This window comes from Flavobacterium xinjiangense (genome assembly GCF_900142885.1).
Classification (GTDB): domain Bacteria; phylum Bacteroidota; class Bacteroidia; order Flavobacteriales; family Flavobacteriaceae; genus Flavobacterium; species Flavobacterium xinjiangense.
Genome location: NZ_FRCL01000001.1, coordinates 115,343 through 164,570, shown reverse-complemented (window position 1 = coordinate 164,570; position 49,228 = coordinate 115,343). Strand labels below are relative to the sequence as shown.

The 49,228-nt window shown below is 34.2% G+C and carries 44 protein-coding genes and 2 tRNA genes (1 of these 46 only partly in view); 12 read left to right on the top strand and 34 right to left on the bottom strand.

Annotated elements, in window-relative coordinates:
- Positions 1 to 104: 104 nt before the first annotated feature.
- The 4 genes from cas2 to BUC23_RS17405 all read right to left on the bottom strand — a co-directional run bounded on the left by cas2 (position 105) and on the right by BUC23_RS17405 (position 6,695).
- Positions 105 to 452 (bottom strand): CRISPR-associated endonuclease Cas2, encoded by a 348-nt coding sequence (gene cas2 / locus BUC23_RS00685; RefSeq protein WP_073203818.1) that lies wholly within the window; start codon positions 450 to 452, stop codon positions 105 to 107.
- Complete coding sequence (gene cas1, locus BUC23_RS00680; RefSeq protein ID WP_073203815.1) at positions 445 to 1,341, bottom strand: type II CRISPR-associated endonuclease Cas1; 897 nt, start codon at positions 1,339 to 1,341, stop codon at positions 445 to 447. The genes cas2 and cas1 overlap by 8 nt, the downstream gene beginning before the upstream one ends.
- Positions 1,342 to 1,353: 12 nt before the next feature.
- Positions 1,354 to 5,703: a type II CRISPR RNA-guided endonuclease Cas9 gene (gene cas9 / locus BUC23_RS00675; protein WP_073203812.1), complete on the bottom strand. Its 4,350-nt coding sequence runs from the start codon at positions 5,701 to 5,703 to the stop codon at positions 1,354 to 1,356.
- A gap of 458 nt (positions 5,704 to 6,161) precedes the next feature.
- Positions 6,162 to 6,695, bottom strand: a complete 534-nt coding sequence (locus BUC23_RS17405) for a hypothetical protein (protein ID WP_073203809.1) — start codon at positions 6,693 to 6,695, stop codon at positions 6,162 to 6,164.
- A 220-nt stretch (positions 6,696 to 6,915) separates the two neighbouring features.
- Between BUC23_RS17405 and BUC23_RS00665 the strand changes: the two genes are divergently transcribed.
- The gene (locus BUC23_RS00665; protein WP_244153752.1) at positions 6,916 to 7,743 is read left to right on the top strand and encodes a helix-turn-helix transcriptional regulator; all 828 of its coding nucleotides are present in this window, start codon (positions 6,916 to 6,918) and stop codon (positions 7,741 to 7,743) included.
- Here the strand turns inward: BUC23_RS00665 and BUC23_RS00660 are convergent.
- The 11 genes from BUC23_RS00660 to BUC23_RS00605 form a co-directional block, all read right to left on the bottom strand.
- Positions 7,740 to 11,192, bottom strand: a complete 3,453-nt coding sequence (locus BUC23_RS00660) for a DEAD/DEAH box helicase family protein (protein WP_073203807.1) — start codon at positions 11,190 to 11,192, stop codon at positions 7,740 to 7,742. The genes BUC23_RS00665 and BUC23_RS00660 overlap by 4 nt on opposite strands.
- A gap of 31 nt (positions 11,193 to 11,223) precedes the next feature.
- Positions 11,224 to 12,897 carry an ATP-binding protein gene (locus BUC23_RS00655; protein ID WP_073203803.1) on the bottom strand — a complete coding sequence of 558 codons (1,674 nt, stop codon included), beginning with the start codon at positions 12,895 to 12,897 and terminating at the stop codon, positions 11,224 to 11,226.
- Between the two features lie 440 nt (positions 12,898 to 13,337).
- Positions 13,338 to 13,547 carry a hypothetical protein gene (locus tag BUC23_RS00650; RefSeq protein ID WP_073203799.1) on the bottom strand — a complete coding sequence of 70 codons (210 nt, stop codon included), beginning with the start codon at positions 13,545 to 13,547 and terminating at the stop codon, positions 13,338 to 13,340.
- Positions 13,548 to 13,558: 11 nt separating this feature from the next.
- Positions 13,559 to 14,137 carry a mobilome CxxCx(11)CxxC protein gene (locus BUC23_RS00645; RefSeq protein WP_073203796.1) on the bottom strand — a complete coding sequence of 193 codons (579 nt, stop codon included), beginning with the start codon at positions 14,135 to 14,137 and terminating at the stop codon, positions 13,559 to 13,561.
- Between the two features lie 24 nt (positions 14,138 to 14,161).
- On the bottom strand, positions 14,162 to 15,304 hold the full coding sequence (locus BUC23_RS00640) for a restriction endonuclease subunit S (protein ID WP_073203793.1): 1,143 nt from the start codon (positions 15,302 to 15,304) through the stop codon (positions 14,162 to 14,164).
- Between the two features lie 300 nt (positions 15,305 to 15,604).
- A complete protein-coding gene (locus BUC23_RS00630; RefSeq protein ID WP_073203787.1) occupies positions 15,605 to 17,257 on the bottom strand; it encodes a class I SAM-dependent DNA methyltransferase in 1,653 nt (550 codons plus the stop codon).
- 394 nt (positions 17,258 to 17,651) lie between these two features.
- Complete coding sequence (locus BUC23_RS00625) at positions 17,652 to 18,728, bottom strand: hypothetical protein (protein WP_073203783.1); 1,077 nt, start codon at positions 18,726 to 18,728, stop codon at positions 17,652 to 17,654.
- Between the two features lie 87 nt (positions 18,729 to 18,815).
- On the bottom strand, positions 18,816 to 20,090 hold the full coding sequence (locus BUC23_RS00620; RefSeq protein ID WP_073203780.1) for a relaxase/mobilization nuclease domain-containing protein: 1,275 nt from the start codon (positions 20,088 to 20,090) through the stop codon (positions 18,816 to 18,818).
- Entirely contained in the window at positions 20,075 to 20,467 is a 393-nt protein-coding gene (locus tag BUC23_RS00615; protein ID WP_073204761.1) for a plasmid mobilization protein, read from the bottom strand. The genes BUC23_RS00620 and BUC23_RS00615 overlap by 16 nt, the downstream gene beginning before the upstream one ends.
- 734 nt (positions 20,468 to 21,201) lie before the next feature.
- On the bottom strand, positions 21,202 to 21,459 hold the full coding sequence (locus BUC23_RS00610; RefSeq protein ID WP_073203777.1) for a hypothetical protein: 258 nt from the start codon (positions 21,457 to 21,459) through the stop codon (positions 21,202 to 21,204).
- Positions 21,460 to 21,605: 146 nt separating this feature from the next.
- Entirely contained in the window at positions 21,606 to 22,010 is a 405-nt protein-coding gene (locus BUC23_RS00605; protein WP_073203774.1) for a helix-turn-helix domain-containing protein, read from the bottom strand.
- Positions 22,011 to 22,190: 180 nt separating this feature from the next.
- On the opposite strand from BUC23_RS00605, the gene BUC23_RS00600 reads away from it, so the two are divergent.
- The 6 genes from BUC23_RS00600 (at position 22,191) to BUC23_RS17825 (ending at position 27,522) form a co-directional block, all read left to right on the top strand.
- Positions 22,191 to 22,739, top strand: coding sequence for a hypothetical protein (locus tag BUC23_RS00600; protein WP_073203770.1), 549 nt, complete (start codon positions 22,191 to 22,193; stop codon positions 22,737 to 22,739).
- Between the two features lie 74 nt (positions 22,740 to 22,813).
- Positions 22,814 to 23,446: a hypothetical protein gene (locus tag BUC23_RS00595; protein WP_073203767.1), complete on the top strand. Its 633-nt coding sequence runs from the start codon at positions 22,814 to 22,816 to the stop codon at positions 23,444 to 23,446.
- On the top strand, positions 23,443 to 25,062 hold the full coding sequence (locus BUC23_RS00590; RefSeq protein WP_073203764.1) for a hypothetical protein: 1,620 nt from the start codon (positions 23,443 to 23,445) through the stop codon (positions 25,060 to 25,062). The genes BUC23_RS00595 and BUC23_RS00590 overlap by 4 nt, the downstream gene beginning before the upstream one ends.
- 45 nt (positions 25,063 to 25,107) lie before the next feature.
- Positions 25,108 to 25,464, top strand: coding sequence for a hypothetical protein (locus BUC23_RS00585; protein ID WP_073203761.1), 357 nt, complete (start codon positions 25,108 to 25,110; stop codon positions 25,462 to 25,464).
- 131 nt (positions 25,465 to 25,595) lie between these two features.
- The gene (locus BUC23_RS00580; RefSeq protein WP_073203757.1) at positions 25,596 to 25,865 is read left to right on the top strand and encodes a hypothetical protein; all 270 of its coding nucleotides are present in this window, start codon (positions 25,596 to 25,598) and stop codon (positions 25,863 to 25,865) included.
- Between the two features lie 4 nt (positions 25,866 to 25,869).
- A complete protein-coding gene (locus tag BUC23_RS17825; protein WP_084538286.1) occupies positions 25,870 to 27,522 on the top strand; it encodes a recombinase family protein in 1,653 nt (550 codons plus the stop codon).
- On the opposite strand, the gene BUC23_RS00570 is transcribed toward BUC23_RS17825, so the two are convergent.
- Together BUC23_RS00570 and BUC23_RS00565 are read right to left on the bottom strand one after the other, a co-directional pair.
- A tRNA-Met gene (locus tag BUC23_RS00570) sits at positions 27,482 to 27,554 on the bottom strand. The genes BUC23_RS17825 and BUC23_RS00570 overlap by 41 nt on opposite strands.
- A 31-nt stretch (positions 27,555 to 27,585) precedes the next feature.
- Positions 27,586 to 27,658 (bottom strand) — tRNA-Met (locus BUC23_RS00565).
- Positions 27,659 to 27,775: 117 nt separating this feature from the next.
- On the opposite strand from BUC23_RS00565, the gene era reads away from it, so the two are divergent.
- A complete protein-coding gene (gene era, locus BUC23_RS00560; protein WP_073203754.1) occupies positions 27,776 to 28,657 on the top strand; it encodes a GTPase Era in 882 nt (293 codons plus the stop codon).
- A 215-nt stretch (positions 28,658 to 28,872) separates the two neighbouring features.
- Here era and BUC23_RS00555 read toward each other — a convergent pair whose 3' ends face one another.
- Entirely contained in the window at positions 28,873 to 29,370 is a 498-nt protein-coding gene (locus BUC23_RS00555; RefSeq protein ID WP_084538280.1) for a hypothetical protein, read from the bottom strand.
- 106 nt (positions 29,371 to 29,476) lie between these two features.
- On the opposite strand from BUC23_RS00555, the gene der reads away from it, so the two are divergent.
- The gene (gene der / locus BUC23_RS00550) at positions 29,477 to 30,787 is read left to right on the top strand and encodes a ribosome biogenesis GTPase Der (protein WP_073203747.1); all 1,311 of its coding nucleotides are present in this window, start codon (positions 29,477 to 29,479) and stop codon (positions 30,785 to 30,787) included.
- Positions 30,788 to 30,839: 52 nt separating this feature from the next.
- Here the strand turns inward: der and BUC23_RS17645 are convergent, their stop codons facing one another.
- From BUC23_RS17645 to BUC23_RS00490, 12 genes are all read right to left on the bottom strand, one after another.
- On the bottom strand, positions 30,840 to 30,983 hold the full coding sequence (locus tag BUC23_RS17645; protein ID WP_244153751.1) for a hypothetical protein: 144 nt from the start codon (positions 30,981 to 30,983) through the stop codon (positions 30,840 to 30,842).
- Positions 30,984 to 31,289: 306 nt separating this feature from the next.
- Positions 31,290 to 32,051, bottom strand: coding sequence for a phosphate ABC transporter ATP-binding protein PstB (gene pstB, locus BUC23_RS00540; RefSeq protein ID WP_073203740.1), 762 nt, complete (start codon positions 32,049 to 32,051; stop codon positions 31,290 to 31,292).
- The gene (pstA, locus tag BUC23_RS00535) at positions 32,048 to 32,887 is read right to left on the bottom strand and encodes a phosphate ABC transporter permease PstA (protein WP_073203737.1); all 840 of its coding nucleotides are present in this window, start codon (positions 32,885 to 32,887) and stop codon (positions 32,048 to 32,050) included. Before pstA ends, pstB begins: the two co-directional genes overlap by 4 nt.
- Before the next feature lie 13 nt (positions 32,888 to 32,900).
- On the bottom strand, positions 32,901 to 33,794 hold the full coding sequence (gene pstC / locus BUC23_RS00530) for a phosphate ABC transporter permease subunit PstC (RefSeq protein ID WP_073203735.1): 894 nt from the start codon (positions 33,792 to 33,794) through the stop codon (positions 32,901 to 32,903).
- Between the two features lie 97 nt (positions 33,795 to 33,891).
- Positions 33,892 to 34,839 carry a PstS family phosphate ABC transporter substrate-binding protein gene (locus BUC23_RS00525; RefSeq protein ID WP_073203731.1) on the bottom strand — a complete coding sequence of 316 codons (948 nt, stop codon included), beginning with the start codon at positions 34,837 to 34,839 and terminating at the stop codon, positions 33,892 to 33,894.
- 27 nt (positions 34,840 to 34,866) lie between these two features.
- The gene (locus BUC23_RS00520; protein WP_073203729.1) at positions 34,867 to 36,015 is read right to left on the bottom strand and encodes a porin; all 1,149 of its coding nucleotides are present in this window, start codon (positions 36,013 to 36,015) and stop codon (positions 34,867 to 34,869) included.
- A gap of 456 nt (positions 36,016 to 36,471) precedes the next feature.
- Positions 36,472 to 36,885: an RrF2 family transcriptional regulator gene (locus tag BUC23_RS00515; RefSeq protein ID WP_073203724.1), complete on the bottom strand. Its 414-nt coding sequence runs from the start codon at positions 36,883 to 36,885 to the stop codon at positions 36,472 to 36,474.
- 168 nt (positions 36,886 to 37,053) lie between these two features.
- Positions 37,054 to 37,869, bottom strand: coding sequence for a TPM domain-containing protein (locus BUC23_RS00510; RefSeq protein WP_073203722.1), 816 nt, complete (start codon positions 37,867 to 37,869; stop codon positions 37,054 to 37,056).
- Entirely contained in the window at positions 37,869 to 38,306 is a 438-nt protein-coding gene (locus BUC23_RS00505) for a TPM domain-containing protein (protein ID WP_073203719.1), read from the bottom strand. The genes BUC23_RS00510 and BUC23_RS00505 overlap by 1 nt, the downstream gene beginning before the upstream one ends.
- 144 nt (positions 38,307 to 38,450) lie before the next feature.
- Positions 38,451 to 39,044: a LemA family protein gene (locus BUC23_RS00500; protein WP_073203716.1), complete on the bottom strand. Its 594-nt coding sequence runs from the start codon at positions 39,042 to 39,044 to the stop codon at positions 38,451 to 38,453.
- Positions 39,045 to 39,112: 68 nt separating this feature from the next.
- Positions 39,113 to 39,445 carry a MerR family transcriptional regulator gene (locus tag BUC23_RS00495; RefSeq protein WP_035670311.1) on the bottom strand — a complete coding sequence of 111 codons (333 nt, stop codon included), beginning with the start codon at positions 39,443 to 39,445 and terminating at the stop codon, positions 39,113 to 39,115.
- A 100-nt stretch (positions 39,446 to 39,545) separates the two neighbouring features.
- Complete coding sequence (locus BUC23_RS00490) at positions 39,546 to 40,523, bottom strand: M23 family metallopeptidase (RefSeq protein ID WP_073203713.1); 978 nt, start codon at positions 40,521 to 40,523, stop codon at positions 39,546 to 39,548.
- A gap of 340 nt (positions 40,524 to 40,863) precedes the next feature.
- On the opposite strand from BUC23_RS00490, the gene alaS reads away from it, so the two are divergent.
- The 3 genes from alaS (at position 40,864) to BUC23_RS00470 (ending at position 45,154) form a co-directional block, all read left to right on the top strand.
- Positions 40,864 to 43,500, top strand: a complete 2,637-nt coding sequence (gene alaS, locus BUC23_RS00480; RefSeq protein WP_073203706.1) for an alanine--tRNA ligase — start codon at positions 40,864 to 40,866, stop codon at positions 43,498 to 43,500.
- Between the two features lie 74 nt (positions 43,501 to 43,574).
- Positions 43,575 to 44,531, top strand: a complete 957-nt coding sequence (locus tag BUC23_RS00475; protein ID WP_073203703.1) for a GSCFA domain-containing protein — start codon at positions 43,575 to 43,577, stop codon at positions 44,529 to 44,531.
- Positions 44,532 to 44,533: 2 nt separating this feature from the next.
- Positions 44,534 to 45,154, top strand: a complete 621-nt coding sequence (locus tag BUC23_RS00470) for a DUF4230 domain-containing protein (protein ID WP_073203700.1) — start codon at positions 44,534 to 44,536, stop codon at positions 45,152 to 45,154.
- 83 nt (positions 45,155 to 45,237) lie between these two features.
- On the opposite strand, the gene BUC23_RS00465 is transcribed toward BUC23_RS00470, so the two are convergent.
- The 4 genes from BUC23_RS00465 to BUC23_RS00450 all read right to left on the bottom strand — a co-directional run.
- A complete protein-coding gene (locus tag BUC23_RS00465) occupies positions 45,238 to 46,995 on the bottom strand; it encodes an aromatic amino acid hydroxylase (protein ID WP_073203697.1) in 1,758 nt (585 codons plus the stop codon).
- Positions 46,996 to 47,216: 221 nt separating this feature from the next.
- Complete coding sequence (locus BUC23_RS00460) at positions 47,217 to 48,353, bottom strand: esterase-like activity of phytase family protein (RefSeq protein ID WP_073203694.1); 1,137 nt, start codon at positions 48,351 to 48,353, stop codon at positions 47,217 to 47,219.
- Positions 48,354 to 48,416: 63 nt separating this feature from the next.
- Positions 48,417 to 48,818 (bottom strand): group III truncated hemoglobin, encoded by a 402-nt coding sequence (locus tag BUC23_RS00455; protein WP_073203690.1) that lies wholly within the window; start codon positions 48,816 to 48,818, stop codon positions 48,417 to 48,419.
- A 60-nt stretch (positions 48,819 to 48,878) separates the two neighbouring features.
- Positions 48,879 to 49,228 carry the 3' portion of a DUF4136 domain-containing protein gene (locus BUC23_RS00450; protein WP_073203687.1) on the bottom strand. Its footprint extends 184 nt past the window's final position, so 350 of the gene's 534 nt are visible here — the last part of the coding sequence; its start codon lies off the right edge, out of view — the gene reads right to left on this strand; it ends in the stop codon at positions 48,879 to 48,881.

Sequence of the window (49,228 nt, the reverse complement as noted above, 5' to 3'; positions counted from 1 at the left end):
ATTGACTGATATGTTGGTAGTTATGAGTTTGTTTTGAAATCAAAAAAGGAGGTGTTTGTATGTTGCAATACAAGATGTTAGACTTTTTTTTAATCCTGTTAAGACTAAAATAATTCTAATTGTTGTGAAGGTTTGTCTGTTTCTACCAATTTTTTTCCATAAAAAAGTTCCATCATACCAAATTGTTTATCGGTTATTTGCATGACACCAATTTTGCCGTGTTCAGGTAAGTTGTTTTTTATTCTTTTGGTGTGTACTTCGGCATTTTCTCTGCTGGCACAAAATCGTATGTAGATAGAAAATTGAAACATAGAAAAGCCATCGTCTAATAATTTCTTACGAAATGTACTGGCTATTTTACGCTCTTTTTGCGTTTCCGTGGGCAGATCAAAAAATACTAATATCCACAAACTTCTATACTGGTTTAAACGTGTGTAATGTTCATCATACATAAATGGGGTATAAAATTTTCCTTGTCGTTCCCGTAAAACATTCGTGTAAGGAATGTGTTGTTCTACTCATGGCGACCATCAACGGACTGTTTTTTCCATCAATAAAAACATCTATACTGGCTATACTCAATAATTGTTTTTTAATGTCAATAGTCAATTCTTCAAAAGTATCTTCAGTTTCCATGATATGGCATACAATCAAATCAACATACGGGCGATACGGTTCCATAATATCATCTGCAAGGCAATACGCATTGTATTTGTTGCGATGAAAAATGCCTAAAGTGGGCAGCATCCCAGAACTAACAATAGCTCGTGCGGTAATAGCCCTTAGAATGGCATAACCATAATTCAACAGATTATTAGGGGCGATTCCTTTTTGTCCCCGTGTGAAATTTTCGATTTGGATGAGATTTGGCCAATAAAAAACAGCTGCTCTGGATTCGTGATTGAGTGCATCACCTGAGGTTACTTCCTTTGCCCAAAGCTCCATTTTTCGGCACGGAATTCCTTTTTCTTTTAGTAATCCCGCTTGGTTTATAATTTTGGCACTAATGGTTTGTTGCCATAAATTCTTTTTGAGTGGGACCGAAGCATTAATTTGATTTTTGAACCGTTCCGACTGTTCGGTGTGTCCGTTCAAAGGCATCAATAAACCAATAGGCAAATGCTGTTGGTCGCAATTGATTAATGCTACATTGTTATGAATTAGTTTTTCTAGCAAACCATTCGTAATTGTGATTTGTTGGTTTTCCAGAACGATAACGCCAATATCTTCAATAGCCACGGTTTTGGTTTCTTGTTCCTTGTCAGGATAAGAGATTATTATTTGCTCGTTTTTGGTGCTTAAATAGGCAGGATTACCAAAGAAAAGGGTTCGTTTTATCATAAGATTATTTTGTTACAACCATTTTATTGTTCCATCAGCGTTTATAGTAAAATCTTTGTTTTCTATGGCAAAATCAAAATTTCCTTTTGATAAGCGTAATTTGGGATGAGGATTTTCAAAATCTAATGATGATTCTGCGTTTTCTAATTTGGTATCTTGTCTAGCTTCTGAATGAAATTTAAATTGTATTCTACCGTCTCGTTTGATTCCGCCATCTTTTTTTAACCCATCTTTTTCAAAATATAGAATTCTATAGAGTCTTTTCATCAATTCATTTTTAGGAAGTTCCTTTAGTTCATCCATATTTTCTTTAAAGAAAAATACTTTTTGTCCACTTTTCAAAATAGCTCGTAATGGTATTTCTGTATTCTTTACTGTTTTTAATTTTGGTAATAAATCTTCTAGTGTTGTAGCTTTTATTTTGTTGAGTTTTGAAACTTCTAATAAACTATAGCATTCGTAATCTCTTTCTAACTTTCCTTTTACGGCACCTTCATAAAACAAATACAAGTAACCATCGCCGCTTGTAGCATAATAGTTTTGCTTATGATCCCTATTCTCTAAAAACACTATTGGTTTTTCAGTTTGATGAGTTTGTTTTTTTATTATTGGTGGATTTTTATCAGCAGTAAAAACTCTTATGCGTCTAATTTTATTTATTTTTTCTGCATTTTTTACGATTTTTCCATCTTTATCTTTTCTTTCTGTGCTATACATCCAGACCCCATCCGTCAAAGCTTCTTTAAAGCCCCCAGCAGTTTCCACTTGTTTTTTTATGATCTGAAATAAATTTTTATCTACAATACATTTTTCTATTTCTTCTAATTTAGAAAAACCAGGACTGTCATTATTTTTTTTATAAACAAGTGATTTTCTTGTTACATACTTTGTGTCATCTAATATAAAATTTCCATTTTCGTTTCTAATAGCTTTTCCGTTTTCATCTTTCTTTAAAAGTTTCACGGCTCCTAAAAACGTTTCTTTGTGAAGTTGCCCTCTAATGCTATCTCCTTTTGCGTATTTTGAAATCGGGTTTCCTTCTTCATCTTTTATTTTATTGCCATTGTTATCTTTGAAGTAAACTATTTTTGCAGAAGCTCTTACTTTTTTATTGGCAGGAATAAGTCTTTGGTCATTTGCAATATTATTTATCAAAGTGTTATCATTTATTTCATCAATGTGATTTCTAGAAAAACCTTTGTACGGAGTTTCAGTGTATTGCTTGTAATTACTTTCATAGTAACTGTAGGCCTTTTTTAAAATTTCTTCTCGTTTATTTGCACTTGGAATTAAGGTTAGAATTGCAGCATCCTTTGCGTGATGACTATGAGAGTCTCTACTCTTTTTTTCGTTTGGATCTTGAACACCAAATATTTTTCTAAATTCAGCCGTAATACTTCCTTTTTGAACTTCAACTTTATTGAAAACAGTTTTAAGATAATGAAAAGCATATTTAGAAATCAATTGAGTATCTACTAATTGGCTATTTTTAAATCCTATGGTAACTTCTTCTGTTGTAAAACGATGGATTTTGTTTTGCCAATAATCCAAATCCATTTTCCAAAGGTGTTTTTGTCTGATTGCTTTATCTTTAAATTCTTTGTCTGAAGCTTGTTTACTTTTCTTTTTCCAAAATTCAATATTGTTTTTTATAGATTCTACTTTCTTTTCCCAATCAATTAGTCTTGGTTTTATTGCGGTATAATATTTTCCATTGATAGTAGTATCATTTTCATAATTCTCTAATGATGTTGGTAGTTTATTTTTTTTGATAGTTCGATTATAAGCAAAATCACAGACTGTAAGGTTTGCAAGAGAGTTGTCAAAAGAAATACTTCTAGGAATAGTGTGCTCAAAATCGGTATTGTTTTCGGAAAATAAATCGAACATATTTATTGGTCTTCCTGTATACATACACTTACAGGATTGTTCTCTCCATAATCGGTATTTGTCAATCATTTCTTTTGCAGAAGATACTGCTTTGTAAACTTTAGATTTAGTATTAGCCCATTCGTATTTAGTATATTCACTTTTACCGTCATTAGTTGTATCATCTTCTATTTGTTCTAACCATAAACGAAATTTATCAATATCTTCATTACTTTCTGGGTTTGCTTTTGAATTTGGGAATTCTTCTAATATTTCAACAATTGCCAATGCAAATTCTTTGTTTTCCTCTCTTCTTCTATTTTGATAAGTTTCAATAGCCCAACGCATATTGGCATCATTTAATTCTCTAGCCACTTCAACGACAACCCGTGTTTCTTGTTCTATTTGTCCTGTGATGATTAAATAGTTGGTCAATTTGCGAAGTTCGAAAAGGGTTCGCATTGCCATAGGATTTTTAAAAGCTCCTGTTTTGTCGGGTCTATCCAATAAGGTTAATGATTGATCTAAATGTTTGTAATATTGCTCTTTAGCAGGAGGATAAATTTCAATTTGTGAAGGGTGGTACAGTTTATTGAGTTCGTTTTTTGGTAAATTAAAATTATCATCTAAAAAGCGTTTCAAAGTATCTAATAAGTGTGGAGATTTGAAATAGTCTCTTTTTGAATTAGAGAAAAATTTTTGATAAAAATCATTTATTTTTTTGATCCTTAACTCTTTAATTTTTTCGTCTAATCCTTCCCAAGTTTTGGCTCCATAATTTTCGATGCATGTATCTAACACGTCATTTTTATCACTTAAATCTAGCTTATACTGTACGTTTTTATAACCAAATTGTTCTTCTAACTCTAAAGATTTATATTTAGCAATAAGATTATTTACTATTGCAATATCCTTTTTTTCTTCCCTATTTGTATCAATAATATTCCCAATTTCACTTATTAAGAAGTCTTCGTTATTTGCCCAAGTTTCTTTTAGCAAAGACGGAATTTTGGAAAGCAAAACAGCTTCGGTATAAATTAATCCTTTTTGTAAAAATACATTAATGTTTTTTATTGCAGTACTGCTCAACATTCCATAAGCAACAGGCATTTTAAACCATAGTAATAGAATGCTTTTGGTTTGTTTTTCGTTTAATTCCAAATTTTCCGAAGCAAAACGCTCTACTTCTTCCTCATCATCATAAGAAAATAGAATATGCCAAATATCTTCTATTGTGTATGTAATATTGTGAGCTATGCCTTTTTTATTTATTCTAGTTTTGGTTGTATTATGAGTGAATAATTTCCAGTTTTCTCCAAAAATAGCTTGTAATCTAGCGGAAACGGGACTCGCTGCTACATTAGTTTTAGCTTTGTAATTAAGTTCCCAATTTCTGTGTTGATTGTACTTTTCAACAAAATCAATTATTTCTGAAAATTCAAAATCAGCTTTCAACCTACCCAAAAATAACTTTTGATATATGGCTTCTTTTATTTCTAAAGGCAGTTTTGTCCATTGGCTATCGTTTTCTTGTTTGTTTCTAAATTTGATATTGTTTAAAAACGACCAAGCCCTAAAAACTTCAAATTCAGGATGACTTACAGGACATCTATATTTATTAGGTTCTAAAGTACATTTGCCAATTGTCCCTTTTTGTGAACGTAATGGTCTATTCCAGAAAATAGAAGATTTTGCAATTTCTTTACCAAACAAAGCATCAAATGATAAAACTTGGAAGTCAAAAATAGATTTTATTTCTTGCTGTAATTGTTTGCGAACCACATATTGTTGCAAGTTTTCACGAATCCGAATTCCTTTTGTCTCGGCATCATAAAAAGTTGCTCCTACAGTTTCTTTTATTTCAATCCCCAACGACAAAATAAATTTTGTAAACGCTGCTACTTTCGGAGCTTCTGCACCTATATATTCTTCATCTATAATTTCTTTTTTGACTTCCTTACTATCATCACTTTGCACTTTTTTACTACTTTTAAATGCTCGATGCTGTGCAATATGATATAAAACCCTACCTAGTTTGTGTCTGTTTTCTTCAAGAGTAAAATCAAGGTTTTGATTAATTAATTCACTTCGTAATTCATAAGGACTTGTATAATCAGGTTTTCCATCATTGTTAAAGTCGAGTTTTATCCAGTTGTTGAATAAAACCGCATTTACGGGATATTTTCTACCAATACCTTTTGTGTATTTTCGCCATAAGTCGAGTTCTTCAATAGTCATTGGGCAATATCCGCTTGTGATTAGTATTTCAAGAGTACTCCATAGCTTATATTTATGGGATTGATAACGTCTTCTCAAAGAGCGTCTTCCCGTCCTACTTGCTGCAAGCGAATATTCAATATTTTTTTCTTCACCAACACCTTTATTAAATGTAATAACTCCAGCATTTAAAATTTGATTTCCTTCTTTTTGATCTTCTCGTATTGACCATCCTATTGAGTTAGTCCCTAGGTCGTAAGCAATTGTTTTTGACATATAGTTGTTTCTATTATGTTTTATATTATATTTGTATCACAGTTTTGAAAGACTTTTCACAATAAGGCTATAAGCCGAAGATAATCTAAGCTCTGCGTTTCGTAGGGCTATTTTTTTGTGAAGCTTTCAATAATTAGGTGATTCTCTTCTCTTCCTTATATTATAGCTGGACTGATACTATTTCTCCTTAAATGGAGACTTAATATTTTTTTCATGGCTAAAAAATTAATCTTTAAATTTAATTAAAATAAAATTGATTCCCTTACGGGAAACCTCAATCGAAGATTAAAACTTCTGTTCTATTCTTACAATTCAATTTTGAAGTAATTTATAATAAAAAGTCTATTCTTATTTATATCATAAAAATAGACTTTCTTTTGACTATAACGCAATTTTTATAGTTGGAAGTTATTTACAAAAACGGTAGTTTCTTGTTTATATGCTTTTTTCAATAATTTCTATTTTATATATTTTACTAATTCTGCTTTGATGACATTATATTCTTCTTGTGTTTTTAACCCAAGATCTAATTTGTCTTTTGCTTCTTTTAATGCCACTAATGCTTCACTGCTGGTCATTCCAAAGGATTTAATTTCTCCAGTCTCAATTGCATTTTCAACCATAATCGAATAGTTTGATAATCCTGTAATCCCTTTTGTTCTAAAAGCAACGGAATATCCAGCTCTTTTATTTCCTGTAACGAATATCCTTTTGATTTCACTTTCTTGTCCACTGGCTTGTACTAACAGTGGCGTAATTGGCAATAAAAAACCATCACCTTCTGTAATAAAAGCAAATGTTTTATTAGACGATGGCACGCCTATTTTTATTCTATCGCCAATTTTATAAATTGAACCATCTTTACTGATATAGGAAGTGAATTCGCCTCTACTTGATGATGCCAAATCACTAAATTTAATTTCCTGACCAAATACATTTCCATTAAACATAAAAGTTAAAATCCCTGCGATAATCATAATTTTCTTGTACATACTATTTTCTTTTAAAATTAGATTACAAAACTATTTGCTATTGGTGCAGTCTATTTGCATAGTTTAGTTTTAAATTTACGGGATCAAATTTTTCAACTATGGCTATCAACAAAAATGCTCTTATTCGTTTTCACTCTTTAGACAAATGCTTTAGTAATTTCAACTCAATCCTGATGGGGACGGCATAAAAAAACGCCAACTTTTTGAAGATATTAAGTTTATGGAAAGTAGTCAGGGTTGGTCTGTTCCACTCGATCGAATTAAAGAGGGCAGGAAAGTGTATTACCGTTATGAAACTTCCGATTTTTCTATTAATAAACAACCGATGAATGAATTGGAGGCCGAAAAATTGAAATCAGCTTTATTGGTTTTGTCCCGTTTTAAGGGAATGCCACAGTTTGAATGGGTCAATGAATTGATTTTGAAATTGCAAGAAGCTTTCAAATTGCAATCGCACGAAAGGGAAATTATTAGTTTTGATGCCAATGAATACCTGAAAAACATTCATTTCCTAGGTGATTTGTTTAATGCCATTCTCTACAAAAAAGTGTTGCAAGTGGATTATCAATCTTTCAAAAGCGATGTGATAACTACATTGGAAATTCATCCTTATTATCTGAAACAGCACAACAATCGCTGGTTTTTGATTGGAAATAATCCGGAATTTGAGAATTTGACCAATTTGGCTTTGGATAGAATTGTTTCATTTAATGAAATAGACAAAAAGCATCAAGTTTCCCCAATTGATTTTAATGAGTATTTTGATGATGTTATCGGAGTTTCTATTCCTCCTGAATCTATAGTTTCAAAAATCACTTTGTTTGCTACTCCCGATTTAGCACCTTACATAATGACCAAACCATTACACGGTTCACAGAAAAAAATTGGTAATGATAACGACGGTTTTACTTTTTCAATTGAGGTGATTCCCAATCATGAATTGGAAAAACTGATTTTATCCTTTGGAGAGGGACTGAAAGTGATTACCCCCGATTTTTTTAAAAACGCCATTAAGCTACGGTTAGTAAACAGTTTAGCTAATTATTAGGCAAACATGGCATTTTCATTGACTTGATTGATTACTTGAATCACTTTCATGACTTTATCTTCTTCTGGGAATATCCCAAAAACACCTTGATCGTGTTGTTCGTTAAAAGGGGCTTGTGTCAGTAATTGTTTTTCGATTACTCCTTTTTGGTTGAGGTAATTGATTATTTTTTGAATGAAAGTAATTTGGTTGGCATTCAAATTTCCTTTGGAGATAAAGTCAGCAAATAATTGATTGGCTATTTCAATATCTAAACCAATGATATTTCGAACAAACTTACCTAATGGCTGTTCACCGTATTCTTTAATAAATCGATCTTTGCTTTCCAAAGCTTCTTTCAATAGAAATTGTTCCAATGCTTCCAGTTCATTTACTGTAATAGGTAAATTTTTATACAATTTATCAATTACCAAATGGGATTTGTTTTTTCTAATAAAGGCTTCTACACGGTCTTTATAACTTTGAAGTGAAGTGTAAGTAGCCAAAAGATCTACCTCTTCCACCATGTCTAAATGAAGTTCATCTGTGAATGAAGTATAAATTGGGTCTAGTTTCTTTTCGTCTTTTAAAAACTGGATTAAATCACGAAGTTCTTGACGGATTACTTCTAATTGTTGCACATTAACCGTACTCCAAAATTGTTCGTTTTGAAGTTGTTTGATTGTTGCTATTTTGGCTTGAACGGCAGGGATATTTCGTTTCGTAAATAGCATATTCACAATGTCGTACATATTGTCAATGTGTTTTACTTGTGCTTTATTACCAGTAATCAATGCCAGTTGCAACTTGTAAACGAGTAAATCAAATCGTTTGGCAAATTCGTCCTTGTCTTGGTTGTAATCTATTAAATGAGATAAATTGCTTTGTATATTGAGCACATCACCTTGTAACAAATTGTTCCATCTCGCTCTGTTTTTATATTCTAAAACATAACGCCAATGTTTGCGGACTTCAAAACGGGCATCATCTAAATGATCCACCAATTGATGTAAATCATCCGTGAATTGAATTTGAATGTTTTCTTGCTCTTCGGTTGGGTCTTGCAAGTGACGCACTGCCATTACAATTTCCAGTTTTGTATTGAAGGTTTGTTGTGCTAAAGAAAGGGCCGTTTTTTGAGTTTCACCATCCGGATTGTCTCCAAAATATTCAAAATTGCCACAGAAATCAAAGATTAAGAAATATTCTTTGTCTATTCCTGGTGCAAAAATATTCGGACAAAGGCGCGTACCTCGGCCGATCATTTGCCAATATTTTGAATATGATTTTACCTCTTTAAAAAATACTAAGTTTAATACTCTGGGCGCATCAACGCCGGTATCCATCATGTCTACGGAAACGGCAATTTGAGGCTCTTTTTCATCTCCTTTGTCAAAACAAAATTTCTCCAATAGGTCTTGTGCTTTATCTTCGTAATTATCAATTACCCGAAGAAAACTACCTCCGTATTGAGGATAGTTTTTATTGAAGCGTTCCTCTATAAAAACAGCGTGTTTGTGGTTTTTCGCAAAAAGAATGGTCTTTCCGAGTTTATCACCTCCAGCTATTTTCTGGCCATTGGTCATCAAATAGTCTAATACTTTGTCAATTGTATCGGTATTGTATAACCATGTATTGATCAGGTTTTTCTCAACATTACAAACTTGGTTTTCATCACCAAATTGAACACCAAATAGTTCTTTGAAACGTATTTGATCTTCTTCTGAAAGATCATCATATACAATACCTTCCCTTGGAAATTTCAGCGGGATTTTAAAAGCTTTTGGCGGCTTTAAATAATTGTCCGCAACCGCTTTGTTTAATTCGTAGGCATAGGTCGGGTTATCGTCTTCAATTTCGAATAAGCCATAGGTATTTTTATCGATTTCCTTTTTAGGAGTAGCGGTCAAACCAATCAGGATACAATCGAAATAATTAAAAATGGATTGGTATTTTTGATATACGGAGCGGTGAGCTTCATCGATGATAATCACATCAAAATGCCCCACGCCATAAAAGCGTTCGTCTTCGCTTTTGAGGCTGTCAATTTTATTCAAAATGGTTGGGTAGGTCGAGAAAACGATTCTGGTACCATTATCTTCTTTTTCTTTGGTTAAATCAATGGCTGACAAGTGCGGCAAATGTTCCTTAAAAGCATTTTTGGCTTGTGTGACCAAGGCATTTCTATCAGCCAAAAACAATATTCGTTTTGCCCAATTGCATTTGGTAAACATATCTACCATTGCCGCTGCGGTTCTTGTTTTTCCGCTTCCGGTTGCCATCACCAACAAAGCTTTCATGCTTGTTCCTCTGAGTTTGTTTTGGTTAGTGGTTACCAAGTGTTCCGCTACTCTTTTGATAGCTTCTAGTTGATAATACCTTCCGGCGATATTTGTATTTACGCCAAATTCTCTTAAATCCTTACGAGCAAAACGTCTTTCAATGAGAACTTGTAATTCTTCTTTGGTATAAAAACCTTGTATTACTCTGGATGTATAAAAAGTGTCGTCCCAAATGTGGGTTTCAAAACCGTTACTGTAAAAAATTATAGGACGTTGCCCTGTACTCTTTTCCAAACAATCTGCATAAAGACTGGCTTGGTGCTTTCCTTTGGTGGCAGAGTGAATCGTACTTTTGGCTTCTACCACTGCTAATGGTAAACCGTTATCGCCCCATAACACATAATCTACAAAACCTTTTCCTGACGGATTGGTAGTTAGCGGCATTCCGCTTACTTCAAATTCTATTTCTCGCCCTTCTCTCAGTTTATCCCAACCTGCTTCTCTCAATAGTAAATCGATTAGTATAAGGCGTGTTTGATGTTCAGATGTTAATTCCGGGATTGCTTGTTCTAACGAGATTTCCTGAAAACGTTCTTCTTTACGTTCCGCAATGAGTTGTAATTGTGCTTCTAATTGTTTGCGCAGTAAATTGTTTTCTTCGGCTAGTTTTTCTTGTTCTTTTAATGCTTTTTGCGCTTCGGCACGTTCTTGTTCCAGTTTTTCGGCAAGTGCTTGGAGTTGCTTTGCATTTTTATCATTGGTATCTCCATAAGGAATTACTTTTTCGTCAAATTCTGAAATATCAGGATTATTTTCGCTATAATATTTGCTTAAAAAAGTCAAAAAGCGAAAGCTGTTTTTCAAGGATTGTAAAGCGTCTAATGCTCTAACCGTTTTTCCGTGAGCTGCATTGTTACCATTCAAGCGCACAATGTCCAATTCCATTAGCATACTTGGTTTGAGTATGTTTTTGAAACTTTCGTTGTGGAGTAGGGCACCTAATTTGGTGTCATAAGGCAACTCTAAATCTTCATCATTTTTATACAACCAAAATAGCACTTTTTCCAGTGTACTTCTACACAATAAGGCAGCATAACGTGGTGCCGTAAACGTGTGTTTTTCGGCATCTGCAATTTCTCGGTAGATTTCTGGAAATTCTTGTTGAAGAAAGGTAAAGTTGCTTTGCATGGTTTTTTATTGATGCCACTAAAATACTACATTATTTTTTACCAAATATCAAATTATAAAGTATTTCTCCCTGAATAGTGCGTTTGTATTTTTGGTCTTTATGTGTTGGTTTTTCTGGAATGGTCATTTCTATCCATCCTAATTTCACTAATGGATCTAAATATTTCTCTCGATTATCGGAATGATTACGTAATCCGATATGTTCTAGAATTTCAACTCTTTTTTTAGGCTCTTCCAATACATTCAAAATAGCTAGTATTTTATCATTAAGCTGGCTTTCTATGATTTGAACAGCTTGGTCGCTAGCTTGGTCGTTAAGTCTTGCTAAGGTGTTCTTTAAAACCTCACTTTCCTTGCTGTCACTGGTTTTATCTTGGTCGTTAACTTGGTCGCTCAGTTTGTTTAAAAAGTGACTAAGCTCCTCCAAATTATTGAAAGGAACATTCTCGATAGCTGTAATTATTTGTTCTTTTGCTTGCAGCACCGAAAGGAAATAAGTGCTTTGCTCGTCTGTTTCAAAAACAGGCTCAGGCGAATTATTTTCCTTCATCGCATTTCTGATGGTTGGAAAACCCGTGCCCCTTCCTTCCGTTAGGTGCAGCTCTTTGAGTAAATCACCAATTCTGCGGTTGCGATAATCACGAGCCACGATGCGTTTATTTTGTTTTAATATTTGCACATCAACTGGCGGAACTGGTCCAGGAAAACTGAGAATTTCAATTCTGTCCGGCCATATCTGTACTTCAATAGGTTTGTCCATTTCGTAGCTTTTATGGTACACTGCATTGGACAAAGCCTCTTCAATGGCTTCATAAGGGAAATTAAAATGGCGGTTGGCTTCTGCTTTATGGGCTACTTTTTCGACGACTTCTTCAATAATATTATTTTTGAAATAGTCTAATATGGCTCTTAGCTGATGGTGTAAAGGACCTTTGAAATACTTTTCGGAAAAATTTTTACCAGTTTTGTCTTTGTGAATTACCAATTCAATCCAGGAACGATCGAGGAATTTTTCGGGATTGCGAGAAAAAAACAACAGTCCAACATTTAACGGACGTAATGCTTCTTTTGGACCATTTACAATTTTCATATTGAGGCATAAATCCGCAAAAGGAATTTGTTTGCTTTCTTCGTATAAATCGCTCTTAACTTCTTGAAGAAAGGCTTGGATTAATCCTAAATCCAAATCGTCAATGGTTGCTTTACCGTTTATCCTGTCATCAAATGGAATACGTGCCGTTAGTTCTTGTAATCGTCTTAAATTATCCTCTTTTGCAATGATGCTACGGGAACCAAAACGAATATAAGGATAGCGTTGTGCTCCTTTTCCTTGCGTGATTGGCGCGGTATAAGGGCGGTTATCACCGGCAGGACACCATAACACTAAAATGTGTTGTCCTTGTAGTAGATAAGGTTGTATTAAAGGGAAATAATTGGGAAGCAATTGATAGGCAAGGGTTAAAACTGCCCCTTGAATTCTATCTAAACTTTCGGGTGCTAAACCCGCAGGAGGCAGGATAGGTCTTCCATCTTTTTCTGCAATGCCTACAATGATGTAGCCACCGCCCCAATTGTTGATGTCGTTGGCAAACGCACACATTGTATGTACAATTTCTTCCGGATTCCAGCCTTGTTTGAATTCAAGACGTTCCCATTCTATAGCTTGTCCGTTGACTAAATCGGTTATGTTTATTGGTAATGCCATATTTTTATAATAGACTGCTAAAAAGGGTTCGTTTTTTGTGTAAATATATTGAATTTAGTAATTCCAATCCGTGGTTTCGACTTCGCTCAACCACCGATGCTCCGGCGAAGCTTTACAATAGCTGAACACAAACGTGAGCTGAGCGAAGCCGATGCTCATTTTTTATTCTTAAACAACCAAGTGAAAATTTCTCCTGCCATTTTTCCTAAAAAATAACCACCTCCAACGAGAACGATGAAAAGAACAATAACAAATAACAATGCTGTCATAACAAAATGTTTTAAAAATTACACCAACTCCCCCTTAAACGCCTGTTGCAATAAGCTCTGAAACAAATCCTCGCTTTTTTGCCAAGGCTTCTTGTGTTTGTTGTTTTAGATTGTATAATTTAGTCAATATTTAGACTATCATTTCACGACTAAATATTGACAATAAACCAATTAGCTTTTTCCGCAACAAGGACAACTTCTGTCATTTGTTGGGCCTAAAGATGCACTCATCTTAACCATAATTTCATTTCTTGTTTGGGTTTTCCCAAAGTCGGATTTATTTACAAATTCATTTAGTTCTCTAATCAAAATTTGTTTTTCTGAATCATTTAACTCAGTGAATCCTTTTAGTACTTTTAGTACATTTCTGTTTTCTGTCATTTTATATAATTTTAAAATTTACCACACACTCCACAATTGGACGAATCCATGTTTACTGGTATAATATCACATCCAGCGCAACTTCTTTTATATTTTCTCAATGAATATCTCATTCCTCTTCTTTTTTCAATTTCATTCAAAGGATATCTATTGTCTTGTTTATCCCTGTTTTCTCGAAGAACAATTACTTTTTCTAATTCTAATTTTAAATCATTTACTGATTGAGGTGGATATTTTCCAATTTTTTCAAAATTTGAAGATAAGTTACAATTGTCTAAAGAAGTTTCTAAATAATAGGCATACGATGTAGTCCAATTAGCTACAACTGACCAAACCGAAATTATTAACTGAACTATTGATAATGGAGCCGTTATAATTAACAAATATTTTAAAATTGGAGAGGTTAATCCATAAGTTGTAACGATACCACCGATCAAAACGGGGATTAAAATTCCAAGAAATGTTATAATTTTTAAATTTTTGTTTAGTTTTTCACTACGCAAACTGTAAATATATCCGTAACCATAAGAATTTAATGCGTAATTCCATGCATCTTGTCTTAGTCTATCATGTTGCTCTTTTTCGCTCATAATGATTTTTTTAATTAATATAACTTACACCAACTCCCCCTTAAACGCCCGTTGCAATAAGCTCTGAAACAAATCCTCGCTTTTTGTCAAGGCTTCTTGCGCTTGTTGTTTTTGGGTTTCTATCATTTGTACTCGTTCTGCAAATTGGTTTTGGAGAGATAGTGGAGGACAAAAAATGAGATAAGATTTTAAATCCGTGAAGTTTAAACCAGACTTAACACCGCCTTTATCTAATTTTTGAAATAGTGCTTGCCCTCCTTTAGATGCTATGAATGCACTAACGTAATTTGGATTATAATTTTCTTTTAATCTCAATATTGCAAGATGTTGATTTATAAATGCTTTTGGGAAGTTTTCTGGAATAACCCCAGTTCTTCCTAAGTCAGCTGTTATTGATATTATTATATCTCCAGCTTGTACTTTAGTTCTTTTTGCTTCAGCGGTTTCAGGTGTTTGAATATAAGTCAAGTCATCTAGTTTTAACTTATTGTATCCTACATTTTGTATTCTCAAGAAAACATCGCCAGTATTTGAGTAATATTTAGCCCATCCTCTAGAACCACTTGTTAGAAAATCAAGTAAATCTTCTAATCTTTTTTCATCCCAACCTTTTTCATTCCTCACCGGATCCCCAAACATTTCCAAAAACAAACTTTGTGTCAAGGCATCATATTTTTCTATAAGTTGCTTGTTGTATTGGCGCAATTGGTCTGCGGTATCGAGGACTTCGGTTATTTTTTGTTGGGTTGAGAATGGTGGGAGTGGGATTTCAGCATCGGTTAAATTACCAAGCTTTATATATTTAATAACTCCTCCTATTGATAGATCTCTTAGTTTATGAATATAATTTTCTAAAAAATAATAAAGGTATTTGCCATTTAATGAATCTAATGGCTGTATAACATAAGTACGCTGATAGGCATTAAACTTACCATCGTAATATTTAACATTTAGATCACCATTTCCTGCGACTAAAATACTTTCACCCTCAAATGCATAATCATCAATATAAGTATGTTTTTTTGAACAAGTAAAAAAAGGATATTTTCCATTCGGATTTTCAGCATTGACATCTAATTTTCCAGTTCTTATTGACGTAATATTTCCAATTAATTCTTTCATTATCCTAAAATTATTGCCAATTCGTTCATTTACTATTAATTCCATATCTTTATACTAATTACCCTTTCAAAAGTTTTTTTAAGGATTATGTTTTGAGCACCTGCCTTCTAAGCAGGCGGTCTAAGGTTCGAATCCTTCTGCGATTACAAAGTAACTTTTTAAGATTACAGGTTTGAATCCAGTCAAGGTCAAGTTGTAACTTTAGGGTTTGTGCTTGGAACCCTGTCGCGGTCACGAACCGTACTTTTTCAATGGGTGCAGGATTCATAACCCTGAGGTCATTGTGGGTTTCGAATCCCATCCCCTCTGCAATTGTCTTGCGGAGTATCCCTCTTTCTCCGCCAATCACCCCAACATTTTCTCCAATTCATTCATTGCATCCAAACGTTTTTGGTCTAAAGCTTTAATATCGGCAATCAGCGTTTTTGGTTTTTCATACACTACTTCATCATATACAATTTCCTTGTATCGGTTGATGCTGAGGTCGTAGTCGTTGGCTACAATATCGGCTTTCGAGACAAGAAAACTTTGTGAGGTACGATCGGCATAATTATGTGTAACCGTACCGTCTAAAAACTTATCGAAACCTAAGTTTTCCGGAATGTCATTTACTTGTAAAAGTTCACCGGATTTATCATGTATTTTCCCCCAGTAGCCACTGTTTAAGTAGTTCCAATGGTTTATGATTTGAGGAATGTTAAACCTATCGTGTTCTTTTTGCAGTTGTTCATCTGTAAGATCATCGGATAACATGAATTTTTCTAAGGTGTCTTCGCTTATTAAGGCATTGCGTTTGTCATCTAAACTGAAACCATCCGCTAGCATATCATAGAACCAAACCTTATCGGTACCACCTGAATTGGTTTTGGTAAAGAATAGAATAGCGGTGCTTACTCCGGCATAAGGTTTAAAAACTCCGCTTGGCATCGAGATTACGGCTTGTAATTGTTGGTTTTCTATTAATTCTTTACGAATGCTTTTGTGCGCCCCACTGCTTCCAAAAAGTACCCCATCGGGCACAATCACGGCAGCACGTCCACCAAGTTTTAGCATTCTCAAAATCAAGGCTAAGAATAGTAATTCGGTTTTTTTGGTTTTGGTTACGTTTAGTAAACTGCTTTCTACCTCATCATAATCCAAAGCGCCTTTAAACGGTGGATTAGCTAAGATTAAAGAGTACTGACTGCTGATGCCGTTGCTTTCGCTCAAAGCAGAATTTCCAATTAGCGTTGGGTTTTCCATGCCGTGCAATTGCAAGTTCATGGCCGAAATACGCATCATCGATGGATCGATTTCTATTCCGTTGAACATGTTTTTGTTGTAGTGCTCACGGAAGTTTTCCTCTATAAACCAGTCTTCGTGTTTCTCATGAATGAATTGAGAAGCTGCAACCAAGAAACCTGCTGTTCCACAAGAAGGATCACAAATTGTATCGTCTTTTTTGGGTTGGGTCATTTCGACCATCATACGGATAATATGGCGCGGGGTACGGAATTGTCCATTAGTTCCTGCTTCGGCAATTTTGCCCAGCATGTATTCGTATAAATCACCTTTGGTATCGCGGTTGTCCAAAGGTAGTTTGTCAATTTGTTGCACCACACGGTCTAATAATTTTGCCGTTGGAATCATAAAGGTTGCGCCTTTGATATATTCCGTAAAAGCTCCGCCATCTTTACCCAATGTTTTCATAAAGTCAAAAACGGTAACATCATTCAAATGACGTTGCGGACGTGTGAATAATTCAAACATCACTTCCGGGTCTTTGTCTTTGAAGGTACTCCAGCGTAATTCCTTTTGTTCAGGAGTGTAAATAGGTTTGTCGGTAGTTACTCCCAGCATATTGGATCTTTTCTCAATAAGAATTTGTTTGTCGTCCAACTGTTTTAGAAAAATGAGGTAGGTGAATTGTTCAATTACCGTTAGAGGGTTTGAAATTCCACCTGTCCAGAAGTCGTTCCAGATTTTATCTATTTGAGATTTTAAGTCGCCTGTGATCATTATTTTGGGTTATTGTTATTCATTACTGCATTCGGGCCTAGCCAATTGGTTATATTGTCAGACTACAAACTTAACTTGTGAGAGTGCAGACAATGTGCATAGATTATTTTTTTTCTTCAAATATACTTTTTAAACTTCATAGCATGCCTTTAAAAAAGTGGGAGATTATGAATTTTTGCCAAGGTATTGAAAATAATTTCTAGTAGAATGTGTAAAACCATAAAGGATATGCCTTTTTTAAAATACAGTAATATAAGTATCAATAAAATACAGTTGGTATTATTCAAAGATTCAGGGGCAGGAGCCAAGATTGTAGAAATGGTTATGGTTTAAAAGACAAAATCTTTTTCTATTATGAGTTTATTTTTTTTGATAAGCTAAAAATCAGTGTATATTATTCACCATCTAGTATGTCGTCAGTTTTATTTATTAGTGGGTCTAACCAGTCTGCTTTGTCATTGGCCCATTTAATCCACTCTATTTTTTCTGGGGTTAAATTGTTTTTGTCAACTGCTCTTTCATATTCAGCTTTGATATATTCTCTAATTAATAGTGATTGATTGTATTGTTTGGAAAGTTCAACGAGCTTATTAAATTTTTGAATTTCCTCATCTTTTCTTCTTTTTATTTGATTTTTACGCTCTTTTTCTTCTTCATATTTTAGCCAGTAAATTCGAGATTCTTCTTGTCGAATTAGTTCTTTTTCAGCATCAATTTCAAGTTTTGCTACTATTTTTGCTAGCTGATTTTCAAGTTTGATGGTTCCGTCTTTCCATTCTTGAGCTTTATAGCTTTCACCAATTTTTATAACTAGGATGCCTGTTGGAATATATGTCGAGCCATAAGAATTTTTTTCAGGTGGAATTCTTTTTTTCGCTTCTCTAATGCTAAAAGGAAAAGAAATTTCTTTTATCATGATATGAGGTCCATCCCCATTGATATCTCGTTTGAATGAATGTCCTCTATATCGGAGTAGTTTTACAAACATGTCCATAATTATTAGTGCTCGATTGAAATTATCCTTTTCAACGTATATAGATAATAAATCTATTTTACTCGTTCGGTAACTGTAGAAATCATAATTGTTTTTAGAGTCTTTTGTCTGGGCTATTAAAACGTCTGGTTTTGTTAGTTTTTCAGGAATGCTTAAAGGAGCATTTTTATCACTCAAAATCTGTTTTGTCAATATGGTCAAAGGAGATTGATCTATATTTATTATACTGCCCTCTTCTCTTATTGTAAATTCAATTTCATTATCTCCATTAAAATCTAGATTCAAGATTTCTTTTTTGAAAGGCTTGTTATGTTTTAATTTTAACCAATACCCATTTGGTGGTAGAGGGATTTCATACTTTTTGCAGATTTTCTTGAATCCATCATTTGATAAAGCAAATTGTTCTAATATTTTTGAAATAGTTGTTGACCAAACTAAATCGTATAATTCTTTTCTAGTGAGTTTAGTAGTTTCCATTAGTCAATATTTTACAAATAAAAGTAATCATAAATTTGATAATGGAAAAAGTAATTATATCAGTAAGTATTAATTGAAAATAATCTTTCAATTATTTGATAGTCCTTTTCTCTTTTTCTTCGTTCTTTTGTTTTTCAGTTGATTCGGCAAATAATCTGTAGAATATTCTGCCTGCGTAAGCATTTCCAATATTTTAACCAAATCTGGAATAGTAAGTGTATCTTTTTGATGTTGAAGATCATCAATTAATGATTCTTTGGAAGGGATTTTTTCATAAGTCTGATTTCTTTTTTCTTCACCAGCAACCTTTATTCCACAACGTTCTTCAATAACTTTGGCACTATATTGTTTTCCCAAGCTACTTCCATTAAAGACATTTTTTGTTGTATGGTCAACATACGTTATGCCATAAAGTAATCCTTCTGCACTTTTTCTAAAAACAGTATGAATACCTTCTTTTGCCAATCGCCTTGCTAGCTCAGTTATGGGCATTGCCGGCTCTCTTAATAGTGCGGTATCGATGGCATTTGTTACTCGCATTTTATCAGGCATTCTTCTAATTTTGTTGCCCTTAAATTTTTCCTCTAAGAATTTCAAAGTCGGCTTAAAGTAAAAATCACTTGCTTTAATTGGAACACCAATTGGCTTTCCTTGTTCGTCCAGTATTCGGTACACCAGTCCATTTGCTAAAAAAATTTTTGAATTCTCACTGCCACGGTCAGCCAAAACATTATATTGTTTTAGTACCGCATTAAGTTCGGGAAGGCTCGAATACTTGTACTCATTCAGAACCTTATTTAAAACATTGGTTAATGCTTTCTTAGATTCAATCTTTCCATAGCAAACCTTGCCCATTGAAATAGGCTGCAAATTAATTTCCTCTTTCTTTTTTCGTCCTTCCGCTTTCACGAGACTAAATAATTCTTCAATTTCCTTCCTTGCTGGTTCTGATTTTCGTATTCCTAAATGGTGCAGGTCAATCCGCTTACCATCCCTTTCAATATTGACAGTCACTACATGAACGTGCGGGTGTCCCGCATCGTGATGTTGATACACCAAATAAGGCTGCTTACCGAAGCCTATTTTCTCCATATAGGTATCAGTAATAGCCATCAGTTTTTCTTTGGGATGATTTTCTGACGGGTCAAAATTTAAGGAAATATGCACGCTGTTCCGTTTTGCATTCTCGTTTAATTCAAGTCGTTTTGTAAAGCGATTTAGCTTTATGGCATCACTCATTTTATCGACATCAACTGGATAATTCCCCGCACCAATACACTCTGCTACACCAGCTTTTACTTTGTTTTCATTGTAGTTTAAAATACTGCGGATTGAATGGCTTGTTTTTATGATTGAAACCATTTGTCCGTGATTTTAGAAGTGTGCCTTTCAATCAAATCTATCTTACTTTTAAAGATTTGTTTCTCTATTTCATAACGTATAATCCATTCCCTGAATTCAGGAATTTGTTGCAGGGTATGCATCTTTTTTACGACCTGATTTAGATTGTTTCCGATAGCGCTCAGCTCATTGCGGAGCAGTACCGTTTCTTCGATAAAATCATCCAATGACTGATTTCTGTAATAGGTAGTAATGGACTTGTCAAATAGATGCTTGCGGACATAATCGCTCAGCTTACGGCAGGTACTAGTCTTGCACCTGTTTTCTATTTTTGCATATTCGGCGGGTGTCAGGCGCAGTGTGATTCTGCGTGTTCTGTTTGAATTTTCTCTTTCCATCATCTTTCGTTTTACTCATTAATTCAAATCATTTTTTATAGGTATTCGTAAATTTGCTACGCTTCATTTTCGTGTTTTTATACTCTTTTTATCCTTTCAGTGTCACTGCTCCCGAGTTCCGAGGATAGAGTAGCCAGATCCGGTTGTCCGACAACCGTTCATCTGGCCGATTGCAGGAACGTTGCAATCTTTCAGTTTTTCAAAGGATAAAGGCTAATTTAAAGCTAGTGTTTGACATAAACAATCATGGGTAAATATTGCCTATGAAATGTCTTCGATAAATAGGAGGAAATATTCGTTTTTGATTCAGTCAGACTGCCAAAACTTTTTTCAAAAGAAAAAGAAAAAAAAGAAAGCAATACAAAATTGGATATGCATCAAACGGAGTGCTATAAGTCCCGAAGGGTGGCACTGCGAAGAATGAGCGTTGACATTATGGGCACGCAGTTGATGAATGTCCAATACCTTAGTTGTACTTTTTGTGATTTTTTAACGGAATATTTTTAAGGTCTTTAGGAGATTGTAAAGCTTTAAGAATATTTATTTCAGAGGTCTTTGAAAGTGTACGCTCCCTTATTTCAATACAGAAGAAAATATTCCTAAATAATTATTAATCTTGAATAAGGGAGCGTACTTTTTCAAATGAATATATTTTAATTAATGTGCAAAATTCTGACTGTTTTCAGGAAGGTTTTTGCACATGATTTGAAAAAATTCTCGCAGTCAAAAATTATTTAATTGCTTTCTTGAAGTAACGTAATGGTGTCAGAAAGATCATGATTTGTGATATAGTCTAAAACGAAATGTTCTACTTCTTTTTTATTCTCAGGTGAAGTGGAAAATGAGTTAAGATAATACTCTGTATTTTCATCTGCAATGTGAATAATTTCGGTAAAACCTTTAGTAATTAAAGAACCTTTTAATTTTAATATTTTAAGTTCAATATCTCTGTCAATTTCCCTTTTTATTCGAAGCTTTATAGTTTTATTCATGTGATAGTTTTTGGTAATCTATTAGAGCAAATAATGTTCCAAAACAAAAAAGAGACTCGAGAGTCTCTTTGTGGAATTAATATATCTTTTATAAATGATTATTTCGCATTTAGTTTTTCCAAATATGAATTTGAATTATTCCGAAATTATTTATTGATTAATTTTTCAAGCCTTGCCATCATTTCATCTTTCTCCTTCAACATCCTTTCATATAAAGCAATCTTTTCTTCGTGAAGTTTTTTTAACTCTTGGATAGAATTGAAGTTGAATGTAGAATTAGGATTTCCAACACAAGCATTATCTCCAAAAGTATTCGAAATAATATTTATTGCTTGTTCCTCATCAAAATTCTGAAAAGCTTCCACGGGAATTTTCAATGCATCTGAGATTTGCCTAAGTATATCATCTTCAATTAAATCTTTTTGCTCCAGCATAGAAATTTTTTTTTGATTCCAGTCATTTCCCAGATCAAAAGCCAATGCTTCCTGTTTGATGCCAAGCATTTCTCTGAAGCGTTTTACGTTTCTTCCCTGATGTATTTTCTGTTCCATAATGAGTATCAATTTTCTAAAGGCTCAAAGGTAAAGCCATTTGGATTAAAAAGTCTGAGTTTCAAAGATAAAAAAATATCCTGTAAAATATCCATTTTATCAGATATTATATCCGCATTTCGTATAGATTATCCTCTTCAAAGAATAGAACTTCGCTAGTCAATATTAAATCTTCTGATTATGAAAAAGAATAAAATATCCTTTGAAACTAATTTTTGGGTAGCCTATGAGATAGAAAACCCGTTTGAGGTCGTTACTGCATTTTTTGACTATGCGCATCTTGATTACTATAAACAGACTTTATGCGAAGCGGTGTTTTATATCAATAAAGAGAAAGTGTATAAAAAAGATTATCCGGGAGAAGTCTTTGTTTTCTATACTGCACTTCGCTCTTTTATTAAAGCTTGTTTTTGTCTGCAATACAAAAATAAAAAATGGAAAGTGAATGAGCTGTCATCTGAGCGCAGGTCAATTCTCCATCAAGCTTCTCTTACAGCGGAAGAGTACATCGATCCTTTTATTGTCTTCCAAAATGCATTTGCAGCGAAATCCTTAGATGACTTCGAATTCTTCTTATGCGAAATCACACATCTGTCTTTATCTCCTAGTGCCATAGAATTTGATTGTGATCTGATGACGCCCTATATCCATTTAATCAAAATGCTGGATGCAAGCCAGCTTATACGTGAAAGAGGCGTTGAAAAGATTAAAAATGTTGAGCAGCCTTGAAGATAAAATATCCCGTAACGGAATAGATTATCCCTTTACACATTCCCAACTTTACTAAAGCTAAATTTTTTGATATGAAAAATGATAAAAACTTTAAGAAAGAAAAAAGGCTTGTAAAATCCATTGGACAGGCAAAGACAGCATTGAGTATGCTACTGCATGATTCAGAAAAGCTAAATCTTGAAAGAGGAATTTCCGGACTTCTCGACAAATTAAATAATCCCAAACTGGATTTATTGCTGGACAGATATCCTGATCTCTTGCAGGAATATGACTTGGAACAATTGCTTTCTGGCAATATTGAGATCACTGATACAAAGAAGCAGGACATCAAGACGGCAGGATTGCTGTCGTGCCTGCAATTACTGATACATTTTTGTTATGAATTAAAAGAAAATTCAAATCCAGATGATAATAGATTTGATAGTCTAAGGTATATCTTAAATTCGATTACTTCTTCCCAGTTCATAAACGAACTACTCATTATCATCGTATCTGTGGTCGGAGAAGACTATTACGAAAAGTTTCAGCAGAGAATTCAATACTTTGATTTTGATTTAAAAAAAGCAATAGATCTGGAAAGCAATCCTGAATTGCAGGAACACATTGACCTGATGGTTTGGTTTGTATTAGCCCGTCTATTTTTAGAATCAGTTTATACTTATTTCAACAATCCTGGTCAAAACCTCAAAAACATGACATTGTGAAAACTTCAAAAAAACTTTCATTTCCAAAACTCGAAAATGAGTTTTTAGAAAATATCCTGAGACAGTTGGTTAATCAGCATAGTATCATTCAGATGTTTTTTACCAGACAGCCCTCTTTCGTGTTTTCATATCTTATTATCCACATCGAAAAAAATATAGATGCACAAGAGCTACAACAGAACAAATGGGTAGAAAAAGTTAAAAAACGCTATCAGATCTATGTCTATTTCATTTACTCTGAAAGGCTTCATCATAGATTTTCTTTAGGACATCCGTTTATTGAATTTTACTGCCAGCCTTCAGCTATTATCTACCAAAATAAAGAGTTGGAAAATCCGCTTATCATTAAAAGGGATTGGAAGAAGTACAAGAAGAGGTTTAATATGTTTGAAGATCATTTTCATCACGATTACGATCTTCATTTGTCTCATGTCCAAAATCTGATTTCAGAAGGTTCTTCAAACAGTGTTTTTACATCGTATTCAAGATTGATTGAATATGATCTTGAATATTTGGAAGAACTGTATTCAGGAAATAGGTCTGCTTCGTTAAATCTAGATGAAAGGATCACTAACCTTATAGAGTACATTCCTGATATTCAAAAATACTTCGTAAGAAACAGCCACAGCAAATATTATCTTATTGATCTGTTTGTTAAAGCAAAAGAAGCTTCCATCAATGATGATGAGGCAATATATAAAAATGAAATGTATGAAGCAGTTGGAATTGCCGAACAAAGCCTCTATTGTCTTATCGAAGAACGGTTTGACCAATTAAAGAAATTGATAAAAAAAGGATTATTTGAAAGACACGATGTTGTATCTCAAATTGATGACAAACCTAATGATATAATTCTCAGCGTTGCAATAGAAACCATATTAAACTCGGTTGAAGTCGAACAGATCTACTTATATCATCAAATTACTGACCATGAAAAAACGACTTATTATCTGATGCTTATAGCTATGGGTGCTGGCAATGAAAAATTAAAATTAATCACTCAGTTTCTAAAAAGCAAAACAGGAAAAAAATATGATTTCGTTTTGTTAAGCCACAGCCGTTACTGGATACAAACTAATTTGTATCAGCATCAAAGTTTCTTTTCCAAAATTATACAAGGCAAATACTTGACATATTCATCCAACGAATACCTTCCTGAATTTCATTGGGAGGTGCCTCACAATCCTTATCATGCTGATTTACATTTTTATTATAAGCCGACGAAGGACATTGCCTTACAATTTTTCACAATAGTTAATGATACAAAAGAAAACTACCAAGGTTTAGATTCCCTTTTTACATTGTTTTTTATGTCCTTTTGTAGAACATATATTTTTATTAAGACTTATTACCTGCCTAATTATCTGTCTAATCAAACATTATGGCAATTATGTATTTATGCCGATGCCGACATGAAAAAGTATAATTATATAATAGAGCAGTTTTGGACGGATTTCTTTCCTTATTTGGATAGACATATGATTCTTCATCATAAGTTGTCAAAGCTCAACAAAGAGGAGGTTAATCAGATGAACGTTGTTGTTGAGAAATTGATGTCTGAACTGCACAATTTGGTTATTGAAGACGGATTACTATTGCCCTTTAAGCAAGACTGATACATTTTTATTGAATAAAATTAACCGATTTAAAAAATCAAGATCATGGAAATAGATGAAATTGAAAAGCTAGAAACTATTAAAAGATTAACTTCCAATTGTCTCAATACTTTGAGACCTGTTGAAGATAAAAGCGGGATTCATACCGCAAAAATAAGAGTATATGATTATTACGAACTTGCCTCGGTCATAAGAAATCTGATGAAATTATGTATTGTGGCTCTGGATCATGATGGAGCTAAAGTTCCTGATACAATAGAGGGCCAGTCGATTGATGTTGGGCTTATTTTGGAGATTGCCTTGCAATTATTTCCAATAGATGAATTTGAACTACTAAATGAAATCAGCATTTTGTTTCCTCCAGATTCTGGAAATGAGGTTGAAAATATTCTCAAAGAATAACAATCCACAGCCATCATAGATATATTTTACTTATGAACATTAGAAATCAAGATCTTATCTTTATAACGATAAATGATTGTTGAACAAAAAAGACCATTATTGGTCTTTTTTTAATGGAAAGGATCTTAAAAATGAGAAATGATGATGAAAATGAAAGTAGAAGAATCATTCCAGAGAAAGCTTTGGAAATGTTAAAGACAGAGGGACTGTGTTTAACTCTTAAATTGAGAAAAAGAATGTTTTGCGATGCAAAAAAGACAGGAGAAAACAATCAAGATAAATTAACGATTGAAGAATTAAGAAAATGTAAAGGTTTTGATGAAATATCAGAATCGGAGACTAATGAGATAATTGAAAGTTTATTTCAATTAGCAGTAGTGGTATATAATTTAAAGGAATAGAATTATGGGAGTAGAAAATTTTAAAAGATTTCAAAAAGAAAAATTAATAGAAAAGGTTGATGTAAAGGATATTTGGGGTTATACCAGAGTTAGCTCCAAAATGCAGTTAGTAAATAATAGTTTGGAAGAGCAACGAAGCGAAATAGTTCAATTTGCTAACAAAAACGGATATGCTTTGAAAAATATACTTGGAGGAACTTACGAAAGTGCTTCGGGTGATTTTACAAGAAAAGAGTTCACGAAATTAATAGATGAGGTTAAAAATGCAAAACAGAAACCTTTTGGAATTGCTATAAAATTTATTAGTAGATTTTCGAGAACTGGCGGTAATGCTATTGCGATCGTCAATGAACTAGTGGATAAATTGGGAGTGCATTTAATTGAAACGTCATCGGGACTTTGTACTAATGATGAATACAGTAAATTAGATATTTACAGTAAACTATTAGATGCCAGAAGAGAAAACATGGACAGGCTAGAGAAAACAATTCCTGGAATGAAAGCTTTACTAAGGGCCGGAAATTGGCTTGGTAAAGCCCCAAGAGGCTATACTATGCGCGGGAAAAAAGTAGCCGATTACACTTTGCTTCGAGAAACGCAGTCGATAACAATAAATGAAGAAGGTGAGCTTTTAAAAAAGGCTTGGAAATGGAAACTAATGGGTGAGCGTGATTATGTGATTAGACAAAAACTGGAACTATTAAATCTAAAGATCTTAAAGCAAGGTCTTAGTTCTATGTGGCGTAATCCATTTTACTGCGGAGTATTAGTAAACTCTTTAATTGAAGCACCAGTGAAAGGAAATTGGGAAGGATTGGTCAGTCAAGAAGATTTCTTAATAGTTGATAGCATACTTTCAAAAAATAAAAGGAATGCAGTTAAAGAATATACCAAAAATAAGATTAATGAGTTCAGACCACTGACTGGTTTTCTAAGATGTGAATGTGGATGCTTGCTTACAAGTTATGAAGTTCGTATAAAAAACAAACATTATTACAAATGTCAAAAGTGTACAAATGTTAGTTTTAACGCTTCGACTACCCTAAGGTCAAAAGCAGAAGGTTTAAATAACTCTTTTGAGAATTTATTATCAAATTATACACTTAACACTCGATTTATCGAACCTTTTAAATTGCAGTTGCATAAGCTCTTTGATACCATGAACACTGAGGGTAAGAGTGAAATGAAGAGTTTACTTGCGAAGAAAAAAGATTTGGAAATGAAAATAGAGAATTTGGATAAACGATACTTTGACAACCCAAATTTTGGTGATGAAAAATATAATAGATATGTATTGCAATTTGAATCAGAATTAAAGGCAAATGAGGATCAAATGGACATGAACGAAAAAAAATTATCTAACCACAAGAAACACATCGAAAAAGTGGTTGAAAAAGTTCAAAACATCAGTGATTGTTGGGGTAGAGGGGATGTGGAAGACAAAATAAGAATTCAAAATTTAGTATTTCCAGAGGGTTTGTCAATTAGGGCAGAAAATAGAGAGTATCTAACCAAAAAAGTGAATGGTATTTTTGAGTTAATCTCAGTATTTATAGGGGTTGAGGAAGGTATTAAGAATGAAAAAACCCATCAAAATGTTGATGGGTTTCTCTCAGTAGCGGGAACAGGACTCGAACCTGTGACCTTCGGGTTATGAGCCCGACGAGCTGCCTACTGCTCTATCCCGCGATGTGCGTTTGTAATTTCAATAAATTCTTAGTAGCGGGAACAGGACTCGAACCTGTGACCTTCGGGTTATGAGCCCGACGAGCTGCCTACTGCTCTATCCCGCGTTGTTTCGGGTGCAAATGTACAACGAATTTCTGTATTTTCAATAATTTTTTTTAAAAATGTTTTATTTCATCTATTGACTTGATATAACTACCTTTGCAAAATAAATTATAATAGAAATGTCACATAAAGCAGGTTTTGTAAATATCATAGGGAATCCAAACGTTGGGAAGTCAACCTTAATGAATGCATTTGTTGGAGAACGATTGTCAATCATTACATCTAAAGCACAAACAACTCGTCATAGAATTTTAGGAATTGTAAACGGAGAAGATTTTCAAATGATTTTATCCGACACTCCCGGAATCATTAAACCGGCTTACGAAATGCAGGAATCGATGATGAAGTTCGTTAAATCGGCTTTTGAAGACGCCGATATTTTGATTTATATGGTCGAAATAGGAGAGCAAGATTTGAAAGATGAAGCTTTTTTTAATAAAATTATTCACGCTACAATACCAGTGCTTCTTTTGTTGAACAAAATTGACACTTCAAATCAAGAGCAGTTAGAGGAGCAAGTTGCTTTTTGGGCAGCGAAAGTGCCTAACGCGGAAATTTTCCCAATATCAGCCTTACAGAATTTTAATGTGCCAGAAGTTTTTGGAAGAATAATAGCATTGTTACCGGAATCACCGGCATATTATCCAAAAGACCAATTAACAGATAAACCGGAACGTTTCTTTGTAAATGAAACTATCCGTGAAAAAATCTTGTTGAATTACAGCAAAGAAATTCCATACGCAGTAGAAATTGTTACGGAAGAGTTCTTTGAAGACGAGAACATCATCAGAATCCGTTCTTTGATTATGGTGGAACGTGAAACTCAAAAGGGAATCATTATTGGACATAAAGGAGCCGCTTTGAAAAAAGTAGGAATGGAGTCCCGTCTTGATTTAGAAAAGTTCTTCGGGAAACAAATTCATATTGAGTTGGTCGTAAAAGTGAATAAAAACTGGAGAAGTAACGCTAACATGTTAAAACGTTTTGGTTACAATCAGTAAATCGTAAATTAGTTAAATTTTTTAAAATCAATATTGGAATTCAATTTCTAATATTGATTTTTTTTTAGCCCAGATCGAAATGGAAACCCCGGATTGAGAATGCTGTTTTTTCTTGCGTTTTCAGAGGGACCAAAGGAAGCTCCTGAAAACGTAATAGAAAAAAAGCTTTTCGAACGAGGAGTTGTAATGGAGTGCTGGAATTGCTCCTTATTAAACTATGATTTTATAATTTTCAAGAATAATGTTTCCAATTCATCCATTTGATTATTTCCGTTTTGCCGGATTTGTTTTGCAACAAGATACAATAAAAACCACAAGAAAACCATAAGCGCCATCACTGTCAAATCGAATGTTATGGAGTTTTTTAAAATATAATCAGAATAGGCTATTCCTGCAAAAATTATAAATACACCTGCAATTATAAAATGGAGAAACATGAAAAGGGTCCATAAAGTAGGGTCAGGGCCAAACAAGCCTCTTATGTGTGTTTCGGTGTCGCTTTTAGGTTCTAATTCCAAGTGTAAGTGAGGGGAATAGTACGCTTTTTTTGGACCTTTTATATCGAGCCAAATATGAGATCGTTCGATTTTGATTGCATAATCTTCGGAGATTTTTTGTGTGTGATTCTTGAATTTAAGGCATAAATTGTCCACGTTTTCAGGAACATCTTTGTAAAATCGTAGGCGGAGTCTTAGTTCATTATTGCTATCCATAATATTATTATTGTAAGAATTAAATGATAAGGTGTTGCTAATATACCAAAAAAATTGATAATCATGGTATTAAACACTACCTTTGCAAAATATTTGAATTTATATTATGAATAACATTGTTGCGATAGTAGGAAGACCTAATGTAGGGAAATCAACCCTTTTTAATAGGCTGATACAAAGAAGAGAAGCTATTGTAGATTCAGTATCTGGGGTGACCCGAGATAGGAACTATGGTAAAAGCGAGTGGAACGGAAAAGAGTTTTCTGTAATTGATACCGGCGGATATGTGCGTGGTTCTGATGATGTTTTTGAAGGAGAAATCCGTAAACAGGTCGAACTTGCTATTGATGAAGCTGATGTTATCATTTTTGTGGTTGATGTGGAAGAAGGGATTACTCCTATGGATGATGCTGTTGCAAGATTGTTGCGTAAGGTGACTAAACCGGTTTTACTTGCTGTAAACAAGGTGGATAATGCAATGCGTGAAAAAGATGCCATCGAGTTTTATAATCTTGGTTTAGGAGAATATTACACATTTGCGAGTATTTCAGGAAGTGGAACTGGAGATTTATTGGATGCATTGATTGATGCTTTTCCTATAAAACCAGAGCCAACTCAGGAAGAAGTTACATTGCCTCGTTTTGCGGTTGTAGGACGTCCTAATGCAGGAAAATCGAGCTTTATCAATGCTTTAATTGGTAAAGAACGTTATATTGTTACTGACATTGCGGGTACGACCCGTGATTCTATTGATACAAAATTTGACCGTTTTGGTTTCGAATTTAACTTAGTTGATACAGCAGGAATTCGTCGTAAAGCTAAAGTGAAAGAAGATTTAGAGTTTTACTCTGTAATGCGTTCTGTTCGTGCTATTGAGCATGCTGATATTTGTATTTTGATTATAGACGCTACTCGTGGATTTGAAGGGCAGGATCAAAGTATTTTTTGGTTGGCTGAGAAAAACCGTAAAGGTGTTGTCATCTTAGTAAATAAGTGGGATTTAGTCGAAAAAGAAACGATGTCAACTCGTGATTATGAAGCTAAAATCAGAGAAGAATTAATGCCATTTACGGATGTGCCTATTCTTTTTGTTTCGGCATTAACGAAACAACGTTTGTTGAAAGCATTAGAAGCAACTGTAAAAGTTTTTGAAAACAGACAACAGCGTATTGCTACTTCAAAATTCAACGAATTTATGTTGAAAGTTATTGAAGCATACCCACCGCCAGCAACAAAAGGGAAATATGTGAAAATTAAATATTGCATGCAATTGCCTACACCAACACCTCAGTTTGTGTTTTTTGCCAATATGCCACAATATGTAAAAGAACCTTACAAACGTTACCTGGAAAATAAAATTAGAGAAAACTGGGACTTTTCAGGAGTGCCAATCGATATTTATATTAGAGAGAAATAAAAATAAAATCCCGAGCAATCGGGATTTTTTTGTTTAATATGGATTCGAACGATTAACGTTCTTCTTCATCTTCCAAAGTTTCCATTGGATGATCACCGTACCAATCTTTAAAAGTTCTCAGCGTTGTGTAATCGTCATGCAGTACTGTATATACCATAAACAAGATCAATGGTATGCCAATGCAGTATAGGGTCATTATTACCGGGAAAGCAACATTAGTTTGACATAAACCGGCAAAAACAAAAACGTAAATGGTAGTGAACCAAACGAGTTTAATTGCAAAATTTTTCATGGCTATATCTTTTATTAAAGTTACGCCATAAAATGTAAATATTTAGTTAACATGTTATTAATCAATGCTTAAAATTTAAAATCAAACAAATTTTTAATGTAATTTTCTATTATGATTGTAATTAGAAGTTTCATGGTTTGATTGTAAATAAAAAAAGTCCTGATTTTTCAGAACTTTTTTGTGAATTGTGTTTTGTAAGTGTTTTAATATTTAACTTAAGAAACCTTTTACATAATCTTTGGTTAGTTTCTCTTTTGGGTTTAATAATATTTCCTCAGTAGGACCAAATTCGATTATTTCGCCCATATATACAAAGCCAATATAATCAGAAACCCTGCGCGCTTGTCGTAGAATGTGAGTTACTAAAACAATAGTGTATTTGTCTTTTAGCTGCAAGAATAATTCTTCGATATGTTGCGTAGAAATTGGGTCCAATGCTGATGTTGGTTCGTCACCTAAAATAATTTCGGGTTCGATAGCAAGTCCTCTAGCCAAACACAACCGTTGTTGTTGCCCGATGGATAATCGAGTGGCAGGAGATTTTAATCGGTCTTTGACTTCGTCCCAAAGATTGACACCTCTAAGGTATTTTTCTACGATTTCGTCCAGTTCTTTTTTGTTGTTATTTCCATGAATTCGTTGTCCGTAAGCAATATTATCGTAGATGTTCATGGGCAATGGAAAAGGTCTTTGAGAGAGTAATCCCATTTTTTTTCGAATGTGTGTTACTTCGACTTTTGGATCATAGATGTCTTCACCGTCTACTAATACTTTTCCTTCTACTCGTACATCGGTTTGTCGGTCGAGTAGGCGGTTCATAGTTTTAAGAAGTGTTGTTTTTCCGCAACCTGAAGGACCTATTAATGAAGTGACTTTTTTATCCGGAATGTCCAGATTTATGTTTTTTAGAATGTGGTTTTCTCCAATGTGCACGTTTAAATTTTGAATGCTGATATGTGGCTGAATGATCATATTTTATTTTTTGAAAGGTTTTTGCTTGCAATTTTTGCGGCTATACTAATGATTAAAACAATTATGGTAAGAATAACTGCTGCTGCATACGCTCGGTTTTGTACTTCTTGAATCGGACTACTTAATTGGAAAAATATAGACAGAGGTAATGTTGCTGCTGGCTGATCCAGTGATGTTGGAATGCTATCCGTGAAGCCAGCAGTGAAAAGTACACAGGCAGCGTCACCAATGGCTCTGCCAAATGATAATAATATCGCAGTAATAATTCCGGGGATAGATTGTCGTAATAAAATTTTTGCGGTTTCATAACGTGTGCCACCAAGTGAATATACAGAGTTGCTCATGTCTTCCGGAACGACTCTTACCACCTCGTCTATGGCTCGAACCAAAATGGGAATGATCATTAGCGTTACAGTTATGATTCCTGCCAAAAGGGAAGTTTTTAATCCCATATAAACCATTATGGCGAAACCAAAAGCCCCATAAACAATTGAGGGAATTCCAAACAAAATGTCATAACTCAATCGGGTGATATTCGCTAATAAGGAATTTTTTTTTGTGTATACGTTGATGTAAATGACAATTGGAATACTCACTAGAAGCCCCAATAAGGTTGAACCTAAAGTTATATAGACAGATCCAATTATAGCATTCAGAATTCCACCCCCTTTGCCAATATAAAATCCTCCCTCAGGTATTTTTGAAATCATATCCCAACTCAACGATCCAACACCTCTAGAAAAAATGGTATACAGTATCATGAATAAGGTACTACTGATGATGATTGTACTGAGTATCATCAAAAATTTAAATATATTTTCTTCTGTTTTTCTCATTTTTTAATGGGTATTAATTGGTTCTTTTTTCAATTCTAAATAAAATGATTCTCGAAATTGCATTAAACAAAAAGATAATAACAAATAGGACTAAAGCGGCAAACATCAGCGCCGAGTCATACATGGGTATAGACATCATTTCTCCGTAATTATTAGCAATAAGAGCAGGTAAAGGATATCCTGAATCGAATACACTTTTAGGGACTTGTGCCAAATTTCCGCATACCATCAAAACTGCTATAGTTTCACCAAAAGCTCTCGAAATTGCCAGTACTACAGCAGCTACAATTCCATCAATTGATTTTCTTAGAAGTACTTTTTTAGTGGTTTGCCATTGCGTTGCTCCCAGCGTCAAAGACGCATCTCTTAATTCCTGTGGAACGTTGTCAAATACCTCTATCAGAATGCTTATAATCAACGGAAAGATCATAATGGCTAACACAATTCCTCCTGCTAAAACGGAATATCCCGTTGTAAATTCAATAAAATGGGGTGCAATTTTATCTTGGATTAAAGGAACGATTACCAATACGCCCCAAACTCCAAAAAGAACCGGTGGAATTCCTGAGAGTAATTCGATCAATGGTAAAACCACTTTCCGAACCCTAATGTTTGCATATTCCGAAAGATAGATTGCAGTAAGCATGGATAGTGGTAAAGCTGTAATTATGGCAATTCCTGTTACCCAAAATGTACCCAATATAAATGGATAAAACCCAAAAGCTTCCTTAAACGGCTTCCATTCGGAGGAAGATAGTAGATTCCACAATGAGGTGCTATGCAAAATTGGCAATGATTTGTAAAATAAACCAAGACCCATTAAAACTACCGTAGATATGGAAAGTATGGTGAGTGTTAAAAAAGCTTTACTGAGGAAACGATCTTTTAGTAATCTTATATTTTTCATTTTAATTATAGTAAAACCACCCTAACAAACTGCGTTTTAAGCCGCTCGTGGTTTTAAGGAGTGGCATTATAGTGGATATTTGGTATTTAAAAGAATATTATTTTACTTTTTCTAACTCTTTATTAATTTTCTCTTTGGAAAACTTGATATAGCCTGCTTCCTGAACAAATTTCTGCCCATCAGTAAGAATGTATTTTATAAATTCTCTAACAATTGGATTTTTTGGTTTTCCCACAGTTACAAAATACAGATCTCTTGCAGGAGGTGAAGGATATTTTCCGGCAACAATAGCTGCAATCAACTGATCGATATCATCATAAAATTTTTCATCTGGATCTAATTTTCCATTGTTATTCAAATCAATTGGAACAGGAACTACTCCGTTAGTTGGTTTATTTGTTTTGGTATCATAGACATACACAATATTATTAAAACCTAATCCTGACGGGTCCCTTTTTACAGCTTGTGCCAATCCTGGATCGCCAAATACAGCTACTCCTTGCAAATCTTCTTGTTTTTTATTGAAATATTTTGCCCAAGTTTCTGCTGCTCCCGATGCATCTGAGCGTGTATATACATGTATTGGAGCTTCACTTTTAAAACCTAAAGTATTCCAGGTTTTGTATTTACCAGTAATAAATATATGGTTGAAAGCATCCTTTTTCACTCCTTTTTCATATAGCACTTTTCTGTATGGACTTGAAGTACTTATAGTTGGGATTACAGCATCTTTAGTTACTGCCACGGCAAAAGCTCCTTTTTTATACTCTGCTGTATTCAGGTCTCTAGAAACCAATCCAATGTCGGTTACTTTAGATAATACATCGGTTATTCCTTTTCCAGCTCCTCCAGCTTGAATATCAATTTTGACATTTGGGTTGATTTTCTTGAATTCTTCCGCCCATTTTACGGTAATTGGATACAAGGCAAAAGCCCCAGAAATACTTATATTTCCTTTTAAATCTTGTGCAGCTACTTTTGTGGTACTTGCATTTGCCAATAATAAAATTATTACGGCTACGAATGATATTTTATATGTTTTCATTTTGTTTCTTTTTAGAATTTTTAAAAATTAGAATTTTATTTGCAATTGTGCTATAATTTCGTCTTTATTGATTGAAAATCCTTGTTCACTTTTATGCTTGTAATTGACTTGGAATTTCACAAAACTATTTGGATATAAATTAGCACCAAGGATATAGAACGAGGTAATATCATTCTTTGGATTGTTTTTTGTTGGGTCGAATGTATCGTATTTAGCTACAAATTGGAGTTTCTTTGGGAGAACAAAATAACCCACTTGTGCATACCAACCATCCTTAAGAAGATCTCTATTTACTCCGTTTACAATATAAGTACCTTGTTGTGCTTGTAAATATTCAGCTCTTAATGAGAAATCATTATAATTTACCGATATATCAGCGCCAATGCGAATTTGATCTTGGTTTTTAGCCGGTGTTGACCAGGAATCATGTCCATTAGAATAGGAAATACCAAAATCTAAAAACTCATAAGGATGTGCCACAATTCTGGCAGCAATATCTTTTGATTCATTTTTATCTGCAGCAATGTTTATTCCTTGCCCATCAAAATAAGCCAAATAATAATCTAAAAGATAACGGTTTGAGGTTGTTTTGAACAAGCTACCACTAGCCTGCAGTCCTATATCACGACCATTTTGATCTCCTAATGCATCTTTATTTCGGCCTGTTAAACCACTTATTTGTGCACGATCTATCGTCTCAAGTGCACTATCTGAAGTAGTACTTTCTAAAGAATTTGGAATTAGAAATTGTCCACCGGTTATTTTTAGGTAATCAAAAGGTTTGTAGAAAAAATACGCATCAATTATTTTTGTGTTGATTGCAAAATCAGTTTGTAATCGGTATTCCCATTCTGGTGAAAAATTACCTTTTATGTCAAATCTTGCTCTTCTTATATCAAAGCCATCAGCTTTTCCTGGTTCTTGCAAGGATTGATAGCGCACTTGTATAGCGCCACCAATATTTATGTTCCGACTGGAAAGGACATTAAATAATTTTTGTTTTTCTTTCACTTCTTGCTGTTTGAAAGCGTAATCAGCACGAATTGAGTCAGCATCATTTTGTTTAACTAACCCTTTTTGGATTAATAAATTAAGTATATCGTCCGATGATTGTGCTTTAGCTATTCCAATAGTAAAAATGGTGATTACGAGTAGCAGTATTTTTTTTGTTGTCATTTGCGTTTTTTTTTAAATTTTTTGCTATGTGTTCATCTATTTATTTTTTGAAGGGACTATGTTTTTAAAACTAAAATTCCCTTAATTTTTTTTTATGCCCGAGAGCACATAAAATAGAAACCGCACATATTTTTTAAATTAAAAAAAATGGTTGTTTTTAAATATAGGTTTGGGAAACTTTTTTTAAGTAGAGTAATATTCATGATTTAAATATTATATAAAATATATGTAATTAGTCGAGTTTATCTTAAATTTTTTTTCTGACGCATACACATCATTTGATTACTCTTTTCTTTACTTGCAATTAGTTGTTTATTTCCTTTTTGTTCATTTAAAATAACGAACGTGCTTACATACGTTTTCATATTTTTAAATTTGGATTGATAATTAATTATTAAATTTCTGGCAAATATATAACTAATTCCATAAAAGTAGTAGAGTTTAAAAGATATTTTTTTATTTTTTCACTAATGAAGCTATAGTTATTCCTTGCATAGCTTTTAAAGTCTCGTCTCTAATGGTCATAAGTCCTTGTCGTAACAGGCATTCTGATTCACTTGTGCAATCAGAACAGCGCTCGTAAAAATTTAGGGATGCACATGGAAGCAGTGCGATTGCGCCATCAAATAACCTATGAATATCAGCTAAAGTAATGTCGTTTTTAGATTTTAAAAGATAATAACCGCCAAATTTCCCTTGTTTGCTCCCAACAAAATGGCCGCGTTTTAGGTCCAATAATATCTGCTCCAAAAACTTTTTTGGAATATTAGCAGCTTCAGCGATTTCGATAGTTCTTGAAATGTGATTTTCGTCTTGTTGCGCTAAAAACAGTAACGCTTTGAGTGCGTATTTGGCTTTATGTGAAAGCATTAATGTATTGATTTATGTATTTTGAATTGATTGAAGTCTTTAATTTTTAAAAATAAAAGTATTATAATTTAAAAGAACCTTTGTTTTTTTTTGAATTAGTAATTTTTGATATCGATGTGTTTATTTCCCAGAAAAAAATGAGAAAGTTAGACTGAGGAATATTACCATTTACCAATCTCCGCCAGATCCACCACCAGAGAAACCTCCACCGCCAAATCCACCTCCGAAGCCTCCTCCGCCACCGCCAAAACCACCACCGGAAGAACCTCCAAAGCCCCCACCGCCACTGTTTCTGCCAAGACTGCTAAGAATAAGAACGTCAAGTAAACTTGGTCCGCCACCTCTGTTACCAGAATTTCCTCCACCGCCACCTTTATTTCTTGAAATTAGTACAAGAATAACGATGATGATAACTATAAACGGCATAATTGGAAAACCTTTTTCTTTTCCTTTGATTTGTTTTCGTTCTCCCTTATATTTTCCTTTAAAAACATCAATTAAGGCATCAGTTCCTTTGTCAAGCCCTTTGTAATAGCTTCCCGCTTTAAATTCAGGAATGATAATATTTCGGGTAATTTCTCCACCAATACCGGCAGTTAAGCGATCTTCAACACCATATCCTGGTGAAATCCATATTTTTCTTTCGGCTTTAGCCAATAAAATAAGGACACCATTATCGTCTTTTGCAGTTCCTCCAATTCCCCAGGCATGTCCCCATTTTGGAGTAAGAATACCAATATCTTCACCTTTGAGGGTTTCTATGGTAATCACCACAATTTGGGTTGTAGTAGAATCAGAATATTTAATCAATTTTTCTTCTAATTGTGCTTTTTCTGTTGTGCTTAAAACATTCGCATAGTCATAAACAGAAGTTTGTAAACTTGGTTTCTCAGGAATGGTAAATTGAGCAAAACTAATTTGTGTAATTAAAAAACAAACTAATAGCTTTAGAAAAATTGAGTTATTCTTTTTTAGTAATAGCATTATCCTTTAGATATTTCGTTTGATAATTCGTTAGTATCGCCTTTTTGCCAAGGGAAATATTTCTGCAATTGTTCGCCAGCCATTAAAATCCCATCAATAAGTCCTTGTTTGAAATTTCCATTTTTAAAATGATTTTTCATAATTTCTTTTGTGGTATCCCAAAAATCATTAGCAACAAGCTCATTAATTCCTTTGTCCCCACAAATAACAAATTTTTTATCGATAACAGCAAGATAAATCAAAACACCATTTTGAAGCTGGGTTTCATCCATTTTTAGTTCATGAAAAACTTCCATAGCGCGATCAAACGCGTCCATAGAAGTTGTTTTTTCTATATGTACTCTAATCTCGCCAGAAGTGTTTTTTTCGGCCACGCGAATTGCTTCAACAATTGCTTGTTCTTCTTCTTGGGTTAAAAAATCTTCTACTTTTGACATTGGAATATTTATGAGTTAAGATTAACGATTTTTGATTCCAGAATTGTTAAATCTGTAATCAAAAATCGTTTGTTTTTAAGGGTTGTCTCTTCAAATTAAATTTATTTGTCCTTCTAAAAATCTTAGAAGTTTAATAATCTAACTTTAGAATTTTACTTCAACAGGTTTGTCTGCACCTTCAACAGAGTTAAAATATGCTTTTTCTTTGAAACCGAACATACCAGCAAATAAAGAATTTGGGAACGTTTTAATGTGTGAGTTGTAAGGTTTTACTGCTTCGTTAAAACGAGTTCTCGCCGTTAAAATTTGATTTTCTGTACTGGCCAATTCGTCTTGTAATTTCAAGAAATTTTGATTGGCTTTCAAATCAGGATATTGTTCTACTGTAACCAATAATCGAGACAATGAACTGCTCACACCACTTTGCGCTTTGTTGAATTCCGCTAATTGTTCCGGAGTAATATTTGCTGGATCAATTTTTACAGAAGTAGCTTTAGAACGCGCTTCGATAACTGCTGTCAACGTACTTTTTTCAAAATCAGCGGCTCCTTTTACGGTGTTCACCAAGTTTCCAATTAAGTCATTTCTTCTTTGGTAGGCCGTTTGTACATCTCCCCAAGATTGTTCAACATTTTGGTTTAAAGTTACTGCCGTATTGTTAATTCCTTTAACCCAGCCGTAAATTCCAATAAGTACAACTACTGCGATAATCCAAGGTAAAAATTTTTTAAAATCCATTTTTGTTTAATTTAAAGTTTAGTGTTTATTTATATAAAATCTGCAATCGTTAATCTGTAATCAGAATGCTACAGTTGATTTTTAATATTTGTTAATTGTGTTCGTATTGTTTCCAGTTTTCGAATAATTTCAAATTTATCCAAGGTTTTCTTCTGACCTTCTTTCAAATGCGTTTTGGCACCTTCCAGCGTAAAACCTCTTTCTTTTACTAAATGGAAGATGAGTTGTAAATTAGTAACATCCTCAGGTGTAAACATTCTGTTCCCTTTAGCATTTTTTTTTGGTTTCAGAATATCAAATTCATTGTCCCAAAAACGGATTAGCGAGGCATTCACGTCAAATGCTTTGGCTACTTCGCCAATGCTGTAATACCTTTTGTCTTTAGATAATTCAATATGCATATCTGTTTTTTATTTTTTGTCCAGTTGAATTGTCACTGAATACTATTTTATGATCTTTTATCTGAACACTGTGAATTGAACACGGAATACTATTTTTGCATTAGTCTAATGATTGATTCTCCTGGTTCGCTAATTTTGAAATGGCAACATACTCAATTGCCGAAATATTTCCGTAATAAAAATTGAGCGGATTCACGACATTTCCGTCTTTATGCACTTCATAATGCAAATGTGGCCCTTCAGATCTTCCGGTGCTGCCTACATAACCTATAATGTCACCGCGTTTCACTCTTTGTCCGGCTCTACAATTATATTTACTTAAATGCGCGTATAAAGTTTCGTAACCGTATCCATGTCTAATTACAACGTGATTTCCAAATCCCGACGTATTGTTATCTGCATTTTTGACTACTCCATCGCCAGTCGCATAAATAGGAGTTCCTATATTTGCCGAAAAATCCATTCCTTCATGCATTTTTCTTGCCTTTGTAAACGGATCTGTACGGTACCCAAAACCAGAAGCCAAGCGTTTTAAATTCTCGTTCCTTACAGGTTGAATGGCAGGGATCGCAGCCAACAGTTTATTTTTAGCTTTCGCTAAATTTAAAATAACATCCAGTGATTTCGACTGAATTGCTAATTCTTTCGATAGTATGTCAACTCTTTTTGTCGTATTGATTACCAGTTGGGAATTATCATAACTCTGTAAAGCCTTGTACCTATTTATTCCTGGCAAACCTGCTTTTCGTACCGAGTCCGGAATTGCTGAGGTGTTAAAATATACACGATATATATTATTATCCCTATCCTCAATGGCCTCAACGACATCATCAACCTGATCCATTTTTTTATTTAAAATAGCAAAATTCAACTTCAAATTGTCAATTTCGCGCGCTTGCAAACGATCTTTTGGCGTTTCAAAATAAGGAGTGTTCAATAATACAATGAAACACAAAAATCCAAACAAAGCCGATGCCACTAAAAACAAGGCTGCAACACCAAATTTTTTTCTTTTTCTTACTTTTATTTTTCGGTATGCTAGATTTTCGGAATCGTAATAATATTTTACTTTCGCCATATTTTAAAATACCCTATTTTTGCACCTCGTAAAAGGTTAGTCGAACAAATTTAATAAATGTTTCATTTGTTCAACCCTTTTTTAAGGAATAAATAATATAATGTGCCTATTCCAGCTATTCGTTGCAAGTTCTCGTCCTGAAATCTTTTTTTCTAATGAGCCAGCAGGAGCTTCCTTCGGTCGCTCTGCCACCTCAAGAAAAAATAAATTTCAAAACCGCGAAGCTTTTCACTTCTATCTGGGGCAAAAGAAATTAAAAGATTTAATGATTAAAAGATTGAAAAATTCAATTCTAACTAATCTTTAAATTTTTGAATCTTTAAATATTTAAATAAAAACAATGACATCACAAGACGTACGTAAACAATTTCTGGATTTTTTCGCATCAAAAGGACACTTAATCGTTCCATCAGCACCCATCGTTCTAAAAGATGACCCAACCCTGATGTTCAACAACTCGGGAATGGCCCAGTTCAAAGAATATTTCCTTGGGAATGCCACGCCAAAAAGTAATAGAATTGCCGACACACAAAAATGTCTTCGTGTTTCAGGAAAACATAATGACCTAGAAGATGTAGGTTTTGACACCTACCACCATACCATGTTTGAAATGCTCGGTAACTGGTCTTTTGGAGATTATTTCAAAAAAGAAGCCATCAACTGGGCTTGGGAACTTTTGACAGAAGTCTATAAAATCCCAAAGGAAAATTTATACGTTTCAGTTTTTGAAGGAAATAAAGAAGAAAATGTACCATTCGATCAGGAAGCTTGGGATATTTGGAAAGAATTGATTGACGAAGACCGCATCATTCTTGGAAACAAGAAAGACAATTTCTGGGAAATGGGTGATCAAGGACCTTGCGGACCTTGTTCTGAAATTCACGTTGATTTACGTTCGGAAGAAGAAAAATTACAAGTTTCAGGAAAAAGTTTAGTAAACAATGACCATCCGCAAGTAGTGGAAATCTGGAATAATGTATTTATGGAATTCAACCGTAAAGCCGATGGTTCTCTAGAAAAATTACCTGCGAAACACGTTGATACCGGAATGGGATTTGAGCGTTTGTGTATGGCATTACAAGGAAAAACGTCTAATTATGACACGGATGTTTTTACGCCACTTATTGAAAGAGTAGAGCAAATTACAGGACTAAAATACACTTCAAACGAAGTTTTAAATATTAGTGAAGAACAGAATAAAACCAACATCGCTATTCGTGTAGTGGTGGATCACGTTCGTGCCGTGGCTTTTGCTATTGCTGACGGACAATTGCCTTCAAACACGGGTGCTGGTTATGTAATTCGTAGAATTTTACGTCGTGCCATTCGTTACGGATTTACGTTTTTGAATACTAAGGAACCTTTCATCAATCAGTTGGTTCCTGTTTTAGCCAATCAAATGGGGGAGTTTTTCCCGGAAATCAAATTGCAACAACAATTGGTTACGAATGTGATTCGTGAAGAAGAAGCTTCATTTTTAAGAACACTAGACCAAGGATTACAATTATTAGAAAATGTGGTTGCCGAAACTAAAGGGAAAACTGTTTCTGGAACAAAAGCATTTGAATTGTATGATACTTTCGGATTTCCAATTGACTTAACAGCATTGATTCTTAGAGAAAAAGGATTCGAACTGGACGAAGCTGGTTTTAACGCTGCGATGCAAGAACAAAAAAATCGTTCTCGTGCTGCATCAGAAGTTTCTACCGAAGACTGGTCTGTATTGATTCCTGGAAACGTAGAAACATTTGTGGGTTATGATCAAACAGAAAGTGACGTAAAAATTACTCGCATCCGTAAAGTGGACAGTAAAAAAGACGGTATTTTGTACCAAATCGTTGTAGATAACACGCCATTCTATCCAGAAGGTGGTGGTCAAGTAGGTGATAAAGGAACGTTGGTTTCTGCAAATGAAACCATCGAAATCATCGACACTAAAAAAGAAAATAACCTGATTTTACATTTTGCAAAAAAATTACCTGAAAATGTAAACGCTGGTTTTGTGGCTAAAGTAAATCAGGATTTGAGAAGTTTGTCTTCGAGAAATCACTCGGCTACTCACTTGATGCACCAAGCGTTGAGAAGTATTTTAGGAACGCATGTGGAGCAAAAAGGTTCGTTAGTAAATCCAAACTATTTGCGTTTTGACTTTTCGCATTTTGCCAAAATGACGGAGTCTGAATTACAACAAGTGGAAGATTTTGTAAATGCAAGAATCCAGGAACAATTACCACTTATCGAAAGAAGAAACATTCCTTTTGCGCAAGCAGTTGAAGAAGGAGCGATGGCACTTTTTGGAGAAAAATATGGTGATGAGGTTCGTGCGATTAAATTTGGCGAAAGCATGGAATTATGTGGTGGAATCCACGTGAAAAACACCGCTGAAATCTGGCATTTCAAAATCGTTTCTGAAGGAGCGGTTGCCGCAGGGATTCGTCGTATTGAAGCCATTACCAGTGATGCGGTTAAAGCACATTATGCATCGTATGAAAACACATTGAATGAAGTAAAAATAGCGTTGAAAAATCCTCAGGATATTTTGAAAGCCGTTCATTCGATGCAAGAAGAAAATGCCAAATTGGCCAAACAAATTGAGGCTTTGGTAAAAGATAAAGTCAAAAATTTGAAAGAGAGTTTAATTTCTGAAATACAGGAAATAAACGGCATACGATTCTTGGCGAAACAAGTCGATTTGAATCCGGAAGGAGCAAAAGATTTGGCTTATGAATTAGGAAATTTAGGGAATAACGTATTTCTTGTTTTGGCTACAGCCGACGAAGAAAAACCAATGTTAACCTGTTATATTTCTAAAGAATTAGTTGCTGATAAAAATCTAAATGCCGGACAAGTTGTTCGTGAATTGGGTAAATTTATCCAAGGTGGAGGCGGAGGACAACCATTTTTTGCTACAGCCGGAGGAAAAAATGTTGCAGGAATTCAGGAAGCTTTGGAGAAAGCGATTGAGTATATAAAATAAAGACTAACACGAATTACACTAATTTGCACAAATTAATTCGTGGAAATTAGTGTAATTCGTGTTTAAAATAAAATATGAACTTCAGAACCCAAATACCCATTCCTAAAAGTAATCATCTAAAAGATTATAATTCAAAGATTGTGTCTTTGGGTTCTTGTTTTGCGGTAAATATGGCGGAGAAGCTGGACTATTTTAAGTTTCAAAATAGCTGTAATCCAGTTGGTATTTTATTCCATCCGTTGGCGATTGAAAAGCTAATTGATTTTGCTGTTTCCTGGAAACAATTTACTGATAACGATATTTTTTTTCACAATGAACGCTGGCATTGTTTTGATGTGCATTCTGATTTAAGTAATTCAAATAAGGATGAATTATTAGAAACATTAAACACAATAATCAAATCAACAAAACAGGAGTTAGAAGAAGCTTCTCACATTATTATCACTTACGGAACCTCGTGGGTATATCGAAATATAGAAAGCGATTCTATTGTGGCTAATTGCCATAAAGTGCCACAAAAGCAGTTTACGAAAGAATTGCTTTCTGTTGAAGAAATAGAAGAAAGTATTGCAAATGCAATCAAATTAATCCATGCTGTAAATCCCAATTGCAACATCATTTTCACGGTTTCACCGGTGCGTCATATTAAAGACGGTTTTGTCGAAAATCAATTAAGTAAGGCACATCTAATTTCGTCTATTCACAGCGTTTTGGAAACTGAACAGGGTAAATCGAACACTGAATATTTCCCTTCCTACGAAATCATGATGGATGAACTTCGGGATTATCGTTTTTATGCCGAAGATATGTTGCATCCTAATCAAGTGGCGATAGATTATATTTGGAAGCGTTTCAAGGAAACAACGATTTCTGAAACCGCTTTTTCTACGATGGATGAAGTAGAAAGTATTCAAAAGAGTTTGTCACACAAACCTTTCAATCCTAATTCAACAAGTCATTTGAAGTTTGAATCCAAACTTAGAGAAAAAATCACTAAATTGGAAAGTCAATATTCATTTATGAAATTTTAATTATGCTTAGAAGAATAGGTATTGGAATAGCGGTTATTATCGGAATATTTTTATTGTTCAAATACTACGATTTCAAGAAAAATGATGATCAGGATATCAGTTACAATACTAATCTCATTCAGCAACAAATTGTAAACGTTGGTAAACTGGTGGTTACCGAAGGACATTTCTCTGAAGTGATAACCTATAAAAATCAACAAAAATATTTACTGGATATGCTTTCTTTCGAGAAAAAAGCATTAGTTATAGTAAATGCCGATGTGACGGTTGCGTATGATTTGCACAAAATGAAGTACGATATCGATGAAAAAAACAAAACCATCACGATTATTAGTATTCCAAAAGAAGAAATAAAAATAAGTCCTGATATTCAGTTTTATAATGTGGAACAAAGTAAACTGAATCCGTTTACGGGAGATGATTACAATAAAATCAATAAGTCAGTTAAAGCGAATTTAGCCAAGAAAATTGAAAAGTCATCCTTGAAAGCGAATGCTCAAAACCGCTTAATTAGTGAATTATCCAAAATATTGATTCTAACCAATACTATGGGTTGGAAATTGCAATACGAAGGAAAAGTAATCGAAAGCGAAAAAGATTTTGGTCAGCAAATAAAACTTTAGAAGAAATTTTAAACACGAATTTCACGAATTAGCCAATTAATTCGTGAAAATCCGTAAAAATCCATGTTTAATTTTCTTAGGTTTTACGCTTTCTCTTTATCAAAAATCAAATCCAAACCACCAGCAATCAAATGCGCTACTTCGGGTCTTTTTTGTTTTAATTGATCAAGATAAGTCATTACTTCCTGTAACAATTGCGGTTCATTTCTGTCTTTCAAAAGCTCCGCAATTTCAACAGCTAACAACCAATCGTTTGGATGATTGGTGCGTAATTTATCAAAAATTGGTGCTAATGAAGTTTCTGTATCCTTCGTTTCTCTTATGTTTCGAATCGTTTGGTATAAAACCTCTAAATCATCACGTTCCGCAGTATGTTTTGCCTTGATGGTTTTACTAGTAGGAACATGCGAAATCAAATCAAAACTATTCACATCAGCAGGACCTGAAAACGCCGAAATCACTTTTTTTCCAATCGCCATATCATAATTGCCCCATTCCGGTTGAAACAAAATAGTTTCTCCGTGTGTCACGGTACAGTTTTTCAAACTGATTAAAATAATCTCTCCATGCAAGTTTCTGGATCCTGTGATAATTTCCCCTTTTACGGTGATATCACCTTCAAATTCTAAGGTTACACTTTTACTTTCAGTGATGGAATAGGCACTTAAATCTCTTGGACTCATGTCCTCAATTGCAAGATTGATTCCTTTTAGTTTCCCAATAGGACTACCAAAACCTTCCGGATGTTTACCAGTTCCATGACCTACTAATTCTTTTTCTCTATATGATAAAGCCGTTTTTCCGGTTGTTTGGATATAAACGGGTTTTCCTTCTTCTTCAATAACATTGGCGAAAACGCCCGAAATCTGAATTCCGGTGCTCAATTCAATCGTTCCTAAAGCATTCGAATGAATCAGTTTATTAATTCCCGATAATCCTCCGGTACGCAAGGCCATTTTATTGGCAAACTCTTCTAAAACCAAGCTTAAATAAGCAAAATCTGGAGTGACATAAAGCTGTGGTTGCAGTTTAGTAATGTCAAAACTTTGGTTCGCCGCTGAGATATCGTAAGGAATTTTCTTCACGTTATCCGTCATGCACCAAGCACTTTCTCCTATTGACGAAAGCAGTCCAGCACCGTAAATTTTAGGATTATCAACAGTTCCAATCAAACCATATTCTACGGTCCACCAATGCAGGTTTCTGATATGTGCCATTTCCGATAAATCGCCCATGTTGTTCTGCAAATCTTCTACCGCTTTTTCGGCAGCATCAATGTCTGCTTGCGGCGTGTCTTCAGCTTCTTTCAAGATAGAAAGCAGTCGGATGGCTTCGTACATTTGGTAATCTTTGTGCGAAGAAATTGCTTTACAGCCTATTTCTCCAAAACGGCGCAGGTACTCCGCATATTCCGGATTGGCAATAATTGGCGCATGACCGGCACCTTCGTGAATAATATCCGGTGCGGGTGTGTATTCTATATGTTCGAGTTGGCGAATGTCGGAAGCAATTACAAGCACATTATAGGCCTGAAATTCCATAAAAGCATTTGGCGGAATAAAACCGTCCACCGCAACGGCAGCCCAACCTATTTCAGTCAGAATTCGGTTCATGCCGTACATGCTTGGGATGTTATCTACTTCGATTCCTGTTTTTTTCAATCCTTCCAAGTAGGAACTATGCGCCACTTTTGATAAGTAATCCACATTTTTACGCATCACGTAGCGCCAAACCGCTTGGTTTATGGGCGTATAATCGCTATAATCCTGAGGTTTAATGAATTGTTTTAAGTGCTTTGGCAATCGGTCTAATAACGGATTGCTTTCTATAGTTGAGTTCATATCGAAAACGTTGTAGTTCTACTGCAAAAGTACGAATTTCAGGAGCTATTTCCCGATTTTCATTGCAAGTTTTTGCAAACCCGTTTGTTTTTCTAAAGTTCATAAAAGAGCTTCCTCCGGTCGCTTTTTATAAACAAGAAAAACCAAAACGGCTTTCGCAAAAAGCTTTTCATTGCACTCGGGGCTAAGGGAGTTGGAGTGTGATTGATGATTTTTTAGATTTAGTACTTCATCAACTCAAACACCAAGATCTGCGTTTTTTGTTTGTCTGAAAAATTATTGTCCGAAACAAAAATGATAGATGGATTGCCATTAGCCAAATTTGGTCCAAAAGTAAGTCCTTCGATATTATCTATAAAAATCCCCAAATCATCCATGTTTAGGATTAGTTTCTTGGAAGCCAATTCAAAATTTTCATTTTTTAAGGAAGCATAATTTTTTACATTGGTCGCTTTTTTTAAATCACATAAAAATACTTTTACCGTGCAGGCTTGCGTACCGGTAGAGTAGGAGCGTTCCACAACCAATAACTGGTTTTTACCAAAATACTGAATTGCGGAAACACCATTTACAGCAAAAGCTCCTTTCGGATTGGGTTCAAGTGCAATTGGTTCCAGTTGGTAGCCGAATTGTGCGGTGTTCTTTTTTGTTTTGGTATTAAATTGATACAATCTAATCAAACCGCCTTTGCTGGTGTTGGCTTGGTCGCCATCTTCAAATAAAGGTTCTTCAATGTTGGTGTAGATAGTTTTGTATTTAAAATCGAAAGAGATTCCTTCCAAAGTTCCGTTATTTCTTGGTCCTTTTTCTTCTTTTTGTATTTCTAAATTCTTTGGCAATTTGGCTTTGCCAAGAAAATTACCTTTCAAATCTATGAAATTTAGGGAAGGGTTCTGTAAAATTTCCTTGTCTGCGTTAATCACTCGCGCTCCTTCGCTACTCCATACTAAGGAATTTGTTTTTGGATTGTATCGCATATCTTCCGGATCACAAGCTGTAGTTGGGGTTGTATTCCAGTTGCCATAATTTTTTCCGGCTTCATCTTTCAAATAAGTGACATTTTGAAAATCAATGCTTTTTATCTTGCCTTGGGGCAAATTAATTTTTGCGGTATAAAATCTTGAATCGTCAAAAACGGATCTGTCATCACAGATTAGGTAATATAAATCTTTTTTTGCATCGTAGTCGATTCCGGATAATCCACCAACCTTGGTACCTTCAAAAGTTTTGTCAAAAGGAATTTCAATCGAGCTGATTAGTTTCAAACGCGGCGTTGCTTTGTTTTCTGCCGTTTGTTTTAAATTGGAACAAGAAAATAGAAAAGCTGGAAAAACGGCCAGAAATATTAATTTACGCATAAGGGAATGTGTTGCTGTTTGCAAAAAGGAATAGATTTTGGATAAAAAAAAACACTTTAAAAACTATGAATTGTTCGTTTGATTTTTTTCAAGATTGCGGAAATAGTCAATTTTGTAATTGAACATTTCGGCCATATTTTTAGCGCGAAGCTTTGCTTCTTCTGCTAATGGACCTATAAATAAACTATCAGTAGTTTCCGTGAAAATTTCCATCCAGCGTTCAAAATGCTCTTTGCCAACAGGCAGTTGTTTGTGTGGTGGAAATGGACTTCCGGAATAGGAGTGAACTTCGAGTAAAATAGTTTGCCAAAAGCGATACATTTTTTCCAGATGTTCGGGCCAGCGGTTGACTATTTTCTCATTAAATATGGTTCCAATAAATTCGTCTTTTTGAACTTTAGAATAAAAAGTATCTACCAGTAATTTGATATCTTCGAATGTGGTAATGTCGTTAAGTTTTGCCATGATTGGGTATAAAAAAAGCCTACGCAAAGGTAGGCTTTTATGTTGAAATGTAATGGTAAACTATTTTGCTTTAGGCGGGAATTGTTCTAAAATTTTAGAAACATATTCATTGATTTGGCTTTCTTTTTTATCGTAGTTTTCTGTTAAATATCCCACACCTTGACCTTCCCATACGAGTTCTTTTTTCTTGGCATCAATTAAATCAATATAAAGGGTTCCTTCTGTTGTTGATGATACATAGGTGCGCCCTCCCCAAAGATATGGGTTCCATCCGTAGCCCCATCCATAACCCCAACCGGCGTTGTATTGATCTACATCTATTCGTTCTCTTTCTTTTGTGAGAATGTTTATTAATAAATCAGGATTTTCACTTTTTGACATTCCTTTTTTAGTAAGTTCATTATCAATTG

Excerpts from the sequence above, each read along its gene's own strand:
- cas2 (WP_073203818.1), bottom strand. The coding sequence starts at position 452 with ATGTATGATGAACATTACACACGTTTAAACCAGTATAGAAGTTTGTGG.
- cas1 (WP_073203815.1), bottom strand. The coding sequence starts at position 1,341 with ATGATAAAACGAACCCTTTTCTTTGGTAATCCTGCCTATTTAAGCACC.
- cas9 (WP_073203812.1), bottom strand. The coding sequence starts at position 5,703 with ATGTCAAAAACAATTGCTTACGACCTAGGGACTAACTCAATAGGATGG.
- BUC23_RS17405 (WP_073203809.1), bottom strand. The coding sequence starts at position 6,695 with ATGTACAAGAAAATTATGATTATCGCAGGGATTTTAACTTTTATGTTT.
- BUC23_RS00665 (WP_244153752.1), top strand. The coding sequence starts at position 6,916 with ATGGAAAGTAGTCAGGGTTGGTCTGTTCCACTCGATCGAATTAAAGAG.
- BUC23_RS00660 (WP_073203807.1), bottom strand. The coding sequence starts at position 11,192 with ATGCAAAGCAACTTTACCTTTCTTCAACAAGAATTTCCAGAAATCTAC.
- BUC23_RS00655 (WP_073203803.1), bottom strand. The coding sequence starts at position 12,897 with ATGGCATTACCAATAAACATAACCGATTTAGTCAACGGACAAGCTATA.
- BUC23_RS00650 (WP_073203799.1), bottom strand. The coding sequence starts at position 13,547 with ATGACAGAAAACAGAAATGTACTAAAAGTACTAAAAGGATTCACTGAG.
- BUC23_RS00645 (WP_073203796.1), bottom strand. The coding sequence starts at position 14,137 with ATGAGCGAAAAAGAGCAACATGATAGACTAAGACAAGATGCATGGAAT.
- BUC23_RS00640 (WP_073203793.1), bottom strand. The coding sequence starts at position 15,304 with ATGGAATTAATAGTAAATGAACGAATTGGCAATAATTTTAGGATAATG.
- BUC23_RS00630 (WP_073203787.1), bottom strand. The coding sequence starts at position 17,257 with ATGATCACAGGCGACTTAAAATCTCAAATAGATAAAATCTGGAACGAC.
- BUC23_RS00625 (WP_073203783.1), bottom strand. The coding sequence starts at position 18,728 with ATGGAAACTACTAAACTCACTAGAAAAGAATTATACGATTTAGTTTGG.
- BUC23_RS00620 (WP_073203780.1), bottom strand. The coding sequence starts at position 20,090 with ATGGTTTCAATCATAAAAACAAGCCATTCAATCCGCAGTATTTTAAAC.
- BUC23_RS00615 (WP_073204761.1), bottom strand. The coding sequence starts at position 20,467 with ATGGAAAGAGAAAATTCAAACAGAACACGCAGAATCACACTGCGCCTG.
- BUC23_RS00610 (WP_073203777.1), bottom strand. The coding sequence starts at position 21,459 with ATGAATAAAACTATAAAGCTTCGAATAAAAAGGGAAATTGACAGAGAT.
- BUC23_RS00605 (WP_073203774.1), bottom strand. The coding sequence starts at position 22,010 with ATGGAACAGAAAATACATCAGGGAAGAAACGTAAAACGCTTCAGAGAA.
- BUC23_RS00600 (WP_073203770.1), top strand. The coding sequence starts at position 22,191 with ATGAAAAAGAATAAAATATCCTTTGAAACTAATTTTTGGGTAGCCTAT.
- BUC23_RS00595 (WP_073203767.1), top strand. The coding sequence starts at position 22,814 with ATGAAAAATGATAAAAACTTTAAGAAAGAAAAAAGGCTTGTAAAATCC.
- BUC23_RS00585 (WP_073203761.1), top strand. The coding sequence starts at position 25,108 with ATGGAAATAGATGAAATTGAAAAGCTAGAAACTATTAAAAGATTAACT.
- BUC23_RS00580 (WP_073203757.1), top strand. The coding sequence starts at position 25,596 with ATGAGAAATGATGATGAAAATGAAAGTAGAAGAATCATTCCAGAGAAA.
- BUC23_RS17825 (WP_084538286.1), top strand. The coding sequence starts at position 25,870 with ATGGGAGTAGAAAATTTTAAAAGATTTCAAAAAGAAAAATTAATAGAA.
- era (WP_073203754.1), top strand. The coding sequence starts at position 27,776 with ATGTCACATAAAGCAGGTTTTGTAAATATCATAGGGAATCCAAACGTT.
- BUC23_RS00555 (WP_084538280.1), bottom strand. The coding sequence starts at position 29,370 with ATGGATAGCAATAATGAACTAAGACTCCGCCTACGATTTTACAAAGAT.
- der (WP_073203747.1), top strand. The coding sequence starts at position 29,477 with ATGAATAACATTGTTGCGATAGTAGGAAGACCTAATGTAGGGAAATCA.
- BUC23_RS17645 (WP_244153751.1), bottom strand. The coding sequence starts at position 30,983 with ATGACCCTATACTGCATTGGCATACCATTGATCTTGTTTATGGTATAT.
- pstB (WP_073203740.1), bottom strand. The coding sequence starts at position 32,051 with ATGATCATTCAGCCACATATCAGCATTCAAAATTTAAACGTGCACATT.
- pstA (WP_073203737.1), bottom strand. The coding sequence starts at position 32,887 with ATGAGAAAAACAGAAGAAAATATATTTAAATTTTTGATGATACTCAGT.
- pstC (WP_073203735.1), bottom strand. The coding sequence starts at position 33,794 with ATGAAAAATATAAGATTACTAAAAGATCGTTTCCTCAGTAAAGCTTTT.
- BUC23_RS00525 (WP_073203731.1), bottom strand. The coding sequence starts at position 34,839 with ATGAAAACATATAAAATATCATTCGTAGCCGTAATAATTTTATTATTG.
- BUC23_RS00520 (WP_073203729.1), bottom strand. The coding sequence starts at position 36,015 with ATGACAACAAAAAAAATACTGCTACTCGTAATCACCATTTTTACTATT.
- BUC23_RS00515 (WP_073203724.1), bottom strand. The coding sequence starts at position 36,885 with ATGCTTTCACATAAAGCCAAATACGCACTCAAAGCGTTACTGTTTTTA.
- BUC23_RS00510 (WP_073203722.1), bottom strand. The coding sequence starts at position 37,869 with ATGCTATTACTAAAAAAGAATAACTCAATTTTTCTAAAGCTATTAGTT.
- BUC23_RS00505 (WP_073203719.1), bottom strand. The coding sequence starts at position 38,306 with ATGTCAAAAGTAGAAGATTTTTTAACCCAAGAAGAAGAACAAGCAATT.
- BUC23_RS00500 (WP_073203716.1), bottom strand. The coding sequence starts at position 39,044 with ATGGATTTTAAAAAATTTTTACCTTGGATTATCGCAGTAGTTGTACTT.
- BUC23_RS00495 (WP_035670311.1), bottom strand. The coding sequence starts at position 39,445 with ATGCATATTGAATTATCTAAAGACAAAAGGTATTACAGCATTGGCGAA.
- BUC23_RS00490 (WP_073203713.1), bottom strand. The coding sequence starts at position 40,523 with ATGGCGAAAGTAAAATATTATTACGATTCCGAAAATCTAGCATACCGA.
- alaS (WP_073203706.1), top strand. The coding sequence starts at position 40,864 with ATGACATCACAAGACGTACGTAAACAATTTCTGGATTTTTTCGCATCA.
- BUC23_RS00475 (WP_073203703.1), top strand. The coding sequence starts at position 43,575 with ATGAACTTCAGAACCCAAATACCCATTCCTAAAAGTAATCATCTAAAA.
- BUC23_RS00470 (WP_073203700.1), top strand. The coding sequence starts at position 44,534 with ATGCTTAGAAGAATAGGTATTGGAATAGCGGTTATTATCGGAATATTT.
- BUC23_RS00465 (WP_073203697.1), bottom strand. The coding sequence starts at position 46,995 with ATGAACTCAACTATAGAAAGCAATCCGTTATTAGACCGATTGCCAAAG.
- BUC23_RS00460 (WP_073203694.1), bottom strand. The coding sequence starts at position 48,353 with ATGCGTAAATTAATATTTCTGGCCGTTTTTCCAGCTTTTCTATTTTCT.
- BUC23_RS00455 (WP_073203690.1), bottom strand. The coding sequence starts at position 48,818 with ATGGCAAAACTTAACGACATTACCACATTCGAAGATATCAAATTACTG.